This is a genomic window from Paraburkholderia sp. BR10872 (assembly GCF_040965835.1).
GTDB classification, from domain to species: Bacteria; Pseudomonadota; Gammaproteobacteria; order Burkholderiales; family Burkholderiaceae; genus Paraburkholderia; species Paraburkholderia nodosa_A.
Genome location: NZ_JBFRCN010000007.1, coordinates 110799 through 168469, shown reverse-complemented (window position 1 = coordinate 168469; position 57671 = coordinate 110799). Strand labels below are relative to the sequence as shown.

Here is a 57671-nt window from a genome sequence, read left to right as displayed (position 1 = left end):
AGCGGCTTGCCCTCTGCCGTGACCGTGGCCAGCGCGTCGCTAAAGCGCACGACATTGCGGCAATGGCTGGCCCAGTACGCTCCCGAGACCGGCTGATCCATCGCCGCCCATTGGCCGGTCACGGAGGACACGTACGGAATCTTCGGCCGCGCGAAAGAAAGGCTGTTGGCGACCTTGGCCAGATCGTCGACGACGCCCGACATCATGCGCGAGTGGAACGCGTGCGAAGTGTGCAGACGTCGATGCTCGATGTCGCGCGCCTTGAGCGTGGCCTCGAATGCCTCGATGGCCGCGAAGGGGCCTGCCACGACGCTGAGCGTCGGCGCATTGATCGCGGCGAGATCGACATCCGCGGGCAGCATCGCGCTGAGTTCGGCCTCCGACAGGCGCACGACCAGCATCGCGCCCGGTTCGGCCGACTGCATGAGCGCGCCGCGTTGCGCAATGAGGCACAGCGCATCCTCGAAGGCGATCGCCTCCGCTACGCACGCCGCGACCAGTTCGCCGACGCTGTGGCCGATCATGGCCGTCGGCTTGATGCCGCGCGAGATCCACAACTGCGCGAGCGCATATTCGACGAGGAAGAGCGCAGGCTGTGCGTAGATTGTCGAGCGGATAGGGTGCGGGGTGTCGTCGCCTTCCGGGGCTTCGCTCAACAGCAGCGTGCGGATGTCCAGGCCGAGATGGGGCGCGAGCGCCTCGGCGCCCTTGTCGATCCACTCGCGATAGACCGGCTCGGTGCGATAGAGCGCGGCGCCCATGCCCGGATACTGGGCGCCTTGGCCCGGGAACATAAAGACGACTGCGGGCGTGGCCTGCGGCGCCTGTGCTTCGATCGCGCCTTTCTCGAGCCTGGCCTGGGCCTGCTCCACGCTCTCGGCGACGACAACGGCGCGGTGCCCGAAATCGCGGCGGCCCGTTTGCAGCGTCGCGGCCACGTCGGCCAGTGCGATCTCCGGATGGCTAGCGAGGTGCGTGGCGAGATTCGCCTTCGCGCGTTCGAGTGAGGCGGCGCTGCGGGCCGATACCGGCAGGATCTGGAGTTGTTCGCTTTGCTCGCCCGGGGCGGTACGGCAAGGCGCCTCTTCGAGCACCACGTGCACGTTCGTCCCGCCGACGCCGAGGGAACTCACGCCGGCGCGGCGCGGCGTGGCGCCATCAGCCCAGGGACGCACGGCCGTATTGAAGAAAAACGGACTGTTGGTCAGGTCGATGCCGGGGTTGGGCGAACGGAAATGCGTGAGCGGCGGCAAGGTGCGGTTGCGCAGTGCGAGCGACGCAGCGATGAAGCCCGTCACGCCTGCGGCCGCGTCGAGGTGGCCGACATTCGCCTTCGCCGAACCGAGCGCGCAGAACTGGCCGCCCTCGGCGCCGCCCAGGCGAAACGCCTGCACGAGGCCTGCGAATTCAATCGGATCGCCGAGCGGCGTTGCGGTGCCATGGGCCTCGACATAGCCAATCGACGATGGATCGATGCCGGCCTCGGCGTGCGCGATGGCAATGGCGCGGGCCTGGGCGTCGACGCTCGGCGCGGTGAAGCCGACCTTGTCGGAGCCGTCGTTGTTGATGCCCACGCCGCGGATCACGGCATAGATCGGGTCTTCGTCGGCGATGGCGTCTTCGAGACGTTTGAGCAGGACGACGCCGGCACCGCTGCCGAATACCGTGCCCTTCGCATCGGCATCGAACGGACGGCACACGCCGTCGGGCGCGCCCATACCGCCTTCTTCGTAGAAGTAACCGCGCTTCTGCGGGAAGGTGATCGAGACGCCGCCGGCCAGCGCCATGTCGCAGCGTCCCGCACGAAGGTTCTCGACGGCGAGGCTGATGGCGGTGAGCGAGGTGGAGCATGCCGTCTGCACGGAGATGGCCGGCCCCGTCAGTCCGAGCTTGTAAGCGGTGCGGGTCGCGACGAAATCACCGGCCCCGACGAGCTTCTGATACTCGCCGATCTGGAACTGGCTCGTAAACTCGTCGATGACCGTGCGATCGGAGAGGATGTGCTTGAGGAAGTACGTGTTCATCGAGGTGCCGGCGAACACCCCGACGGCACCAGCGATCGTCGCCGGGTCGTAGCCAGCATCTTCGAACGCTTCCCAGGCGATCTGGAGGAAGAGGCGCTGTTGCGGGTCGGTGAGCGCGGACTCGCGCGCGAGCATGCCAAAAAAGCCGGCATCGAAGTGATCGACATCCGCCAGTATCGGCCGCGCCTTGACATAGCTCGCGTCGCGGCGCGACTTGTCGTCGAAACTGTCCTCCAGTTCCGCCAGGTCGAAATGCGTGATGCAGTCGCGCCCCGCGAGAATATTGGCCCAGAATTCGGAGACGTTGCGGGCGCCCGGAAACCGTCCGGACATGCCGACGACTGCGATGGCCCCGCCTTGCACGCCTCGGCGCTGGAGGATTGCGTCTTTGCCCGCTGCGGGGAGCGTCGTACGCAGTTGCGCAGCCAGCGCCTCGACATTGGGGTGACGGAACAGATCCACCAGCGCGACCTTGGCCGCGATGTCGCGCGCGATGATGGCGTGCGCGCGCATCAGATCGAGCGAGCGCAAGCCGAGGTCGAAGAAGTTCGCGCGGCGATCGACGGATTTGCCGAGAAGCCCTTCGAATACGGACGCCAGCTTGTCGGCAATGTCGTCGTCCATGGGCGTGGGCGCTGCCGATGCTTCGGATTGCGTATCGATTTCCGCAAGCAGCGCTTTGCGGTTGATCTTGCCGTTGGGCGTCAGCGGAAAATCCGGCAGCACACGCAGCTCCGACGGCATCATGTAGTCGGGCAGGGCGGACTTGAGATAGGCGCGGATTTCTTTCAGGAGAACATCCGCGTCCGCAGCATCGGCTTTCACGAAACCAGCGATGGCCTTGCCCATGCGGCCATCGAATGCTGCCACGGCCGCGTCAGCGACGCCGGGCGCCACGCGCAACGCATGTTCGATTTCGTCGAGTTCGATGCGTTTGCCTGCAATCTTGATCTGCCGATCGTTGCGGCCGAGGAATTCGATTGCGCCGTCCGCGCGGCGGCGCACGAGGTCGCCCGTTCGGTAGAGCTTCATGCCGGGAGCGAAAACGTCGTCGACGAACTTCTCGGCCGTCAGTTCGGGGCGATTGAGATAGCCAAGCGCGACGCCGTCGCCGCCGGTAACCAGTTCGCCGACCTCTCCATCGGCAACAGACATGAGCTTGTCGTCCACGATGTAGGCGCTCGTACCCGCGATGGCGTAGCCGATGGGAATGGCATCGCCATGCGCGAGCGCCTCGCCGTCACGCGGAATGCGGTAGCAGCAGGTGAAGGTCGTGTTCTCGGTCGGGCCGTAGCCATTGATGATCTGCAGACCCGGATGAGCCTCCATGACCTTTCGAACATGGACGGGGGACAGCACGTCCCCGCCCGTCAGCGCCTCCTTGAGCGGAAGAAAGGCTTCCAGCCGATAGTCGGCGAGCGCATTGAAGAGGCCAGCCGTGAACCAGGCGCTGGTAACGCCAAGTCGCGCTATCTCGGACGCGATCGTGTCGAGAGAGGGCTGGACCTCGTTGATGATGGCGGCACAGCCGCCGTTCAGGAGCGGTCCCCAGATCTCCAGCGTGCTCGCATCGAAGGCGAGCGGCGCGAGGTTGAGGAAGCGCGTGTGGGGTGAAAGGTCGGTGAACGTCTGGCCCTGCACGAGGCGCAGGATCGCGCGCTGCGGCACGATCACGCCCTTGGGTTTGCCGGTCGAGCCAGAGGTGTACATCACGTAGGCAGCGTCGTCACGAGCGCTAGCGTAGAGCGGTGCGGGCTCGGCCGCCTCGGCCGCGGCCACGACATGCTCGAGATCGACGCAGACGCCGTTCAGTTCGCCAACGCTGGCGAGCGCGGCCGCTTCAGCGATGATGAGCTTGGGTGAGCAGTCGGAAACGATGAAATCGAGTTGCGTCTTGGGATAGGCGCGGTCCAGCGGCACGTAGACGGCGCCCAGCCGCAGGATCGCCAGCATCAAGGCCAGCGTGTCGCGGCTGCGCGCAACCATGATCGCGCAGCGCTCGCCCGGCTCGAGTCCCATTTCGTGCAGGACGGTTGCGAGCCGCGCCGAACGTTCGCCGAGGGCGGCATAATCTTCTTCGCCGGTGGCGTCAATCACAGCAAGATGATTGCCGAACTCGGCACATACGGCATCGAAGCGCGCTGCCACGCCAGGTACGTGATCGGTCCCGCCCGGCAAAACGCCTGAAAGTCCATCTCTGTGTGACATTTGCTACTCCCCCATAATTTGGACGAAGGTCCGGGGTTGAGCCAGGCCTGGCGATGTACACGCGGCGTTTGCGCATAACGGCTGCCGGTGACGGGATACGCAAGCCGCCCGCAGTCCTGCGCGGCTGGCGTGTCTCCCACGCCCGAAGCCTGCTGTAAGAGGAAGTTAAACTTCCACGTGATGCCTATCCGTTCGCCTTCGCACACACGATGTGCTGCAGCAACACATCGCGCTGGGGCGGCGGGGGCGCACGGAGCGCAGGCCGCGGCCTGCATTCCGCCATGCGAGCGGGTTTGGCGGTATTCGCGGCGTGGGTCCAGGGTGCGTTGTTTCGAGGCGAAGACTGGCGATTCCTGTGTTGCGTTGTGCGTGGCAACAAGCGGATCGTGCGGCCGGAATGGACGATGCCGGCGTTCCCGAGGCCTTGGGAAGTCAGTTCATGTCGATGATCGACCAGCCACTGTGGCGGGCCGCCACTGCCCCCGCACAGGTCGGACTGGGTGACAGGGCGCGAACGCGCCAATGCGAGGCTTCCTGAGCCGCGCCCCCGACGAAGCGCGGTGTCGTGTCGCCATGAACGGCAAGATCGAACTCGAAATGCTCCGGCGGCAGGATGAAGCCGCTCCCGAGCGCCTTCAGGCAGGCTTCCTTGCGCGCCCAGGTTTCAAAGAAAACCATTTGCCGTTCCGATGCCGGGAGCGCGTCGAATTGTTCGCGCTCCCTGGCGGAGAAGACCTGGAGCGGCATGTTTTCCTCGATCGCACGAACCTGTTCAACGTCGATGCCCACCTCGAAGCCGTTCGAAATGGCGAGCGCCGCCGTATTTTCGCTGTGGCTCAGGTTGAAGCAGATCCGCCATCCAGCAGGTTGGCTCGTGCAAAACGGTTTGCCTTCCGGACCATACTCAAGTGCGACCGCCCGCGGGGATCGCGCGAGATAGCGGCCAAGAACTTGTCTGACTTCTCCCCGTCCAATTACGTACCGGCGGCGATGCAACTCGAAGCGAAAGTTGCCGGCGCGCTCGTGTTCCTGCGCGGATAGCATCGCCCAGTACCGATCAAAATCGCTCCCACAGGCATCGAGGTCCCATTGCCAGACATGGACCTCTTGCATGGTGGGCGGCGTGAGCGGCGACGAGGACATTGAGGGCCTGGTTCGACTTGCTGTTGGAAGTGTCGGGGCGGCAGGGCTTCGCGCCCATTCGGTTGAGTGCGCAACGAGCGGCCGACACACAAGATAATGTACAGATACAACTCTCGCGGATTTGTTGGGCAACCCACGGAACAGGTCTCGCGACACGGCCTACGATTCGTCAGAGCGTGAAGAAATTACGCTGTACTGCGTGCGCGCGTGTGTACGGGGATCGACGAGCCGACGCGACAATTGCCGAAACGAGGCGTCGACACAAATCCTGTGAGGCTCTCCGAAAGTAGCTGGGCTGCACGGTCCTTTGTGACTCGAGGCAGTGCCGGACGAATCGTCTATTGGTTTGGCATCCAGAACGCCTGTCGATTGTGTTCGTTATTGAACTGAGTCAGTTCCATGATCTCCTTGAAAAGACTGGTCCGAAACCCGTTTGGGGAAGGCATGTCGCTCGATTCTGTATGGAATTAGAAAGTATGTTTAATTGTTATGTAAGCAATATTGCCGGATTTCCAACCGCTAGATCGATTTCCGGTAATGAACGGTAAGAATGGGTGCGATTGACGCGCTACCAGATCAAGATCGATAGTTTTACTCTTTGCACGAGGAAGTTGTCGAAATTCAGATTCGAGGTGTGGGATGGGGCGTGTTTTTGACAATGTCTACAACGTGAGTGTGATCATTCCACACTACAACAGCCTTGATTTGCTTTGGGTTGCAATAGAATCGATTTCCAGTCAAACCGTTGTTCCGCGGGAAATTATCGTCGTCGATGATGCATCGGGGCTGCAGTTCGAATTGCCGAGCCGTTGCGGAGACAACATTGTCTTGCGCCTGATTCGCGAAAGCGAGAACCATGGCGCAGCGTGGTGTCGTAACCGGGGCATTGAAGAGGCCACCGGTGATCTGATCGCTTTCCTGGACGCTGACGATCGATGGCTCCCGAACAAGCTCGAATGCTGCATCGCCGCATTCGGCCCCAAGCCTGCCGGCAACGAAGCAAAGGTACTCTTCAGTAATGTCGTGCTAACGGACGCAGGCCGGCGCATCCTGGGCAACCGCTCTCCCTACGATGGCCAGTCGATGCTCGACTTCGTCCTGCTGGAGGGGGGCTATATTCAGACCTCGTCGATCATGATGTGGCGCCATCAGTACCCGCTGATCAGCTTCGATGGATCGTTGCGCCGTCATCAGGATTGGGACTTCGCCATTCGGGCTGAAATGGCTGGCTGCGTATTCGTTTATCTGCACGATGCACTGGTGGAGTATTCCCTGAGCGAAAGTCCCGCCAGAATATCGAAGGCGATCAGTTGCGAACCTAGTCTCGAGTTTTTCAAAAAATATAGCAAGCTGATGTCAAAAGGGCATGTCTCGTCGTTTATATTTAATGTCCTGATTTACAAGAAAATGAGTATTGCCTTGAGGCTTGCCATTGTTGAGCGAGTTTTGTTGAGGGAGATCGAGATGCCCAGCAAGGATTGGGCGTCGCTGTTCGCGAGGCTGGTCATCGGATGGGGCGGAGTGAATCTAATCAAACAGTTGAGACGGATAATCCACGCTGAGGATTATTCGACGTGAGATGCATCGGCCTTAAAAAATAAAAGTCATAGCCAGCGACCCGGTAAGCTTGCCCCCTCCAGTTGGATCGCCTCGAAGTTCGACGCTCTTGTCAAGGGCTGGTTCTTCCCCTTTATATTTTCCGCGCGGCCCCGTTATGTCGAGGACGTTTACAAACGTCGCGCGCGCTGCATCCGGCTGGGGTTGTGTATGTCGGCGCACAGAGGGTGCACCTGCGCTCTGCTCTAATCTCAAGGCCGCAAGCGGCAGCGTGTGGAGAACGTTTCGACTTCGAGGCCCCAAATGCGTCAATTTGTCCGCGATTTGTTTTACTCATCCGTCGCCGATAAACAGGTCAATTTACCGTTGCCGCCGACGTCGCTCGCGATCCATTCGCGCAAGCTCAATATATTGCTGCTCGGCACGTGTTCTGTGGAGATGCTCGTTAAGCGAAGCGCAAACTCGGGGCACAACATCCGCCACATACTGATGGGCTCGAGACGCCATGCTCCGATCCCGGAGGCCGCGCCAACCGATGACGTCGTCGTCGTGAATCTCACGCTCCGTCACATTCTGGGCGAAGTGACGCAAACGCCTGAACCTGTCGTGGACATGGTCTTCTCGCGCCTGCGTTCCGACGACGAAGCGCACGCTTTTCTGGAAAGAACAGGGGAGTATCTCGCCCAGAAGGTGGCACAAGTCGCCGCGCAGATCACGACGGCTCCTGTCGTCTTCATGTCGTTTTTCGAGCCGAGCTTCAACTACGACGGCGATCTCATCGATCCATTCGGTATGACATCGCCTGGATATCTGGCGCGGGAGATCAACCGACTTTTGTCGGACGCCGTGCGCAAGACGAATAATTGCTACTTTCTCGACGCCAATGAAATATTGAATTTTATTGGCCGCCGACACCTGCAGGATGATGTCCTGTTGAGCAGCTCGCATGCGTCGTTCATCAACGATTGGGACTTCAAGCTGGACGCAAATCGCCTGATTGCGCCCAAGGCAATCGGGAATATCATGACCTACGAGGTCGCGTCCCGCGAATTTACCCTCGCATTCCTTGCGCGGATTGAAACGATAGTCAAGGTCATCGAGCAGCAAGACCCGGTGAAGCTGATTATCGTCGATCTCGACGACACCATGTGGCGCGGCGTGGCGGCGGAAGGCGAGAGCGTGAGCCTGGAACAGCGCATCGAAGGCTGGCCTATTGGCCTCGCTGAAGCCTTGCTGTTCTTCAAGAAGCGTGGCGGATTGCTGGCGATCTGCAGCAAGAATGAAGAAGCGCCCACCATTGAACGGTTCAACGCCATCTGGCGCGGCGCCATCACCATGGACGACTTCGCGTGCGTGCGTATCAACTGGAAGCCCAAGTCGCAGAACATCCTTGAAATCCTCAAGGAGGTGAATCTGCTTCCAGGCAACTGTGTCTTTATCGACGACAACGACCGTGAGTTGTCGGAGGTGAAGGCGGCGATCCCGGCCATTCGTTGCCTCGGCGGAAATCACTACGACTGGCGGCGAATCATTTTTCGATCGGCCGAAACGCAGGTTCCCATTTTCACCGAAGAGTCAGCGCGCCGCACCGAACTCGTGCGCGCTATTTCGCAGCGCGAAGCCAGTGCCGACGCGAACAAGGGTGTTTCGCGGGAAGAGTGGCTAGCTTCGTTACAGCTTCGCCAGTCATTCTTCTTGATCAAGACGCCGCAATCCAGACACTTCGATCGCGCGTTCGAGCTTATCAACAAGACGAATCAATTCAATACGACGGGGAAAAGATGGGAGCGGTCAGAGTTCGAGGCGTTCATAACGCAGGGCGGGTACTGCGTGGTCTCTTCGCTGCGAGACAAATTGATCGACAACGGCATCATCTCTGTTTGCCTGATCAATGGCGAGAAGATTGTCCAGGTCGTCCTGTCGTGCCGCGTGTTTGGGCTTGGCGCTGAGTTGGTCGTCGGGGCGATTGCTACAAGGTTGGCGCTGAAGTCGGGCTCGGAAGTCCGCGCCGAGCTGGTCGATACCGGAAGAAATGCGACCTGCCACGACTATTTCAAACGGCTCGGTTTCTCCGAAACGGCCGCGGGTTTGTACTCGCGCGCCGCGAACGAAGTGCCGGCCTACATCGAGATCGAGAATCTGGGCGCGGCCGAGTTTCCTCCTGTGCGGATCTAGTGCAGCGCTCGATTGAGGCGTTTGCAAAGCAACACAAGCGCCCCGCTCGCCACCGACGGCGCCCGATGAAGGCAACCGGGGGGGAAGGTCCGGTGTGCTGACTAGGCGTTCGCGCAGCGCTGGTTCTACAGATCAGCCTTGATTGGAGGTATTCCGTCGTTTTCGGTAACGATGACGACCTATGCGCGGATACCGTTAGCGCTGCTTTCCCTGAGCTTTGCCGTGATCGCGGGCGGCGCCACCTTATTCGCCCTCTGGAGCACTGGTTCACGATCCTGTTGGCCACTCCGGTCCTGATTGTTGTCAGCTATACGACCTTCCGCTTGATCGAGAAGCCCGCCATGCAAAACACCGAAAGTGTTAGCAAGCGGGTGCGAGGCAATGTTTGCGAAACGCGGCGCTTATGCATTACTTCTCATGCCCAACGCTGGCCGGCGCTTTTATCCGCGAGTTGCGCAGGGGCCAATGGCAGGCCACTGCCGCAACCAGCAAGACATAGGTCGCGAGGAAGTAGTAGGTTAAAGAATGCACTCGAATATCAAACAATCCTTCGAGGCATAGAGGTAGGATAGTCAGGAAAGGGAAAATCTTCAAAAATAGGCCCACCCACCCATCGCCTCGTGACGAGAGGATCATGGACAGATAGAGGCAAACCGCAAAAACGCTGAAATCATACGACATCAACCTCGGGTTGAGCAGAATGAGGATGGCGAGGAAATAAAACAACTCGCTGGCGGAGCTGATCTGCATAGCGCGTTGCCCATGCCTGTATCGAAGAGCTGCCGATATCAGTACAACGAGAAGCATCAGGAGAAGATGGAGAACAAAGCCGACTTTCCCCATGCCGAACCTGGAAAACACGCCGAAAATTGTCAACCCGGCATCTCCATGCTGGATGATCTGATTGTAGATGGCGCCCTGGAATCCAGCCCACAGTTGCGGATAAAGAGCAGGCTGCGCAATGTAGATGCCGGAAACCGATAGCAGCACCGCGACGAATGCGAACAAACTGCGGCGGGGCAGAAAAAGATAGAGCAAGGCATAGGCAAGGAAGTAGGGCTTTATGGCAGAAAATAATATGATCGCGATCGCATGTGGCATCAACGTATAGACCGACCGTCTCGTGTATAGAAAGTACGATAGCGAAACGAGAAGCAGGTGTGCGAAGACGCTGATGTTTCCCGTCTGGATCGAAGCGAAGCCCGATCCGCTAATCAGGAATCCGAGAACCAGGCAAGGAGCCAGGCGGTGATAGGGGATTTGAGACTTGAGACTGAGGCTAACGCAGGCGATGCCTGCCGCGGAAGCTAGAACCAGGAAAGCAAATGCTGTCGGGAAGTCGACAGCGGAAAATACCTTGAGGAAAGCGGGCGGGTAGACAAATGGAAAGGCGCCCGATGCGCACGCATAGGGGTTTGGTCCCTGTGAATAGCAACTCAAACCCTTCTCATAGACATGGTAGTCCCAGAAAAATGAGCCGCTTGGTCCGCTGAATGCGAGAACTAGTAAGAAACAAGCGGCGGCAGATAAGCTCCAAAGAAGCCATGCTTTGTCTTCGGTAACGCTCGCCATATCTAGCTTCAAGTACGCCCCCATCTCTGTTAATGACCGTCAAACTCCATGGCGCGAAAATCGCTGAGCATGAATCTCGTCTGCGAATTCCTTAACCGGTCGCCGCGCAGATTTTGATCGTGAAGTCGATCGCGTATTCGGGTATTCGTTGGGGAAACTTGAGGAAGCCACTACGACTAGTCCATAGAGCGAAAACGCGAGCGCTGTCCACGCTCCCTAGGTTCTCGGACGGCCGCACACGCACGCTACCGGATGCAGTGCTCAACCGTAGAGCATGGTTGGAAGTGGGTCTGTGCGCCAGCGTACGTCGCCCGAGCAGGTAAATACGAAACGCCACGCGACTTGTGAGTGCTGCGCGCCGTAGCCGAGCACTCGTGCGCATGTGTCATCGATGTGTTCGTCAGTCCGAGGGCATTCGCCCTGGGCCTGCCGCCGGAACGGGAAGTGCACCGCGCCCGGCTTCTCGTCGTTGTCAGATAGCGAGCAGCATGCTCAGGCCGGACAGCGCAATCACGGCAAGGCTCGCACGATCCTTGAACGCAAACACGATAGGGTCGTCGTGCATCATGCCGCGAAACGCGCACATCCAGATCCGGCTCACCCAGAAGAGCGTGAGTGCGAATGTGGCCCACAATGCCTTCGGGTGGTGATACAACGCCTTCATTTCCGGCGTGTTCAGATAAAGTGCGAGCACGAGCACGGCTAGGTATGCGGAAGCCGTGCCGAACGAGCGCAAGATCGAGATGTCCTGCGTGATGTAGCCGCGGCCGGCGGCTTCGGTCTTGCCTTCGCGCACGATCATGTCGAGTTCGACATAACGCTTGACCATGGCAAGCGAGAGGAAAATCGGCACACAGAACAAGATTAGCCAGTACGACAGCGGGATGCCAGTTGCCGCGCCGCCGGCGATCACACGCACGGTGTACAGACACGCAAGCGTGAACACATCGACGAGTGTCATGCGCTTGAGCGCGAACGAGTAGGCAACGGTGGTCACGAAATAGCCGGCCATTACGACGCCGAACTCGCGCGGCAGGAGTGCTGCGAGGCCACCGCCGGCGGCGAGCAGTCCCGCGGTAAGCACGATGCCGAATTTCAACGACAGCTTGCCCGACGCGAATGGTCGGCTGCGCTTGCGCGCGTGCCGCCTGTCGGCGTCGAGGTCGAGCATGTCGTTAAGCAGGTACACCGACGAAGCAGCCAGGCTGAACGACAAAAAAGCAATACAGGCGGCAGCGAGTGCGGAACGCTCCGTGAATTGGTGTGCGGTGAGAAGCGGCACGAAGATCAGCACGTTCTTCACCCACTGATGCACGCGCATTTCCTTGAGCACGAGCGGAATCAGCCGGCGCTTTTCCTCGAAAAAAATGATCGCCGCATTTGTCTTGCGGGCCGCGGCGGCAATGTGCTTGTCGCCGACCACGATCGCCTGGCGGGCCTGGCGCCATACCGGCAAGTCTGCACGCGCATCGCCGCAGTAGTCGAAGCCGTGGTCGCCGAACTGCTCAACGAGCGCCCGCGCCTTGTTTTTGCCGAGCAGGTTGTTGCTGACCGTGCTCGCGAGCACACCGGTAAAGAGTCCAACGTGTGTGGCGATCTGGGAGGCGAGGCGCTGGTTAGTGGCCGTGCACAGATACAGATCGCGCCCGCTTGCTCGCTCGTCGCGCAGCCAGGCGAGCAATTCAGTGTTGTAGGGCAGGACGCCAACGTCGATGTTTACGCGTTGGGCGATCTGCTCCTTCAGATAGGCGCGCCCGCGCAACGCCCAGGCGAAGCACAGAAAGATCGACAGCGGACTTTGTTTGACGAGCACAAAGAAGGCTTCAAACAAGAGGTCGGTGCGCGTGAGCGTTCCGTCAAGGTCCACACACAGCGGGACAGGGTGTGCTGCGGGCGTGGCCATGTTCATTCTCCGTGCCGGGACAGGAACAGGTGGACAGGTTGTCGGGGCATTGGTCGGAGCGCAGCACAGCCCGCGCTCGCATAATCTGCGATCCGGAAAAGGATCGTAACGACGGCGGCGTAGGGCCTCTGTGCTGCAGCGCACACGTGCTCAAGAAAAAACGAAGCGTTTGTCGAGGTGGTATTTCGTGACATAGCCGATCACCAGACCGAGTGCGCCACCCGCCAAGCGCGCGATTTCCTCGTGAAAGAGCGCATCCGCGGCGAATTCCACCGTCCAGAAAACGACTGTGGTGCCGAGTCCCATGGCAACGTACAGCGTGAACGTGCGCACACCGTGTGCAACGCTGCGGTGCTCGTAGCGGAATATCCACGCCTTGTCGAGCAGGTATTTGACGACCAGCCCGACGCCTGTTCCGATGCAGACCGAAATTGCAACTGCATACAAGCCCTGGTACAGGTGGAACGCGAGGCTCTGGCTGCCTAAATTCGCGCCGATTGAAATGGCAGCGAACACCGCGTACCAGAACACGAGCCGCGAACGGCTGAGCGTCATGCTGGCAGCCGGACTGCTCATAGGGAAATCCTTTTGAATACGAAACCAGGCAACGAGCGGATCACGAGCATGATTTCTGCCCAGAACCACGGCGTATAGATCGAATCCTTTCCGCGTTCTACGGCGCGCACGATGTCCGTCGCTACGCGCTCGGGCGAGGCGACGAGCGGGCCCGGCAGCGCGAGTCCAGCTGTCATTGGCGTGTTCACGAAACCCGGCTTGATCGTGAGGACCCTCACGTTCGACTTGAACAGCCGCGCGCGCAGCCCTTCGCAGAAGGTCGTCACCGCCGCCTTGGCGGTGCCGTAGACGTAGTTCGAAGGGCGGCCGCGGTCGCCTGCCACCGACGAGATGACGGCGATCGAACCGCTCTTTTGTGCCTCGAACACGGTGGCCAGCAGGGTGAGCAGGGCGATCGTCGAGAGGGCGTTGACGGTGATCTCGCGCACCGCGGCCTGTGGATCGCGTTCGCACTCCGACTGATCGGAGAGCGTGCCGTGCGCGAGTAGAACGATGTCGATGCGGCCAAGCTCTGTCATGGCGGCGTCGAGCATGGCGCGGTGCTGTTCGAAATCGTTCACGTCGAGCACGAACGTGCCGACTCGGCCTGCACCGCGCACGCGCAGGTCCTGGGCAACCGCGTCGAGACGCGTCGCATGGCGCCCAGCCAGCATGAAGTTCGCCCCACGTTTGATCCATTCCCGGGCACAGGCCACGGCGATGGCGGAAGAGCCGCCCACGATCAGAATGTTCTTGTCCATTACCGGGTTGTCCGTTGCCAGAAGCGCGACATCAAGGCCGGGTCGCGCAGTTGTTCGAGTGTCTGCCACGCTGGATAGGCGGCACGAAAATCCTCACCACTCATGTGGGCGTCCTTGGCCGGATATTGGCGGCCGCCCGCTTCGCGCACGATCGCGTCGAGTCGCGCGAAAAGCTTCGCGTTGCGCGTGTCGTGCTGGGGAAAGTCGAGGGCGAGCGAAATTCCCTGCATTGGGAACGAAAGCAGCCCTGGAGAGACGAGCGGACCACAGCGCTTGAGCACCGCAAGGAAGGAGCCCGCGTGGGTCGAGGCGATCGCGTTGAGGAACGCGTACAGAGCGTCGCGGGCCGTTCTATCAGGCACGACGAATTGATACTGCTGAAAGCCGCGCCGCCCGTACAGACGGTTCCATTCCTCGATGCTGTCGAGCGGATAGAAGTAACTCGCGCAGTTAACCACGGCGGGCCCTGCCTTGCTTGTCGCGCGGCGGTAGTAGAATTCGTTGAAGAGCTTCAGCGTGTAGCGATTCACGGGAGACCACGGCGGGGCGAACGGCACGCGCCGCACGGGGCGGCGCGGCATGTCGAAGCAATGGTCGGTTGCGTGGTCGGCGCTGGCATAGATGCCGCGCCCAAGCGAGGCGCCGCGTCCTAAACAGTCGATCCACGCCACGCCATACTCGTGCTTTGCGTCGTACTCGTTCGACAGCGCAAGAAACTCATCGAGATTGCCGAAGGGACGTGTGTGGGTGGCCAGGCGGCTCGACTCGACAGGCATCAGTTGCAGTTCGACCCATTCGACGATCCCTGTCAGGCCAAGGCCGCCGATCGTTGCGCGATAGAACTCAGCGTTTTCCTCGGGCGCGCATTCAATTGGCTCGCAATCGGAGCGCAGTAGCGAAAAGCGACGCACATGTCGTCCGAAGGTGCCGCGCACGTGGTGGTTTTTACCGTGCACGTCGTTGGCAACCGCGCCGCCGAGCGTTACGAATTGCGTTCCGGGCGTGACAGGCAACATCCACCCGCGCGGGACCGCAAGCGCAAGCACATCGCCGAGCGTGACGCCCGCCTCAGCACGAATGACGCCGGTTTTCCAATCCGCGGCAATGAAGCGGTCAAGACCGCGAAGCATAAGGACGTGGTCGGTGGCGGCAAGACAGCTGTCGCCATAGCTGCGACCATTGCCGAAGGGTAATGTCGTGCCGAAACGCGTGGCGGCGTCGCGCAGTGCAGCCTGCGCGTTCTCTCGCCAACCGGGCTCGCGGCCGGTTTGCGGTGCATACGGGTAGTGGCCCCAGGAGCTGAGCTTCGAGACGCTCATGACGTGCGGTCGCCGGTTAATGGATTAACAGTAGGCGCATATTAGGGAGGCTGCGCGGGGATGACCGTTCGCCGGAACACAAAGACCGTCCTCCGCCCGCGAACTCTGCCCCGACGGCAGCGTTCCGGATCACAGGCTTTGCATGCGATCTCGATACGTTCCTCAGGAAAAGCGACACATGACGTCGCTTAAACCGGAGCGAGCGAACTGCCTGGCGATCTCGTGGTCCGAGCCGTGTATTTTTATCGCATCTGTGAGTGGCGCAGCTTTATATGGCGGAACAAGCCTGCCATTTGTCTGGGTACAAACGATTGCGATCGTGTATGGCCGGGACCAACATCCATCTGCGTATGCAGGTCATTTTCGGCGCTCGCGTTGATTGATTGCGGCAACGGCTCTCACTTACAAGATCGCACTTCTGACATGCACGGTCGTCCGCGTCGCTCATCTTCTGGGCGCTCGTGTTCATCGCGCGTTCCCCCCGATCTGTCGCACACTGCTGATGCAGTGTCAAATTACTTGCAAAGCAGAAGCAGGCGCTCCTGGTCCGAACACGGCCGTGCATTGACTTGTTCTGTGGCGACGGCGCGCGGCGCCGCGGCCGCCTGCATCGCGGCTCGATGCGCGAAGCACGCCTTCAGGCGTCGCTCAACGGGCGGATAGTATTGCCAGCCTTTGCCGAGGCCCGGCAGCTCGAGCTTCACCTGCTTCCACTTCGGATGGCCGTGTTCCTGCAGGTTGTCGAAGTTCGCGCAGAGCGAATCGGCAAAGCGCTTCAGGTTGCCGACCGTATCGCGCAGGTTGTAGTCATAGGTGACGAGAAAGGCCTTGACCGTCCACGTCGGCACGTCTTCCTTGAGCCAGTTCGGATAGCTCGACACGTGGATCGTCGCGGGATAGTAGGTCTGCTTTGCGCGCGCCGTTTCCGGCGCGTTCGCATCGACGCGCAGGAAGCGGATCTGCTGCAGCAGTTCGGGGTTCATGTCGGTAAAGAGCTTGGCGGGTTGCCCGGCGACGATGATCGCCACGTCGATCTTCTTGACGATGAGTGCGGCGAGTGCGTCCTCGTTGCTCAGGTGCTGCGCATTCTGCTCGGGAATCGGCTGGCCGAACATGAGGCGGTACAGCGTCGTCGCCGACTGCGCGGTGCCGCTGCCGATCAGCCCGACGCTCATCACCTTGTCCTTGATCTCGTTGATTGTCTTCATCGGCGAGTCGGTACGCACAACGAAGTAAATCTCTTCGTCGTAGAGCGGCATGATGAGCCGCAGCGGCCGTATCAGCGTGCCGGCCTCTTCGTTGCCGGAATTGGCCATGTCGACGTAGGCCTGATAGACGTCGGACTGCACGAGCGCGAGCTTCACGCCGGGCTCGAAACGCATGCGCTGCACGTTTTCGGCCGAGCCTTTCGATGGGATCACTTCGAGATCGATGCCCGCTGGCTGCGCGACCCATTTCGCCAGGTCCTGGCCGATCTGAATGTACGTCCCGCGCTCCTGGCCGGTCACGATCTTGTAGTTCGCGTCTGCGGCAGCGGCGAGCGCGAGTGTCGAAAAGAGCAGGGCAATCAGTGCCGCCAGTCCTGCGAGCATCGTTTTCAGCATGGTCTCTCTCCCGCCTTGGATACGTTCTACAGCAGACTTCGATTTAATCTGTAATCTTTTTCAATGCGTGCCTTCGGAGGATGGGGCGTCCTTCCACCCAAGTTGGCGAATCGCGCGCTCCTGGGTATCGACGCCGTCGTCGTTGCTGCCAGGGACGGTGGCGCCGGCGGCAGCGGATTGATTCGCAGCTGCCGACGTAACGCTCGTATCCGCACTTCCGACGTCCGTTGGATGTCCGTTAGCTGACGTGCTACTCGCGCTCGGCAGCGGGGGAGGTGTGGCCGGGGCGTTCGGCGCGGCCGGCGCAGCGGCGCCCCAATCCCGCGACGACGGCAGCGGAACGCTGCTTGCATCGCGCGGCCGCGGCACAGCCGCGTCCGATTGCGCGGGGCCGATCGGCGTACGAAGCGGCGACCAGCCCGTCGCCAGGATGGCGCGCTCCATCAGCGATCGCGCGTGCAGGCTCGCCGGATCTATCGCGAGCGCCAACGATGCCTGTTCTCGCACGCAATCCCAGGCACGTTGCGAGGCACATCGGTCCGCGCTTTGCAGCGCATCCTCGCGGCGTTGCTCCGCAGGTGCGCTGTCGCGCTGTATCTCGCGCGCTGCCTGATTGTTCGCGCCACGTGGAAGTGTGGCATTCGCGCTTGGCAAGCTTTTCTCCGCGAGGCTCGCGCGCGTGACGCGTACTTCTCTTTCCTGGCCGCGCCTTTCGCCGTATAGCAGAAACGCAGCGTATGCGATTGCGACAATGAACCAGGCGAGCAAAACGCCCTTCACGAAGCGCCCTTTACCGGTGCGCCAGAACGGCCGGTGTTCCTCGAGTTGATAGTGGTGCAAATAGTCTGCGTGCACCGCCGGGCGATGGGATGCGGCCGCGCCGGCGAGCGACGCCTTTGCAACGGCAGGCATAGGCGCTGCCGCGGAACCGATGACTCTTAAGGTGGCTTTCGGGCGCGCGTGCGCAGCCGCGTCGAGCGGGCGATCCGTGCCGCAATAAGGGCAGGAATCGACGTGCTGATAGAGCGTCCCGCCACAGAACTTGCATGGTGCGGGGAAACTCTGGTTGCGAGTCATCTGAACTGACATGCTGTCGTTCCACCGTCATGGCGACGCCATTTCGGCATGTTCAGGATCGTCGTTGAAGCGATCGGCGAAGCCTCGCGGAACTCACGATCTGCATGCGCAGGAGAGCGGCGGTGCCCGACCGGGCGCAGCCGCTCGAAAGATCATATGAGTGATTTTCCGTTCATCCGTTGATTGCCGGTGTTGCCTACCGCACATATGCGCTGCCTGCGAGCAGTAGGGCGCCAACAAACCGCTTGCGCATATAAATCGCGCCGAATCATGGCAAGATCGGGGATTTCCCCGAGAGACGTCCCCGAGGACCCGGCAGCCCGGGCCCGCTTGCTGGATGCCGTGGCTTCCAGAATCATACGGTTTCTTATGGGGTCTGATGTCGAGGCGACCTATCCTATTGTTTTTATTGAAGAATATTTTGATATGGCACTCAATCTTGACATCCAATAGTTCCAACCTGAACTAGCAAGAGTGCCTCTGCGGTTGAATCAATTCCAGCGGAAATTCGCCATTCCGCCCCTTCTTGAATTTGTCACTCCCCGTCCATATAATTAGCACTCACCGCATGAGAGTGCTAACAACTCCGGTGCGAACAACATCTCTGGCTGGCGGTAGTCGGCAGCCAGGTTTTCTTGAGTCGCTTCAAGTCCTAATCAAGAGAGGATCTATCCATGAACCTTCGTCCTTTGCATGATCGCGTGATCGTCAAGCGCCTGGATCAAGAAACCAAGACCGCTTCGGGCATCGTGATCCCGGACGCAGCGGCAGAAAAGCCGGATCAAGGCGAAGTCCTGGCCATCGGCCCGGGCAAGCGCGACGACAAGGGCGCCCTGATCGCGCTCGACGTGAAGGTCGGCGATCGCGTTCTGTTCGGCAAGTACGCTGGCCAGACCGTCAAGGTCGATGGCAACGAACTGCTCGTGATGCGTGAAGAAGACATCATGGCCGTGGTGAACAAGTAAGTTCATTCCACCGCTCACTATTCAAGAATTCAAGGAGTTAGAAGATGGCAGCTAAAGACGTCGTGTTCGGCGATTCCGCCCGTTCCAAGATGGTTGAAGGCGTGAACATTCTCGCCAACGCAGTGAAGGTCACGCTGGGTCCGAAGGGCCGCAACGTGGTGCTCGAGCGCTCGTTCGGCGGCCCGACGGTCACCAAGGACGGTGTCTCGGTCGCAAAGGAAATCGAGCTCAAGGACAAGCTCCAGAACATGGGCGCGCAAATGGTCAAGGAAGTTGCTTCCAAGACCAGCGACAACGCCGGTGACGGCACGACGACGGCTACGGTTCTGGCCCAGTCGATCGTTCGCGAAGGCATGAAGTACGTCGCATCGGGCATGAACCCGATGGACCTGAAGCGCGGCATCGACAAGGCCGTCGCAGCAGCAATCGAAGAGCTGCGCAAGGTCAGCAAGCCCTGCACGACCAACAAGGAAATCGCTCAAGTCGGCTCGATCTCGGCAAACAGCGACACGTCGATCGGCGACCGTATCGCTGAAGCGATGGACAAGGTTGGCAAGGAAGGCGTCATCACCGTCGAAGACGGCAAGTCGCTGCAAGACGAGCTGGAAGTCGTCGAAGGTATGCAGTTCGACCGCGGCTACCTCTCGCCGTACTTCATCAACAACCCGGACAAGCAAGTCGCCGTGCTGGAAAGCCCGTTCGTCCTGCTGTTCGACAAGAAGATCTCGAACATCCGTGATCTGCTGCCGGTTCTGGAACAAGTCGCGAAGGCTGGCCGTCCGCTGCTGATCATCGCTGAAGACGTCGAAGGCGAAGCGCTCGCAACGCTGGTCGTCAACAACATCCGCGGCATCCTGAAGACCGTCGCCGTCAAGGCTCCGGGCTTCGGCGACCGTCGCAAGGCCATGCTGGAAGACATCGCGATCCTGACCGGCGGTCAAGTCATCGCTGAAGAAACCGGCCTCACGCTCGAAAAGGCAACGCTGGCCGAACTCGGTCAAGCCAAGCGCATCGAAGTGGGCAAGGAAAACACTACGATCATCGACGGCGCAGGCGAAGCCGTGAACATCGAAGCGCGCGTGAAGCAAATCCGCACGCAGATCGAAGAAGCGACGTCGGACTACGACCGTGAAAAGCTGCAAGAGCGCGTTGCCAAGCTGGCAGGCGGCGTGGCAGTGATCAAGGTTGGCGCTGCGACCGAAGTCGAAATGAAGGAAAAGAAGGCACGCGTGGAAGACGCGCTGCACGCAACCCGCGCTGCCGTTGAAGAAGGCATCGTCCCGGGCGGCGGCGTTGCGCTGATCCGTGCACGCACGGCAATCGCCAGCGTGAAGGGCGCCAACGCAGACCAGGACGCCGGTATCAAGATCGTCCTGCGCGCCATGGAAGAGCCGCTGCGCCAGATCGTCACGAACGGCGGCGAAGAAGCTTCGGTCGTCGTGGCAGCAGTTGCTGCTGGTCAAGGCAACTACGGCTACAACGCAGCGACCGGCGAGTACGTCGACATGGTCGAAGCTGGCGTGGTCGACCCGACGAAGGTCACGCGCACCGCGCTGCAAAACGCAGCTTCGGTTGCCGGCCTGCTCCTGACGACGGACGCAGCCGTTGCTGAAGTGCCGAAGGAAGATGCTCCGATGCCTGGCGGCATGCCCGGCGGCATGGGCGGCATGGGCATGGACATGTAATTGCGATCCGGAGTTGGTGCTTCAGCGCCTACTCCGCTCCCATGCAGAGCCAGGCTTTTGCCGAGATTACGTTGAAGTGCAGAAGTGCAGAAGTCCAGAAGTGCAGAAGTGCAGGGGACGCGCCGTGAGGCGTGTGCCCCTAGCCCGAAAAGAAGAGCCCGCAGCGATGCGGGCTTTTTTTCGTCTGTGCGGTTTGCACGCCTGGCCTCCGCGCAGAAGGCCAAGCCGTGGTCTTATTGCTTCGCTTCGCCGGGCGAGGCTTCGTCGGCGTCCGTGTCGTTGCTGCGCGCCCAGAAGAACCGGTCGGGCAGCCACGCGCCCATCCCCGGCCTGAACGCGTTCTGCACGGCCTGATACACATATTCCTGCGCTTCGCGCACGGCCTCTGGCGGCTCTTGCCCATTGGCAAGCAGCGCGGCGATGGCGGCGCCGAGCGTGTCGGTCACGCCCATCATCGGCTGCGTGGAGCGGTCCCACAGATCCTGGCGCAACTGGCCGTCTTCGCAATACAGTGTGTTGACCACACGATGCGTGCCCGTTTCCATCGCCAGGATGTACTCGCAACCGGTGGCGAGCAGGTGCGCAATGGCCGCGTCGACGCTGGGCGCTTCCGCGTCGCCGTCTGGCTGTGCGAGCGCGATCAGCGTGGCGGAGTCGGCCACGAGCAGCGTGGTCTGCGGCACGAGCAGGTCGGCCATCGCTTCACGCAGTTCGTCGGCGGCGAGGACGTGCTCGTCGTCGAGCGTGAAGTCGGGGGCGAGGATGAGCGGCAAGTCGTCATAGTCGGCGACCACCTCGGCGATCGCGCTCACGACCTCGGCACGCGCGCCCGCGCCGACCTTGAACGCCGCGATGGGCATGTCTTCGAGCAGCATGCGCGCCTGGGTGGCGACGGTTTCGGGGTCGAGCCCAGTCACTTCGTCGCAGCCTGCGGAGTCGCGCACCGTGTAGCCGGTCAGCGCGGTGACGCCGTGGCAACCCATGCTGGCGAGCGTGAGCAGGTCGGCCTGAAGTCCGCCGCCGCCGGTCGGGTCGGAAAGGCCGAAGGTGAGGACGATGGGAGGGGTGTCGCTGGGCATGAACGTGGCGAGATGGATTGGACTTCGGGCGCGGCGTACCGTGCCGTCATAAGCGAATGCTTTAATTATGCGGCCTATCGACGAATCCGGGGGACGGATGACCCCGGCGCGCGCGAGGATTTCTCCGCGCTGCACGCGCCGCCCGCGTCAACGCATGCTGTTTGATCCCGTGCAGGCCAGATTTCCTCTTGCTAGGCATGGAAACGGCAACAAGGTACCATCATGGCTCTCGTTTCCCCGATTTTTTTTCCGACTGGTTTCGGACTTTTCGACGCGGCATAAGAATGGAATATAGAAGCTGGATGTGCCTGATCTGCGGCTGGATTTACGACGAAGAAGCCGGTTTGCCAGACGAAGGCATTGCCCCCGGCACGCGCTGGGAGGATGTCCCGATCAACTGGACCTGTCCTGAGTGCGGTGCGCGCAAGGAAGACTTCGAAATGGTCCAGATCTGAGCGCGTTGCTCGGATAGCTGGCGATAGCCGGCGCGCAGTCTGGCTGCAGATTCCAGAAGTGTGGCGGGTGTGGAGTGCGGTGTCGCAACAGCGGGCACCGTATTTGCGCTTGCCGTCGCGGTTGTCGACGTCAGCGTCGACGCCATTGTCGAGATTGCCCGCCTGGTCGGCCCGCTAACGTTTTCGGCGCTGCCCTATGAGTCATCCTTCAAGCTCTGATGTGCGGTTCGAAGCGTTGCCGAATCCGCGCGGCGGCACGGTGCCGTTCGCGCACGGCGCGCTCGCCCAGGCGCTGGACGCGCTCGAGGAGCAGCGTGATGTGGCCCGGCCGCTGCGCCAGGCTGCCCGCACGCTGCACGACGCCGGCTGGCTTGCCGCCGCGCGCTTTGCCGATACGCTGCTCCTCGCTTCCCCGCTCGCGCTCGCTGCGCCCGTGCCCGTAGAGCCGCCGCCGGGCTTGCCCGTGCGGCCGCTCCACACACCCGAGGAAGCGCAGGGCGCTGAATTCCGCGTCTTGTTCAGCGAGGCGCTCAAGGAACTCGTCGCCGCGCTCGAGCGACGCAATCTGCGCGAGCTGGCGTGCTCGCCCGCGCTTTTTGCGCGGCAGCATGCGCTCGTGGCCGCGCTCGCGGAGCACGTGCCGGGCATCGCGCTCGCCTATGAGGACGTGGCGCTGCAGGGCCGGCCGCTCGCGCCTGCTTCGCTGCATCCGCAGCCAGCCCAACGCTTTGGCCAGGTGCGCGCGCGCTTCGAGCAGGCGCTGCTGCATGCGCTGAAATCGCACGTCGGCAACGGCAGCCGTGCGGCCAACGCGCTCGCGCTCGCGGCATTCGACGAGATGGACGCCTGCATGGCCGAGCTATCGAGTCCCGATCCCTACGACTTCTGGCGGCTTGCCGTTGCGTGCGCACGCGCGCTGCGACGCGGCGTGGCGTCGTGGGGCGACGAGGGCGTGCGGCGGCTTTACGCGCGCTGCAATCTGCTGATCGGCGAGCACGCGCGCGGCCTGCGCTTCGCGCCGCAAACGCTCGTGCGCTCGACGCTGGCGTTGCTCTGGCGGGACTACGCGCTCTTCGGGGCCGCCGCGGAAGACACCGCGGACGTCGATCTGCTGCACGACTACGGCTTGACCGTGGAATGGCACATTGCCGGCACGCAAGCCTCGGAGGCGCTGTGGGAAGCCGGCAGCGCGCAGGCCGGCGCGCTCGCGGCACGCGTGGCGCCCACGCGCGAGCTGGGTGCGCTGGTCGTGAACGGCAACGCGTATGAAGATTTTCTGCAGACTGCCGATGCGGCGATGATCGCGCTCGGCACGCACTCACGCACGCTGACGTTGCGCGGGGCGGGCGCTGCCCCGGAGCCCGCCGACGCGCTGGTCGCGGCCGACGCGGCGTACCGCATCGGCGCGGCGGCCTGGGCGCTCGGGCTCGGTCATGTCGGCCAGCTCGCAGATGCGCTGGGCCTCGCCTGGCGGCGCACCGCGCATGCGGCAACGCTCGCGGCCCTCGAGGCGCGGGGCGCGCCGTCGGTACAGGCGCCCGGAGCCGAGGCAATCGAGCACGCCAGCGAGGCGCTGCGCGCCATGCTGCACAAGGTCGCTGCAGGCATCGCGCAGCCCGACGCCACGCCGGCGGTGCGTGCGCTTGGGGCGGCGATCGTCGGCGGCGCGGCGCAAACCGCGGCGCAGCCCGCATTGCAATCCATTGCGCACTGAATGCACGGGGCGGGCGGATCCACGGCGCGCGTCTGGCTGCCGAGGCACCGGGCACCGGCCTTGCGCCATCGGCCCAGTGCCCTGCAAGGGCACAGCGCGCGCGTGTTAGAGTGAGCCATTCCCTGCAATGCGCAACGCGTAGCGGCTGGCAAAGTGCGAGGCGGCCATCGGGCGCCCGACTTCCGGCCTGGCAGCGCGCCGCCATTGCGCATCGTCTTTGCTAGAATTCAAACCATGTCCAAGAGTACCGATCGCATCAATCTGACCAACCAGTTCCTGATCGCCATGCCGAACATGGCGGACCCCACGTTTTCAGGAACGGTGGTCTACCTTTGCGATCATTCGGAGCGCGGCGCGCTCGGTCTCGTCATCAATCGGCCCACCGACATCGATCTCGAGGCACTCTTTTCCCGCATCGACCTGAAGCTCGAAATCGAGCCGCTCCTGCACGTGCCCGTCTATTTCGGCGGCCCGGTGCAGACCGAGCGTGGCTTCGTGCTGCACGCGCCCGCCGAGGGCACGAGCTATACATCGTCGATGTCGGTACCGGGCGGGCTCGAGATGACCACGTCGAAGGACGTGCTCGAAGCCGTCGCCAACGGCAGCGGCCCCGAGCGCTTTCTGCTCACGCTCGGCCATGCCGGCTGGGGCGCGGGGCAGCTAGAAGACGAAATCTCGAAGAACGGCTGGCTCACGGTCGAGGCCGATCCGAAGATCGTATTCGACGTGCCTGCCGAAGAGCGCTTCGAAGCGGCGCTCGCGCTACTCGGCATTTCCTCGACGATGCTGTCGGGCGAGGCGGGTCACGCATGAGCGTGGCCGCTGGGCGAGGGGCCGGCGAGGCCACCTTGCTTGCGTTCGATTACGGCGAAAAGCGCATCGGCGTGGCGCTCGGCAATGCCCTCACACGCAGCGCCCGGGCGCTCACCGTCATTCCCAACAAGAGTCGCGACTACCGTTTCGAAGCGATAGGCGAGTTGCTGCGCGAATGGCAGCCTGATGTGCTCGTGGTCGGCTTGCCGTGCCATCCGGACGGCACGCCACACATCATGACGCAGCACGCGAAGCGCTTCGGCAACCAGCTCAACGGCCGCTTTGGTTTGCGGGTGGTGTGGGTGGACGAGCGCTATTCGTCTGTCGACGCCGAAGCGCGGCTGCGTGAGCGCGGCGAACGCATCGACCATGTCGATGCCGAAGCGGCCTCCGTGATTCTCCAGCAGTACCTCGACGAACTCCCGCTCTGACTGGCCCGCGAGTTGCCCGATGCGAGTTGCCTGATGATTACTCCCGACGCTGAAGCGCTGTACTTCGCCCTTCTCGACGAGATTCGCGCGGCGTATCACGCCGATGCGTTTGGCGCGCCCGGCGGCGTGGCGATCGTCGGCATTCATAGCGGCGGCGCGTGGATCGCCGAGCGGCTCGCGCAGGACGTCGGGGCGCTCGAGTGGGGCGTGCTCAGCGTTGCGCTGCACCGCGACGACTACGCGAAGAAGGGCTTGCACAGCAAGGCGAGCCCAACGGCGCTGCCGTTCGCGGTCGAAGGCCGCCACATCCTGCTCGTCGACGACGTGCTGTACACGGGCCGCACCGTGCGCGCCGCGCTCAACGAGCTTTACGATTACGGGCGCCCGGCCTCCGTCGAACTCGCGGTGCTCGCCGAGCGCGGCGGTCGCGAGTTGCCGGTGTCTGCGCGTTTTACCGGCGGCGCAGTGAGCGTCGGCGCACACGAAACGCTCGTACTTGCGCACAGTCCCGACGGCCGCTTCGCATTTGAAGTCGAGCAGGGTAGCGGCAGCTGACGCGCGCATCGAACCCATTCGGCGGCAGCGACGGCAGATGCGCAGGCATGCACGCTGGCCACACGCCGCCCATCAGATCCAGGACACGCGATGAACACACAGCCCACGCCCGCCGCGTCCCCAGCGGACGACATGCGTTTTCGCTACGGCTTCCTCAAGGGCAATCCGCAGCTCACGAAGAACGGCGAGCTTAAACACCTGCTGTCGATCGAGGGCCTGTCGCGCGCGATCCTCACACATGTGCTCGATACCGCCACGCAGTTCGTGAGCGTGACCGACCGCGACGTGAAGAAGGTGCCGCTGCTGCGCGGCAAGTCGGTGTTCAACCTGTTTTTCGAGAACTCCACGCGCACGCGAACCACGTTCGAGATCGCGGCCACGCGTCTTTCGGCCGATGTGCTCAACCTGAACATCAACGCTTCATCGACGAGCAAGGGCGAGTCGCTGCTCGACACCATCGGCAATCTTTCGGCGATGCACGCCGACATGTTCGTCGTGCGCCACGCGTCGAGCGGCGCGCCGTACCTGATCGCCGAGCACTGCGCGCCGCACGTGCACGTGATCAACGCCGGCGACGGCCGCCACGCGCACCCGACGCAGGGCCTGCTCGACATGTACACGATCCGCCACTACAAGCGCGACTTCACGAACCTGCGCGTGGCGATCGTGGGCGACATCCTGCACTCGCGTGTGGCGCGCTCGGACATCCACGCGCTAACCACGCTCGGTGTGCCCGAAGTGCGCGCCATCGGCCCACGCACGCTATTGCCGGGCGGCCTCGAGCAGATGGGCGTGCGGGTGTTTCATAACCTCGACGAAGGCCTCGAGGATGTCGACGTCATCATCATGCTGCGTCTGCAGAACGAGCGCATGAGCGGCGCGCTGCTGCCCTCAGCGCAGGAGTACTTCAAGAGCTGGGGCTTGACGCCCGAGCGCCTCGCGCTCGCCGTGCCCGACGCGATCGTCATGCATCCGGGGCCGATGAATCGCGGCGTGGAGATCGACTCGCAGGTCGCCGACGGTCCGCAGTCGGTGATCCTCGACCAGGTGAGCTTCGGCATTGCGGTGCGCATGGCGGTGATGGGCATCGTCGCCGGTAACAACGATTGAAGCCGCTAGAAGGCCAGGGCAACAGATGAAGATCCATATTCAAGGCGGTACGCTGATCGATCCGGCGGCCGGGACCGAACAGCAGCAGGACGTGTACATCGAAGCGGGCAAGATCGCGGCGCTTGGCGCGGCGCCCGCAGGCTTCCAGGCGGACCGCACGCTCGATGCGCGCGGCCTCGTGGTCGCGCCCGGTCTCGTCGACTTGAGCGCGCGCCTGCGCGAGCCGGGTTACGAGCACAAGGCCACGCTCGACTCGGAGATGAACGCGGCGCTCGCGGGCGGCGTGACGACCCTCGTGTGCCCGCCGGACACCGACCCTGTGCTCGACGAGGCCGGCCTTGTCGAAATGCTCAAGTATCGTGCGGGCAAACTTGCGCGTGCGCATGTGCATCCGCTGGGCGCGCTCACCGTTGGCCTGAAAGGGCAGGTGATCACCGAGATGGTGTCGCTGACCGAGGCGGGCTGCATCGGCTTCACGCAGGCCGACACGCCGGTCGCCGATACCCAGGTCCTGCTGCGCGCGCTGCAGTACGCGAGCACCTATGGCTACGCCGTGTGGCTGCGGCCGCAGGACGCGTATCTCTCGAAGGGCGGCGTGGCCGCGAGCGGCGCGCTGGCTTCGCGCCTCGGCCTCTCCGGCGTGCCGGTGAGCGCGGAGACGATCGCGCTGCATACGCTGTTCGAACTGATGCGCGTGACGGGTGCGCGCGTGCACGTGCAGCATGTTTCGTCGGCGGCGGGCGTGGCGCTCGTGCGCGCGGCGAAAGCCGAGGGCCTGCCCGTGACGTGCGACGTGACCGCCAACCATCTCCATCTGATCGACATGGACATCGGCTATTTCGACGCACAGTTCCGGCTCGACCCGCCGCTGCGCCAGCAGCGCGATCGCGAGGCGCTTCGCGCGGGCCTCGCCGACGGCACGATCGACGCGATCTGCTCGCAGCACACGCCCGTGGACGACGACGAGAAGCTGCTGCCCTTCGCCGAAGCGACGCCGGGCGCGACGGGCCTCGAACTGCTTCTCTCGCTAACGGTGAAATGGGCACAGGAAGCGCGCGTGCCGCTCGCGAAAGCGCTCGCCCATGTGACGTCGGCGCCCGCAGCCGTGATGCAACATGATCTGGCAAGCCCGGCGGGACGGCTCGCCGTGGGCGCGAGCGCGGACCTCTGCGTGTTCGATCCCCATGCGCATTGGCGCGTCGAGCCTCGCGCGCTCAAGAGTCAGGGACACAACACGCCGTTCCTCGGCTATGAACTGCCCGCCGTGGTGCGCGCAACGCTCGTGGCGGGGCGGGTGGGCTTTGAGCGCGGGTTGGATCGAGTTGCAAGCGCATGACAGATTTGTGTCATGCAGGTCTGCTAGGATTTCGCGATTCAGCCTATCGTCAAACATGAGCCTTTTCATCCGCAAGACCCGCCTGCTCGCGCATCTGCTGCGCGGCGCCCTGACCGTCGCGTTGCGTTTTCCGCGCGCGAGCGCCGATCAGCGCCACGCCATGAACCGCGCATGGTCCCTCAAGATGCTCGAGCTGTGCGGCCTGAAGCTCGTCGTGCACAACGACGCGGCTCGGCTCGATGCCGGCGCGCTCGTCGTGAGCAACCATATCTCGTGGATCGACATCTACGTGATCAACGCGTGGCGGCCCACGCCGTTCGTCTCGAAGGCCGAGATCCGCAACTGGCCCCTCATTGGCTGGTTCGCGCAGAATCTCGACACGGTGTTCGTCGAGCGCGAGAAGCGCAGCGATGCGAAACGCATCATGCATGAGCTGGCGGCGCGGCTCGAGCGCGGCGAGTTGATGTGCGTGTTTCCCGAAGGCACCACCTCGGATGGCCTCGCGCTCAAGCCGTTTCACTCGAACATGTTCCAGGCGGCGGTATCGGCTGGGAGGCCAGTGCAGCCGCTGTGCATTTTGTATGAGGATGCGCAGGGGCGGCAGTCGGTGGCGCCGGCGTATATCGACGACCTCTCGCTCAAGGATTCGCTCGACGCGATGCTTAAGTCCGGGCCGCTGACCGCTCACGTTTATGTGGGCGAGGCGATCGAAGCGGGGGATGACCGGCGCAAGCTGGCGGCGCGGGCGCAGGAGGCTGTGGGGCAGGCGTTGGAGACGATGCGGGGTGAGGCGGCCGCGCATCCCCATGGAGTGGCGCAGGCGACTTGACGCCAGAAGGCGTGTGCCTGCGCGCTCGTGGGTGCGTTAGTCGTTCGTAATAGCGCGACAACTCTCACAGGGCACCTGCGTGAGGATGCGTTTGCCCGGATCGCCGACGAGATGGATCGCCGAGAGCTCCTCGCCCCAGACGCAGCCCGAGTCGAGCCCGACCAGGTTCTTGCGCAGGGTGAGGCCAAGCGCCGCCCAATGGCCGAACACGACGGTGATGTCTTCGGTCTTGCGCCCCGGCACGTCGAACCACGGCATGAAGCCTGGCGGCGCGGAGTCGAGGCCGCCGCTGGTTGAGAAGTCCATCACGCCGTCACGGTCGCAAAAACGCACGCGTGTGAGCGCGCTGCAGGTCACGCGCAGGCGCTCGATACCCTTGAGGTCCTTGGACCAGCGGTTCGGCTGATTGCCGTAGAGGCCGGCAAGTGTTTCCCGCCAGTTGTCGCGGCGCAACGCTTTTTCGAGTTCGTGCGCAAGTTCCATCGTGAGATCGACGTCCCACTGAGGCAAAACGCCTGCATGCACCATCAGCATGCCGTTCTCGTAGTGCGCGATCGGGCGATGACGCACCCAGTGCAGCAGATCTTCGGCGTCGGGTGCACTCAGGATGTCGCCGATGGTGTCGTCTTTCTTCGCCTTGCGAATGCCCGCCGAAACGGACAGCAGATGCAGGTCGTGATTGCCCAGCACCGCCACGCCGCGATCGCCGAGTTCGATCACCTCGCGCAGCGTTTCGAGCGACGCGGGACCGCGATTGATCAGGTCGCCCGCGAACCAGAGCGGCGTGTCCGGGGAGGGCGCGGCTTTGGCGAGCAGTTCGCGAAATGGTGAGAGGCAACCCTGAAGGTCGCCGAAAGCGAGAGGGGCGGGATGCGGGGCTTGCTCTTTCATTCGGTTGATGGCTGGGGGTGTACGGCGTGGCGCGAGGCAATGACGGTATCACAAGATGAGTGCCGTCGCGTGACGCCGCGGAAACCGGCCAATGCATGGCGGATGAACGATTCGACCCCGGCATGGCACGAAAAATGCCAAACGAATTTGTCAAGCTGTTTCAAGATGTTAGGGGGGTGGCGTTCGTGCAGGGTATCCTTATAATTCTCTATCGATAAAATTAGAACCAGAATCTGCGGGGGTAGATAAGGCTGAATCAGCTGGATCGGGCGCTTCTCCCGCACGAAAGCTATTTCTACAGTTAGCTTTCAGGTCATCTGGTGTAAAGATTGACGCCAGAATTGCTTCCGCACTCGCGCAATACAAGGAGTTCCATGATTCTGGTTACGGGCGGCGCCGGCTTTATCGGCGCCAACTTTGTGCTTGACTGGCTGAGTCAATCGGACGAAGCCGTACTGAACGTCGACAAGCTCACGTACGCGGGCAATCTCGGGACGCTGAAGTCCTTGCGGGACGATGCGAAGCACATATTCGCGCGCGTGGATATTTGCGACCGCTCAGCGCTCGACACGCTCTTCGCCCAGCACAAGCCGCGCGCGGTGCTGCACTTCGCGGCCGAAAGCCACGTCGATCGATCGATTCATGGTCCGGCTGATTTTGTTCAGACCAATGTCGTCGGTACCTTCACGATGCTCGAAGCCGCTCGCCAGTACTGGAGCGACCTGCCCGCAGCCGAAAAGGCCGCGTTTCGTTTCCTGCACGTCTCCACGGACGAAGTGTTCGGCTCGCTCTCGGCAACCGACCCGCAATTCTCCGAAACGACACCCTACGCGCCCAATAGCCCGTACTCGGCGACCAAGGCGGGTTCGGACCATCTCGTCCGTGCCTACCATCACACGTACGGCTTGCCCACGCTGACGACGAATTGTTCGAACAACTACGGCCCGTACCAGTTTCCGGAAAAGTTGATTCCGCTGATGATTGCCAACGCGCTCGCCAGCAAGCCGCTCCCGGTGTACGGCGACGGCCAGAACGTGCGCGACTGGCTCTACGTGGGCGACCATTGCAGCGCGATCCGCGAGGTGCTCGCCCGCGGCACGGTTGGCGAGACCTATAACATCGGCGGCTGGAACGAGAAGAAGAATCTCGAAGTCGTGCACACGTTGTGCGACTTGCTCGACGAACTGCGCCCGAAGGCGGCGGGTTCGTACCGCGATCAGATTGCCTATGTGACGGATCGTCCGGGCCATGATCGCCGTTACGCGATCGATGCGCGCAAGCTCGAGCGCGAACTCGGCTGGAAGCCCGCCGAGACATTCGAAACCGGCCTTGCGAAGACAGTGCGCTGGTATCTCGACAATCAGGCATGGGTCGATGACGTCGTGTCGGGCGACTATCGCAAGTGGGTCGAGACGAATTATGCGAAGCGCGGGTGAGGAACAAGGCGATGGCACGTAAAGGCATCATTCTCGCGGGCGGCTCCGGAACGCGGCTGTATCCGATCACGCACGTCGTGTCGAAACAGCTGCTGCCGGTGTACGACAAACCGATGATCTACTACCCGCTCTCGACGATGATGATGGCGGGCATTCGTGACGTCTTGATCATCTCGACGCCGCAGGACACGCCGCGTTTCGAGGCGATGCTCGGTGACGGCAGCCAGTGGGGGATGAATATCCAGTACGCCGTGCAGCCGTCGCCCGACGGACTCGCGCAGGCGTTCATCATCGGCAAGGATTTCATCGGCAACGATCCGTCGGCGCTGATCCTTGGCGACAACATTTTTTACGGACACGATCTCGCAAAGCAGCTCGAGCATGCTAACGCGCAAGAGACAGGCGCGACGGTGTTCGCCTATCACGTGCACGATCCCGAGCGTTATGGCGTAGTCGAATTCGATCAGTCGTTCCGTGCGGTGTCGATTGAAGAGAAGCCCGCGAAGCCGCGTTCGAAGTATGCGGTCACGGGGCTGTATTTCTACGACAACCGCGTGTGCGATATCGCCTCCGACATCAAGCCTTCGGCGCGCGGCGAGCTCGAAATCACCGATGTGAATTCGCGCTATCTTGCTGACGGCGCGCTCAGTGTTGAGATCATGGGGCGTGGGTACGCCTGGCTCGATACCGGTACGCACGATTCGCTGATCGAAGCGGCGACCTTCATTGCGACGCTGCAGAAGCGCCAGGGTCTCGTGGTTGCGTGTCCCGAGGAGATCGCGTATCGCAAGCAGTGGATCGATGCGGAGCAGGTGTTGAAGCTTGCCAAGCCGCTGGCGAAGAACAGCTACGGGCAGTACCTCCAGAACATTCTCACTCATCAGGTTGCATGGCTATCCAGGTAACGGCGACGGCACTGCCCGAAGTCAAGATCATTGAGCCCAAGGTGTTCGGTGACGCTCGCGGGTTCTTCTACGAGAGCTTCAACGCGCGCGAGTTCGCCGAGCACGTGGAGCAGGGCGTCGAATTCGTGCAGGACAACCACTCGCGTTCGTCGCGAGGGGTGCTGCGCGGGCTGCACTATCAGATCGAGCACGCGCAGGGAAAGCTCGTTCGTGTGGTCGAAGGCGAAGTGTTCGACGTCGTGGTCGACGTCCGCAAAAGCTCGCCGCGGTTTGGCAAGTGGGTTGGCGTGAATCTGTCGGTCGACAATCATCGCCAGCTGTGGGTGCCGTCGGGTTTTGCGCATGGCTTTGTCGTGTTGTCGGAGTCCGCGCAGTTCCTGTACAAGACGACCGACTACTGGTACCCGGAGCACGAGCGCAGCATCATCTGGAACGATGCGGATATCGGCATCGAATGGCCGATCGAGGGCGAGCCGCTGCTGGCGGCGAAGGACGCGGCCGGTGTGCGTCTGGCCGAAGCCGAACTCTACGCTTGAGGCCGTTATGAGTCGGGAAATGACGATCCTCGTGACGGGCGTGAACGGCCAGGTTGGATTCGAGTTGCTACGGTCGCTGCAGGGGCTTGGCCGCGTAGTGCCGTGCGACAGGTCGACGCTCGATCTCTCCGATCTCGATCGCGTGCGGGCCTTCGTGCGCGAACTGAAGCCGTCGCTCGTTGTGAATCCGGCCGCGTATACGGCGGTGGACAAGGCCGAGACCGATATCGAGGCTGCGCGACGCTTGAACGTCGACGTGCCGCGCGTATTCGCGGAAGAGGCTGCGCGTGCCGGTGGCGCGCTCATCCACTATTCGACCGACTATGTGTATGACGGTGCGAAATCGAGCGCGTACGTGGAAACCGACGTAACGAATCCTCAGAACGTGTATGGGGAAACGAAGCTCGAAGGCGAACGCGCGATTGCGGCGGCGGGATGCGCGCACCTGATCCTGCGAACGAGTTGGGTGTACGGCCGGCGCGGTAAGAATTTCTTGCAGACGATGCTGAAGCTGGGCAGCGAGCGGAAAGAATTGCGAGTCGTTGCGGATCAGATCGGCGCGCCGACATGGGCGAAGACGATTGCGGCTGCGACGTCGCACATCGTCGCGCAAGGTGCAGCGGCAGATGATATCGACTGGTGGGTGCGTCGTTCCGGCGTCTACCATCTGACGTCGGCCGGAGCGACGTCGTGGCACGGCTTTGCCGAAGCGATATTCGCGGCTGCGATGGGCGTGGATGCGCCGACGGTCTTGCCGATTCCCGCAAGCGACTATCCGACGCCTGCGATGCGGCCGGCCAATTCGAGAATGTCGCTGGACAAGCTGACTGAGGTGTTCGGTTTGCGGATGCCGGATTGGCAAGATGCGCTGCAGTTGTGTTTGGCTGAGTAGATCCGACAGCAGTTTGAGAAGGTTGCGCTCTCAACCTTGAAGTTTCATCAAGATGATTAACTGAATGACCGATCCTGTTTATTACCTCCATATCCCGAAAACGGGGGGGACTTCGCTTATCTCTTTTCTGGATGATCAATATGGTCCGGAAGAGATCTGTCCGGCGCAATTGCTTCCGGACTTATTCGACCTCCCATTGGAATCGATGGAGCGGTACAGGTTGTTCCGTGGTCATCTCTGGCATGGTTTGGGCACCTACCTCGAGCGGAACCTGACCTACATCACGATGCTCCGGGACCCGCTGCAACGTACCGTTTCGTGGTACCTGCATGCGAAGCGCGATGAAAACGCATACCGGCATCAGCAAATGAAAAGTGGAGGGTGGTCGCTGCTGGACTTTGTTCGGGATCCTGAAACGAACTGGGATATCGTCAATACGCAGACGCTGTTTTTGGCAGCGGACCTTGACTATCAAAAGCTGTCGCGCGATCCGGTTGGATACGGACGCGCGGCCGTCAAGGAATTTGCCGCACGTGGAAACGATCGGAAATTGCTGGATCTCGCAAAAAGGCGGCTTGAATCATTCGCGTTTTTCGGTATCACCGAGCGAATGCGCGACTCCATGAGTCTTCTTGCCCACGAGCTCGAGTTTTTTCCCAACTTCGCGGTGCCCAGACTAAACACCTCGTCGAATCGGTCGGGAAATGGCGAGTTGGCGGCGGCGGAAATCGACGCGATTCGCGAACTGACCGCGCTCGATCAGGAATTGTACGTTTGGGCTTGCCAGCTCTTCGAAGATCGCATGGGCGAGATGATGCGTTCGCTATTGATGGAGCGCTATCGGCAGGCGGAAACATTGGTCAGGAAGTCCTGGCACGAGCCTGTTGCCGAGCAGGCCCGAACCCACTTCGGGGTGCGTGTGCTCTCTGCACCGCCGCACGTGGCTGCGGATGAGCGGTTCTTCGTTCAGGGCGGGTTGCGCAACCAGTCTCGCTACCAGATTGCCAGTCGCGCGCCGAATCCGGTGCATGTCGCGTATCACTGGCTTGACGCGAAGCGTTCACAGGCCGTGGTGTTCGACGGCGAGCGCACAACGCTGCACGCGTCGTTGATGCCGGGTGAGGAAAGGGAAATGCAGGTGCTCGTCGTCGCGCCATCCGTCGCCGGGACGTACGTTCTGCGATTGACCCTCGTTCAGGAGGGCATTGCCTGGTTCGACGATGGAGATTCGAACGCCTTTGCCGAGGTCGAAGTAACCGTCAGGTAAGGTTTTTGCTTTCAGGTGTGACAGGTCCCTGTCGATTGGGCTTCATTGGGGGGCGATCATTACCTTGTGTTACGGACGACAGTAGTTCGCCGGATATAATCCTTGCCCGGCCCGGTTTGGCTTGTTAAGCCGACACTACTTTGGCGGTTCATCAATACCAATATAAGTGGCGGAGGATTTCCTTCGCCAGCGGATACTGAATCTGGAGTGAATGTGATGTTAATCCCCGTCATCTTGTCCGGTGGTGCTGGTACGCGACTTTGGCCGGTTTCGCGTGAAGGGCACCCCAAGCCGTTCATGAAGCTCGCCGATGGCGAGAGCCTGCTCCTCAAGACATATTGTCGGGCGGCGGCGGTCGCCGGAATCGACGCGCCCTCGCAGCGCGGGGAGATCTTGACGGTCACGAACCGCGACTACTACTTCATGAGCAAGGACGAGTTTGCCTGCGCGAAGCTCGGCGAAACTCAGTCCGGCGCGTTCATGCTCGAGCCGATGGGCCGCAATACGGCGCCTGCCGTGGCCATGGCAGCGCGCTACGTGGCGGAAAAGTACGGGCGCGATGCGCTGATGCTGGTGCTCGCCGCCGATCACCTGGTTCAGGACCAGGCGGGTTTTGCCGCGGCCGTTGCGAGTGCGGTCGAACTGGCGAAGCGCGACAGGGTGGTGACGTTTGGTATCGTTCCGACGAGCCCGGACACCGGTTTCGGCTATATCGAAGCAGGAGAGAAAATCGGCGACGGCCGTATGGCGCTGCGTTTCGTCGAGAAGCCGGACGCTGTGAAGGCTGCCGAATACGTTGCAACGGGCAACTACCTTTGGAATTCGGGCATGTTCTGTTTCAAGGCCGGGGTGATCCTCGACGAGATGAAACGCCATGCCCCCGATGTCGCGGCAGCGACTGAGTCGTGCTGGACATCGTTGCATGCCGACAAGTCGTCGGGGCAAATGCTCGAGATTCCTGCCGAGACGTTCGAGAAGATGCCGGATATCTCGATCGACTACGCGGTGATGGAGCGCTCGTCGAATGTGGCTGTGGTGCCGTCCACCTTCGGTTGGAGCGACATCGGCTCGTGGGGCGCAATTCGCGATCTGGTCGCACCGGACCAGGACAGCAACCGTGCCGTCGGCGACGCGATTTTTGTCGATAGCCACAACACCTACGTGCAAAGCCCGGATCGCCTGGTGGCGGCGGTGGGTGTGGCTGACCTGATGATCATCGATACGCCGGATGCCTTGCTGGTCGCGCATCCCGATCGCGCGCAGGATGTGAAGCAAGTCGTCGCCCGCCTGAAGAAACAGAATCACGATGCTTACAAACTGCATCGGACCGTTAGCCGTCCTTGGGGCACCTACACGGTGCTGGAAGAAGGCCCCCGCTTCAAGATCAAGCGTATCGAAGTCAAGCCGGGCGCCAGCCTGAGTCTGCAGATGCATCATCACCGCAGCGAACACTGGATCGTCGTGTGCGGAATGGCCAAGGTCATCAACGGCGACAAGGAAATCTTCGTTCGGACCAACGAGTCCACGTACATCCCTGCCGGCCACAAGCATCGCCTCGAAAACCCGGGCGTGCTCGATCTCGTGATGATCGAGGTGCAGAGCGGCGAGTATCTGGGAGAAGACGACATCGTCCGCTTCCAGGACGTCTACGGGCGGGCTTGATGCAGGGAATGCTACGAGCCCTCTGGGCCTATCGCGGGTTCATTCTGGGAAGCGTCAAGCGGGAGTTTCAGTCCAAGTACCGAAACTCCCTGCTGGGTGCGGCGTGGACCGTGCTCAATCCGCTTGCGATGATCGTCGTTTATACGGTGATCTTTGCCCAGGTCATGCACGCCCGGTTGCCCGGCGTGGATAGCAGCTTTGCTTATAGCATCCACTTGTGCGCCGGCGTCCTGCCTTGGGGCATGTTCGTTGAAATTGTCAGCCGCGCGCTGAGCGCCTTCATCGACAACGCCAATCTCATCAAGAAATTGAGCTTTCCCCGCTTGTGCCTGCCGGTGATCGTGGTGGTCAATGCGCTGGTGAATTTTGCGATCGTGTTCGGCTTGTTTACGGTGTTCCTGTTGGTCTCGGGCAACTTCCCGGGTTTGGTGTACTTCGCCGCCATCCCCTTGCTGGTTCTTCTGACATTGTTTGCGATTGGCTTGGGAATCACACTAGGTGTGCTGAATGTATTCTTTCGCGATGTCGGCCAGTTCTTCACCATCGTGCTGAATTTCTGGTTCTGGCTGACACCGATCGTCTATTCCGTCGACATCCTTCCGAAGTGGGTTAAGTCCGGGATGCAGTTAAACCCGATGGCATCGCTGATAGAAGCTTTCCAGGTCGTGATGATGCAAGGCAGATGGCCCGACTGGTCGCAACTCTGGCTCGTAGCCGTATTGGGAGTTGGTTTGTGCCTCGTGGGTTTCAGCTTGTTCCGCAAACACGCGGGCGAAATGGTGGATGAACTCTGATGGGCACCATTACCGTTACCAATCTCGGCAAGGCCTACAAGCAGTACCCGACGCGCTGGTCGCGTCTCGTTGAGTGGCTGGATCCGCGCGGCAAGGCGCATCACACGCTGCACTGGGTGCTGCGGGACGTGAATTTCTCGGTTCGCGCAGGTGAGGCGCTAGGCATCATTGGTATCAATGGTGCTGGCAAGAGCACGCTGCTGAAAATGATCGTCGGTACCACGCAGCCGAGCGTCGGCAGCGTGACCATGACTGGTCGTGTCGCCGCACTGCTGGAGTTGGGCATGGGCTTTCATCCGGACTTCACGGGGCGCCAGAACGTCATGATGGCTGGGCAATTGCTTGGTTTCAGCGTCGAGGAACTCGTTGGGCTGATGCCGGAAATCGAGGAGTTTGCTGAAATCGGCGAATATATCGACCAGCCGGTACGTGTGTATTCCAGCGGTATGCAGGTTCGTCTTGCCTTCAGTGTCGCGACGGCACGCCGCCCCGACGTACTGATCGTCGACGAGGCGCTTTCGGTTGGCGATGCGTATTTTCAGCACAAGAGCTTTGATCGTATTCGACAGTTTCGCAAGCAAGGTACAACCTTGCTTATCGTGGCTCATGACAAGGCGGCAATCCAGGCTATTTGCGACAGTGCGATCCTGCTGAATGCGGGGCGGTTGGAGCTGGAAGGGCCGCCCGAAGCGGTTATGGACTACTACAACGCGATGATCGCGGACCGCAAGAATCAGGAAGTCAAGCAGGAGACGCTCGGCAACGGAACCGTACAGACTGTTTCGGGATCGGGCGAGGCAGTCATCGACGAGGTCGCGCTACTGGACGACTCTGGAAAGGTTATCGAGGTCGTTGGCGTCGGGCAGCCAGTCGCATTGCGTGTCAAAGTCAAATGCGTGCAGTCGATCCCGGAACTGGTGGTCGGGTACATGATCAAGGACCGGCTAGGACAGACGGTATTTGGAACGAATACGTTTCATCTGAAGCAGGTGTTGATCGATCTGGCCGCGGGCCAGTCGGTAGAGTTGCATTTCGAATTCATGGCCAATCTTGGCGTAGGCAGTTATTCGGTCGCGGTAGCGCTGCACACGGGCGATGCCCATGTCTCGAACAACTATCAGTGGCGTGACCGCGCGTTGGTGTTCGACGTTGTGAACATAAAAGTGGAAGACTTCGTCGGAGTGGCCTGGCTGCAGACGACAGTGAGGAGCTTGCCGTAGTGGATAGCTTTTATCGTGCGTTTGAAGATCGGCACCGGGGCTCGAGGGAGCTGATCAAAAGCCGCTTGCGGAAATACTCGCCGTTCGTACTCCCGCTGGCCGGGCTGTACCCGGGAGAGAAGTCGTTCGACGTGGGCTGCGGCCGCGGTGAATGGCTGGAGTTGATGACCGAGTTCGGTTTTGCTGCGAACGGCGCGGATCTCGATGCCGAGATGCTCGAGGCCTGTTGGCAGAGAAACCTGTCGGCGTTTCAGGGCGACGCTATCGGACATCTCGCGACGCTCGAATCGAACAGTCATGCGTTGATTTCGGCTTTTCACGTCGTCGAACACGTGAGCTTCGAGCAATTGTGCAAACTTGTGAGCGAAGCTCAGCGCGTGCTGAAGCCGGGTGGACTATTAGTTCTCGAGACGCCGAACCCAGAAAACCTCACTGTAGCCACGTATAACTTCTTCGTGGATCCGTCGCACCAGAAGCCTATTCCGGCGCTGTTGCTATCTTTCGTTGCTGAACATGCCGGGTTTGATCGTGTCAAGATGGTCCGCCTGCAGGAGTCACCGGAATACAACGACAGTACCAGGCCAATCCACTTTCTCGATGTCGTCCGTGGTGCGAGTCCCGACTATGCGATCGTGGCGCAGAAAGATGCGGATGCCACGAAGGGTGCGTTTGACGTCGCGTTCAACGCCGAATATGGTCTGACGATTGACGCATTGGCTCATCGCTATGAAGAGGGGCTTGCGGCGGGCATTTCGCAACATGATGCACGTATCGCGCAGATGAGCGCGCGGCTCCAATCCGTCGAGGGCCGATTGCAGCTCGCCGAAGGGCGAATGCAGCTCGCCGAGGACCGAAGTCAGTATTCCGAAGAGCAGCTACACGTCGCGGAGCATGCACTTCGTGTCATGGAGTCACGCTTGCTGGAAGCTGAAGATCTTGTTAGGCACGCGAATGCGCACGTCGTCGAAGGAGAGCTGCAGCGGGCCGAGGAGCGGCGCCGTCAAGTTGAGGGTCAGCTCGAGCTTGTGCAGAGTAAGCTGCGCGAAGCCGAGGAACGAGCCCGGCACGCAGAAGTGATGGCTCAGCACGCAAGCGCTCAGTTGCAGGCTGTATATCTAAGCACCTCATGGCGCGTCTCCGCGCCCGTCAGGTGGGTGCGCATCGGTTTGCGGGGCAAGGCACTGGTGCCAGCAAAACGGGCAGTCAAATCATCGCTGCAGAGCGGCGCGCGGTACGCAAGCAATCGCCCGTGGTTGCGGCGACTCGCCCGGATTGTGCTCAATCGAATGCCGCGCGCGAAAGCGCGCCTCGTGTCGATCGTGGCGGCGTCAATGGCAGGTCGACCTCTCGACACGACTTTTGGGTCTAGTCGTATTGAAGATCTTGATGAGCATGCGAATCGCATCCATGCCACTCTGATTGCTGATTTCGATAGATTGCAGCGGGAGAAGAATTGATGCGCATTGTCATCGACATGCAAGGCGCGCAGACCGAGAGTCGATTTCGGGGAATCGGTCGCTATGTACTCGGTTTTGCCAAAGGGGTTGCGCGTACCCGAGGCAAGCACGACGTCATTCTTGTTCTGAACGGTATGATGCACGAATCCATTGAAGCGATTCGTGCGGAGTTCGAGGGCCTGCTGCCGCAGGAAAATATTCGAGTTTGGCACGCGCTCGGCCCTGTCGAGGAAGTCGGCGACGAGAATATAACCCGTCGTGAGATAGCTGAACTCAGTTGGGAGGCTTTCCTCTCGAGCTTGAGGCCGGACGTGGTCCACGTCGGTAGCCCTTTTGAAGGGGTGACGGGAGACGGCGTATCCAGCGTTGGACAGTTCGATCAGGCAACGCCGGTAACCGCCACGTTATATGACCTAATTCCACTTATACACGCCAAGCGTTATCTCGACCCTCACCCGGTCACGGCGCGCCATTACTACCGACGAATTGGCTATCTGAAAAAGACAGCCCGATTGCTAGCGATTTCCGATTTTTCCAGAAAAGAAGGTGTCGAATATCTGGATTACCCGGCTGAGCAGATCGTCGCCGTCTCTACCGCGATTGAGGATTCTTTTAAGCCACGATCCGTCGATGCTCTGGAGGCGGGGCGCCTGCGTCAGAAGTTCGGCATCAGTGACGCTTTCCTGCTGTATACGGGGGGGGCGGACGAACGCAAGAACCTTCCCCGCTTGATAGAAGCGTATGCGTCTCTAGCGAAGGATATTCGCGACAAGGCGCAGCTGGTGCTCGTCGGTAAGATTCCGAAAGACGTGGTGGCCGGATTGCAAAAACACGCTGAGCAGGCTGGCGTGACGGAGACGGAGCTCAAGTTTGCGGGCTACGTGAGCGACGACGACCTGCACTCGCTGTACGCAATTTGTGACGCGTTTGTGTTTCCATCGTGGCATGAAGGCTTTGGTCTGCCCGCACTCGAGGCAATGGCCTGCGGAGTGCCGGTAATCTGTGCGAATGCTGGCAGCCTGCCGGAAGTCATGGGCTGGGACGATGCGATGTTCGACCCGATGGACGTGCCCGCCATGTCTCGAAAAATCGCGCAAGTACTGACCGATGGAGATTTTCGCGAGAAATTGCGTGAGCATGGTCTTACGCAGTCGAGGAAATTCTCGTGGGATGCCGTCGGTCGCAGGGCCATTGCGGAATGGGAGAAACTTGATCGACCTTCCAGCAAAGCTTGGGTCGAGCAGTCCTGTGAGCAGGAACGCTTGTTCGAGTTGGTCGCTTCCAAGGCTGCTCATGCGAATGCATCGGAAATGCTCGTGCCGCTCGCCGCTTGCTTTGCACAAAACCAGAAGGCCGGATACGTTCGCCAGATATTGGTCGATGTGTCGGAATTCTACCGCAGTGATGCCGGCACGGGAGTGCAGCGGGTTGTCAGGAATTATCTGCACTGTCTGCTGAAAGATCCGCCCAAAGATTATCGGATCGAACCCATCTACGCGACGCTCGACGGCGGGTATCGGTACGCACGCCGGTTTACCCAGAAATTCCTCGGGGCTCCAGTCGATGCCACCCTCAAGGATAGCAATATTCAGTGGCAGCGCGGCGACGTTTTTCTGGCGCTCGATATGCAGCATTCGGTCCATATCGCGTATGCGGCATTTTATCAACAGCTCAGAAGGCAAGGCGTTTCGGTCAAATTCTTGCTCTATGATTTGCTACCAATCGAATTTCCGGAATATTTCTTTGATCCAAACCTAAAGGCGCTGCACGAAAAACTGCTGGCGGTGATGGCGTCAACGGACGGGGTGATATGTATATCAAAGGCAACATCCAATGCCCTGCGGAACTGGATTCGGGAAAATGAAATACCGACGTCTCCGCGTTTCCAGAACTCGTGGGTGCATATTGGTGTTGATTTTCCGGCGGTAACGGAAGCCGCGTTGCCACAGGATGCCGCGGGAGTGATTGCCGCGATGCGGCGACGCCCGAGTTTTCTTTGCGTATCGACCATCGAGCCGCGAAAGAGGCAGGTTCAGATACTGGAGGCCGCTGATGTGCTGTGGTCGGCAGGGCAAGACGTGTGCGTCACTTTTGTGGGCCGCCTCGGATGGAAGATGGATGCGTTTGCTGAACGTATGCGAAGCCATCCTGAATTTGGCAAACGTCTGTTCTGGCTGGCTGGAATCGACGACAACTATCTGGTCAGTCTATATAAAGCAGCGAGTGGGCTGGTGGCCGCAAGCATCAATGAGGGATTTGGCCTGTCATTGATCGAGGCCGCTTACTATGGACTTCCCGTCATTGCGCGAGACATTCCGGTATTTCGCGAAATAACGAAAGACGGAGCATATTATTTCAGTGGAGACTCGGCTGAGCAGTTGAGCAGGGCTTTGGTGGAATGGCTTGAGTTGTACAGGGCAGGTCAGCATCCCAAACCGTCCAATATTTCGTGGTCGACCTGGGAAGAGAGCACGTTGGAGCTGAAGTCCCGGCTTCTTGATGGTGTGGCGACGACGCGGCAATTGCTCGTAGATATTTCCGAACTGGTTCAACGCGATGCCAGGAGCGGCATTCAGCGGGTTGTCCGCAGCATTCTTCGAGAATGGCTAAAGAAGCCTCCTGAAGGCTATTGTGTGGAACCCGTATATGCGACGGCAGGCCAGACTTATCGGTACGCTCGGAAATATGTGGCGCGCTTTGTCGGTGCAGATGACAGCCGACAAATTGACGACCTGATGGAATACGGCGTAGGCGATATTTTCCTCGGGCTTGATCTCGCGCCGGCAGTAGCACCCCACTACGCCGGTTTTTATCAGCATCTGCGTGAACAGGGCGTGCGAGTCAAATTTGTTGTGTATGATCTTTTGCCGCTGAGAGAGAGTCATTTCGAGCAACACGTCGTCGATCATTATCTGCGTTGGCTCGACGTCGTGTCTGAAAGTGATGGCGCAGTGTGCATTTCGAAAGCGGTCGCAGATGAACTCGACGTATGGATAGCAAACCGGAGCGTGGCGAGACGGCGTTCGTTTAGTTTGAGCTGGTTCCATCTTGGGGCGGATATCGAGAATTCCGTTCCGACCAAGGGGATGCCAAAAGATGCCGCAAGCGTGTTGACGAAACTCGCCGCGCATCCGACCTTCCTGATGGTAGGAACGTTGGAACCGCGCAAGGGGCATGCTCAGGTACTCAACGCATTCGAGCAATTGTGGGCAGGCGGAGTTGGCACCAATCTCGTCATTGTCGGCAAGCGAGGCTGGATGATGGACGCTTTGGCGAACCGCATTCAATCTCATCCAGAACGCGATCGCAGGTTGTTCTGGCTGGAGAGCATCAGCGACGAATATCTTGAGAGGGTGTACGAGGCGAGCGATTGTCTGATGGCTGCGTCTACCGGAGAAGGCTTCGGACTTCCATTGATTGAAGCGGCTCGGCACGGGCTGCCGATCATGGCGCGTGATATCCCGGTCTTCAGGGAAGTAGCGGGTGAGCACGCCTGCTATTTCGAGGCGGACGAGGCTTCGGAACTTGCCGATGCGGTTCGCAAATGGTTGGCAGGCAAGGAGGCGGGAACCACGGTGATGTCAACCGGGATGCCGTTCCTGTCTTGGCAACAGAGTGCAGCGATGTTGGCGCAGAAAGTGTAGTTCAAAGAATCGTGACGCGTCTGGCTTCTTCGGAAAACCGATGGGCCAGACGTATGTGTTTTATGCGTTGAACAGTTTTGTTGAAGCTATTTTGAGGGGATTATGAAGACTTCTATTATTACCGGCATCACCGGTCAGGACGGTGCCTACCTCGCCCAAATCCTGCTCGAAAAAGGCTATACGGTTTACGGCACCTACCGCCGCACGAGTTCGGTGAACTTCTGGCGCATCGAAGAGTTGGGCATTGCGAAGCACCCCAACCTCCATCTGGTCGAATACGACTTGACGGACCTGTCGTCGAGCATCCGCCTGCTGCAAACTACCGGCGCGACCGAGGTTTACAATCTCGCTGCGCAAAGCTTCGTCGGCGTGTCCTTCGACCAGCCGGCTACCACGGCGGAAATCACGGGCATCGGCCCGCTGAATCTGCTCGAGGCCATCCGCATCGTTAATCCGAAGATCCGCTTCTACCAGGCGAGCACGTCCGAAATGTTCGGCAAGGTGCAGGCCATTCCGCAGATCGAGTCGACGCCGTTCTACCCGCGCAGCCCGTACGGTGTGGCTAAGCTCTACGCGCACTGGATCACGGTGAACTATCGCGAAAGCTACAACATCTTCGGTTGCAGCGGCATCCTGTTCAATCACGAATCGCCGCTGCGTGGCCGCGAGTTCGTGACGCGTAAGATCACTGACTCCGTCGCGAAGATCAAGCTCGGCCAACTCGACGTGCTCGAACTGGGCAATATCGACGCGAAGCGCGATTGGGGTTTCGCGAAGGAATACGTCGAAGGTATGTGGCGCATGTTGCAGGCCGACGAGCCGGATACCTACGTGCTGGGCACGAATCGTACCGAGACCGTACGCGATTTCGTGCGCATGGCATTCAAGGCAACTGGGGTCGACCTCGAGTTCAAGGGGCGTGACGAGAACGAGACCGCGGTCGACGCTGCGACCGGCAAGACGCTCGTCAAGATCAACCCGAAGTTTTATCGTCCGGCCGAAGTGGATCTGCTGATCGGCAATCCGGAGAAGGCAAAGAAGCAACTGGGCTGGGAGCCGAAGACTACACTCGAGCAGCTGTGCGCGATGATGGTCGAAGCCGACCTGCGCCGCAACGAGCGCGGCTTCTCGTTCTGAGGCACCCCGCCGGGCGCCGGTGACGGGACTCGCCGGCTGCATGGCCCGTGTCTTTGCACGGTTGTTTGCTGCAGCGGGCGATCCCGTCGTCGTCGCTTAAAAAAATAATGCGGAAAGACACTCCGCGCTGGATGTACAACAAGGGGCATGGGTGAAAGTTGGTTTTGGTACGACGGCATTGGCCCGTAGCATTGCGCACGGCGGGGTGGACGGCATTGGCTCGTACACCCGGGAGCTGGGGCGAGCCCTGCTTGCCGACGGCGGGGTCGATCTCGTCCCCGTCGGCTATCGTGCGTTCGTCGGCGAGGACGTGTTGCCGGGTGCGCGCCCGCCCTTGGATCTCGGCAGCCACGCAGTCATGGCGACGCTGGGTGCCGTAAGCCCGTGGAAGTGTGTCGCCGAGAAGGAGCTCGTCGCCGAGCGCGTGGACGTGTTCCATGCAACCGATCACCTGATTCCAAAACTGTCTGCGATTCCTGTTATCGCGACCTTGATGGATGCCATTCCGCTGTCGAATCCCGAGTGGACAACCGTGAAGCTGGCCGCGTTGCGCCGTTGGCTGTTGCGGCGCTCGGGCGCGTGGGCGGATCATGTCGTCACGATTTCCGAGTACTCGAAGCGCGCGATCGTGGAGCACTTCGGCATCGCGCCAGAGCGCATTTCCGTCGTTCCGCTGGGTGTGCACCCGCGATTTTTTAAACAGATTGATCAGACGGACCGTGACGAGGTGCTGAAGCACCTGGACCTGCCTAAGCGGTTCTTCCTGTGCGTGGGCACCTTGCAGCCTCGCAAAAATATCGAGCGAGTCCTCGATGCGCATGCGAGTTTGCCGGCCGGGTTGCGTCGGGATGTGCCATTGGTCGTCGTGGGCCGGGCCGGGTGGGGGTGCGAAAGCGTTGTCGCCCGCCTGCGCGCGAGCGAAGCTGAAGGCAGTGCGCGCTGGTTGCAGTATTTGCCGGATTTCGACGTGCGCGCTCTGATGCAATCGGCCACCGCGCTGGTGTTTGCGTCGCTCTGCGAAGGATTCGGACTGCCGGTTGTGGAAGCGTTCGCTTCTGGCCTCCTGGTCATTGCGTCCAATACGACGTCCGTTCCCGAAGTGGCGGCAGAGGCCGCCATCATGGTGGATCCCAGCAACGCGGGTGACATTGCCGATGCCATGCGCCAGGTGACCGAACATACACGCGATGCCGACGCGCTCCGCGAGGCGGGGCTGGCGAGGGCGCGCGAGCTGACGTGGCAGGCCTGTGCCGAGAAGACCGTTGCGGTCTATCGATCTGTCCTGGATGGTTCATGTCGCTCCTGATTCAATCCGCGCGGGAGAATGCAGCGTGAAGTTAGGGGTAGATATCACCTGGATGGTTGGCAACTACCGCGGCATGGGGCGATTCGCGCGTCGGCTGATCGAACCGGTGAGTGCGTCGGTGCTGGGTCTCGCCCCGAGCGGCGTGACCACGACGGACTGGCCTTGCGTTAGCGGTGGCCGCGGTTTCTTTCCGTGGTGGGAGCAGGTCGAGTTGCCGCGACTGTGCGAGTCACAGAAGCTGGACTACCTGCTGTGCCCGTACAACACGGGACCATTGCGATCAACGGGGCGGACCCGGCTGATCTCGGTTATCCACGATCTGATTTATCTGCAACCCTGGCGTGTGCTGCCGCCAGCAAGATCCCCGTATCAGACGTTTGGGCGGGTGTACAGGCGGCAAGTGGTGCCGAGGCTCGCTCGCCGCGCCGATGTCGTGCTGACCGTATCCCGGTTCACCCAGCGGGAGCTGGTGGAGCAGTTCGGACTGTCAGAGCGGGACGTACACGTAATTCCGAACTCGATTGCGGACGACTGGTTCGTTCGCCCGCTGAGCCAGGTGGATCGCCAGCCGTACTTGTTCACCGTGGCGGGCGAGGTGCCCAGCAAGAACGTCGATCGTCTCCTGCAAGCCTTCGCGTTGGCGAGGCCGACGCTGTGCGAGGACGTGAGGTTGCGCATTGCTGGGATCAAGTCCGCGCATCACGAACATTATCTGCAACGCGCAGCCGCTCTGGGACTTTCGGGCCACGTCGAGTTGCTCGGGTATGTTTCCGAGCAGGAACTGAAGCTGCACTACAGGCAGGCACGCGCATTCATCTTCGCTTCGTTGTTCGAAGGATTCGGCATTCCGGTGCTGGAGGCGATGGCGTCGGGTACGCCAGTCGCGTGCAGCAACACGACGTCCATGCCTGAGATCGTCGGCGGGTGCGGCCTGAATTTCGACCCCTGGTCGGTTGACGATATCGCCGGGCAGATCCGGGGCATATGGACCGGCGGCGAAACGTTCGAAGCGAGAGTCCGCGACGGTGTGGAGCGCGCGCGTCTATTTTCGGAGACGAGCGTCGCGCCGTCGATTCAGCAATTCTGGGAATGTTTGTCGTGACCACAGACAAGAAAAAACTGCTGGTGCTGACACCCAGGCTTCCTTATCCGGTGATCGGCGGCGACAAGCTGCGGATCTATCATCTCTGTAAGGCGTTGTCGCGCCAGTATTCGCTGACGCTGCTAAGCCTATGCGAGACGAGCGAAGAGATGGACTGCGAGCTGCCTGACGACGGCGTGTTCGACCGGGTCGAGCGAGTCTTTCTGTCGAAGGCGCGTTCGTACATGAATACGCTGCTTGCGCTGCCCACGCGGACGCCGTTGCAGGTCGCCTACTACCGGAGTCGGGCATTTGCAGCGGCAGTTGAACGGTTGTTGCCCTCGCACGATGGTGTACTCGTCCATCTGCTGCGCTGTGCCGAGTACGTGCGCAAGTCGGACAAGCCGCGCGTGCTCGAAATGACCGACGCGATTTCGCTGAACTACAGCCGGGTCAAGCAGCTGAAGGATACGCGGGGGCTTAAGTCGCGCGTGCTCAGTCTCGAAGCGCAGCGCCTGGGCGACTACGAGCGGACGATCGTCGACGACTTCGATTTGTCCGTGCTGGTCTCGCAGACCGATAAGGATTACCTGTTTCCCGGTTCGAACGCCGAAAGTGTGATGGTGTGCTCGAACGGAGTCGACCTGTCCGGATTGCCGTATTCGGTGCGTGGTATGGCAAGCCGCGTGCTGATCTTCATCGGCGACATGCGGACGGTCCAGAACGAGGACATGTGCCACTACTTTGCGCAGGAGGTGTTGCCCTTGCTGCGCAAGCGCGCCGACTACCGGTTCAGGATTGTGGGTTCGATTTCCCCCGCGCTTGCGGAGCGATTCAGGGCCTATGACGGTGTCGAGGTGACAGGGCGGGTTGCGTCGGTGGCAGATGCCGCCCGGGACGGCGCCATTGGCGTCTGCCCGATGCGGATCGGGGCAGGCGTGCAGAACAAGATTCTAGAGTATATGGCGCTGGGGTTGCCTGTTGTGACGACTTCGCTGGGTTACGAGGGCTTGGGCGCGCGAAGCGAGCATGATCTTCTGATCGCGGATACGCCACAGGAATTTGCTGGCTGCATCGAATGGCTTACGGCAAATGAGGCTGCGGCAGTTGAAATGGCGATCGGAGCGAGAGCATTCGTCGAGCAGGAGCACGAATGGGGGCGGATGGCAGCGCCGCTCCTTGCAAAGCTAGACCAGTTGTTCGGTTGAGTTCTGGCGCGTCAAATCTTCTCGGAGAGGCCCATTCTTCCTTCTGCGCAGGTTTTGTCTAGTAGTTATGGATCTGCCCGGTGCCGCACCGTTGCAGGCAAGCGCATACGTTCAGGAAGGCCGGTTCCGCTACGTAGAAGAAGGTTACAATTTCTGCGCGTTACTCGCGGCATCCGGCTAGGGTGGCGAAGAGATGTTCGCGCTGGAAGACCCGCTGGGCCATACGAAGCGGATACTGTCGCAGTGCAAAAAGGAGAGAGAAAGAGGGTGGGGCCCCCACGCCTGAACATCGAAAGCCTTGTGAAGGTCTTCAATCGGCAGAAAATTTACGCGTCCGGCCCTGATTGCTGGGGCGTCGGGTATTTAGCGTAATGGGCTGTAACGATATACTGCTGGCTTACGTCAAAGCCGTGTGGTTGGGCTGTTGTCGGGAACAGTTCGCGATTGCAAGAGGAATAGCTGATGTGCTCGGATGCTATTCGCGGGTAATGTTGCGGCTGTTCTTAACGACATGGCGTTCGTGCGAGACTGGGCCTACTCGCAGGTCGTGACCCGCCGGCAGGCGCACTGCAATCAAACATACCGTATGTCAGGAGTCCTGGTGCCAGATATCTCCATCATCGTCCCGGTCTATAAAGAAGAAGCCAACATCCGACCTTTCCTGGCGCGCGCAGAGGCTGTGTGTGAACGGATCGGCAAGAGCTATGAGATTGTTTTTGCTCTCGACCCATCCCCGGACAGGACTGAAGAGGTCATTCTCGAAGAGATTAATCGCAACGCGGCAATCAAGTTGCTCGTTTTTTCGCGCCGATTCGGCCAGCCCGCAGCGACCATGGCCGGCATTCTGTCTTGCGCCGGCAACACTTGCGTGGTCATCGATGTTGACCTGCAGGATCAGCCCGAACTGATCGAACAGCTCTACGCGAAGCTCGCGGATGGCTACGAAGTGGTATATGCGAAGCGGACATCTCGCAAAGGTGAAACGCTGGTCAAGCGTCTGATCTCTCACGTAGGTTACTCCGTGATCAACAAGCTCAGCGATGTGAGCATCCCGAGGAACACGGGCGACTTCCGCATCATGACGCGGCGGGTTATCGAGGAACTGCGCCGGCTCAATGAGAGTCATGGATTTCTCCGCGGTCTCGTCGCATACGTTGGCTTTAAACAGACCTTCATCGAATATGAACGAGATGAGCGGCTCGCTGGAAAGGGGAATTACAACCGGCTGACAGGATCGCTGAAGATCGGCTTAAATGGATTGATCAGCTTCAGTTCGCGTCCGCTTTTCATGATGTCGATCGCAGGTTTTTTCCTCGCGGGGCTGTCGTTCCTCTTGGCTGCATGGTATGTGTTTCAAAAACTTATCGGCGTCAACCTTACGCCAGGTCTGTCCACGAACGTCTTGCTCATTTGCTTTTTCGCAGGTGTGCAACTGCTGGGTCTTGGGCTAATTGGCGAGTACGTTGGGCGCATCTACGATGAAGTCAAGCGCCGGCCGATGTATATCGTCGACCGAAAGATCAATTTCGGAGGGCAAGAGTGATGTTGCCGTTTTTGTTGCCGGCTCCTCAGGGCTCCTCGTCGGCACCAGAATGGGACGGGAAGAACTTTGTGGTGGGAGGTGTCCACACGCCCGTGCTCGAATACAGTGAGAACTTCGCGGGGTGGTCGGACGATCTGACAGCATTGCACGAGGAGGCGGCCGGGGAACACCATCCGATTGATGTTGCGTCCCGCAGGAACGCGATCGAGGAAGTCAGAAAATCCATCCGAACCAGCAACCCTGTCATCATGGAGATTGGGTGCTCCTCGGGTTTCCTGATCCAGGAACTCGTTGCGGAATTTCCCTCGGCGTGTGTCATCGGTGCAGATGTCGTAAAGGACCCGTTGTACCGGCTAGCGACACGTCTACCCGGGGTACCCTTGATACGTTTTGATCTTCTGCAGTGTCCGTTGCCAGATCAAAGTGTCGACGTGCTGATCATGCTCAACGTCCTTGAGCACATCGAGGATGACATCGGCGCTCTGCATCGCGCGTTTAACCTGCTGAAACCCGGTGGCGTGCTGATCGCAGAGGTACCGGCCGGCAAGAACCTATACGACTCGTATGACGCTGAATTGCAGCACTTCCGGCGATATGGGGCGTCCGAACTCGCCGACAAGTTAACGCGCGTTGGCTTTTCTCTGAACCGCCGTTCACATCTTGGGTTTCTGTTGTTCCCGGCGTTCGCCATTGTGAAGCTGAAGAACAAGCGGGCACCACAACGTGATCAGGCAGTTGTCGTCAGAGATCAGGCGTCGAGCACGGCGAGCAGTGGCGTGGTCAAGCTCGCGATGGAGTTAGAGACTCGATACTTGTCGCGTATCCGATTGCCTTTCGGAATTCGCGTGCTGGCAACCGCGCAGCGCCCACGATAGGTCATTGGGCATATGCAACGCATCGACTCGCTACTATCAGATCATTTCTTCGCGCTCGCGAAATTCGGAATCGTTGGAGCGATTACTGCCGCGATCTACTTTCTTGTGATGTGGATCGCGAATTCGCTAATTGGGCTGCACTACCTCATCTCGATTACGGCGGCATACATTGCCTCTACGACGTTCCACTTCTTTGCCAATCGTCACTTCACATTCGGCGCAGTCGATGAGTCGCACAGCAACCAGTTGCTCCGCTATCTGGTCATGTGGGGCGTGAACTATGTAATCACAATCATCATCGTCAGTCTTTGCGTCAAGGATTTCGGGCTATCGCCGTATATCGGTGTTTGCATTTCGGTCTTCGTGACCGTCATGACCGGCTATCTATTTTCAAGATTCTGGGTTTTCAGGGTAAGGGGCTAAGAGCATGAGTCGATATGTAGTAACTGGATGCGCTGGTTTCATCGGGAGCACTCTCGTCGATCGACTTTTGGCCGACGGCCATTTTGTCTTCGGCGTCGACAATTTCAGTACCGGCCAGCGTCGATTCCTCGAACTGGCACTCAAGAATCCCAATTTCAAATTGTTCGAAATCGATACTCTGGATCTCGACGCTTTGAAGCTGGCATTTGTGGGCGCGGATGCAGTGTTTCATCTGGCAGCCAACGCCGACGTTCGCTTCGGAACCGACCACCCGCGCAAAGACCTCGAACAGAACACGATCGCAACTTACAACGTGCTCGAGGCGATGCGTCACAATGGGATCAAGAAGATCGCGTTTTCTTCGACGGGGTCAGTGTACGGCGAAGCGCCAATCGTGCCGACACCCGAGGATGGACCGTTCCCGGTACAGACTTCGTTGTACGGCGCGTCCAAGGCCGCAGGTGAAGGGCTGATTTCCGCGTATTGCGAGGGCTTCGGGTTCCAAGCCTGCATTTTCCGATTCGTGTCGATACTCGGGGAGCGCTACACGCATGGTCACGTCTTTGATTTCTATCGCAAGCTCAAGGACGATCCGTCACGATTGCCCGTATTAGGCAACGGCAAGCAGCGCAAGTCGTATCTCTACGTGCAGGACTGTATCGATGCCATCTTGCTCGCGATGGACAAGGCGCCGGACAAGGTGAACATCTTCAATCTCGGCGTCGATGGATATTGCGAAGTGAATGACTCCATCGGGTGGATCTGCGGTGAACTCGACGTCAAGCCTCAGCTTGAGTACTCTGGCGGCGATCGCGGCTGGATCGGAGACAACCCTTTCATTTTTCTCGACACGAAGAGAATTCAGTCGTTGGGATGGAAGCCCAAATACGGGATTCGCGAGGGCGTGATCAAGACGGTCCAATTCCTTCGCGCCAATGAGTGGGTCTTCGATTTGAGAGACTGATCATGAAAATTTGCGTACAAGGGCTCTGGCACCTCGGGTCCGTAACCGCCGCATGCTGTGCATCTGCCGGCCATGACGTGATTGGACTCGACACCGACGAGAAAACGATCGACGGCCTTCGCGCGGGAAAGGCGCCGCTTTTTGAACCGGGATTGGATGCCCTGCTGAGCGACGGATTGAGTGCAGGCCGGCTGCGCTTCACGACGGACACCGAGAGCGCTGTCGCGGACGTGGATGTGCTTTGGGTCGCGTTTGATACGCCCGTGGACGACGACGATAAGGCGGATGTAGATTTCGTGCTTGGACAAATCAAGAGCGCGTTGCCAGCGTTGCGATCAAGGGCTGTCGTGCTGGTGTCGTCGCAGATGCCCGTGGGCTCGATGCGCGCCCTCGAGAAATTCGCGGCCGAAGCGTTGCCGGACAAGTATTTCACGTTTGCGTACTCACCTGAGAACCTACGCCTTGGCAAGGCGATCGATGTGTTCTTGAAGCCAGATCGCATCGTCGTCGGAACGAACTGTCCCGAGACTCGTGCGGCATTGGAAGGGCTCGTTGCGCCGATTACGGACAAGGTGGAGTGGATGTCCGTCGAGTCGGCCGAGATGACGAAGCACGCGATCAATGCATTCCTCGCGATATCCGTGACTTTTGCAAACGAGATTGCTTCGATCTGCGAAGCCGTGGGCGCCGATGCGAAAGAAGTCGCGCGTGGGCTGAAGACCGAAACACGTATCGGCCCCAAGGCCTACGTTTCTCCGGGCGGCCCGTTCGCGGGCGGAACACTGGCGCGTGACATTGAGTTCCTTGGCTTGGCAAGCAAGGCATCTGGTCTGATAACGCCTCTTCTGTCGTCAGTGCGTGCTAGCAATGATGAGCACAAGAATTGGGTGAGGAGAAAACTGCTCGAGCGGTTCGACCGCTTGCAAGGTAGGACCGTTGCCATTTGGGGCCTCACCTATAAGCCAGGCACAGACACCTTGCGCCGTTCGCTTGCGGTGGAACTTTGCGACTGGCTGCTTGAGCAAGGTGCCGTCGTGCATGTGCATGACCCGGTCGTTCGGGAACTGCCAGCGCGTTGGGAAGGTCGCGTCAGCAACTTCACAAGCGCTGAGGATGCCGTAGAAGATGCCGACGCTCTCGTGGTGGGCACTGAATGGCCAATATTTCGCGAGACAGGAGCGAAGCTTCAGACTTCTGCCAACGGCGAGTTGCTTGTCATCGATGCCAACCGGCATCTGGAGTCATCGCTGGCGGCATCCGCAGTCGAATATGTGGCGGTGGGGACGTCTTCACACAAACACTGATATGGAAAAAGTACTGTCGGGTAAGGCCGCGCTAATCACGGGCGCAAACCAGGGATTCGGGCTTGAAATCGCCCGGGCCTATTTGTCGGCTGGCGCTGATTTGATGCTGTGTGCCCGCAATGTGGAGCTACTGGAAAGTGCGCGTGCTGAGCTGATGCGTTCGGCTGCGGCTGGGCAGAGAGTGCTCGCTAAGGCGGTCGACGTTGCAGATGAACACCAGGTTCGTGATCTGGTGGACGCGACCATCAACGAACTCGGTGGCTTGCATATTCTCGTGAATAATGCCGGTGTCTACGGTCCCAAAGGTCAGATCGAAGACGTAGACTGGCGTTCATGGACCCAGGCGATCGAGATCAACGTGTACGGCTCGATCTTGATGTGCAAGATGGTGCTGCCGCATCTCAAGGCTCAAGCGTACGGAAAGATCATCCAGTTGTCCGGTGGTGGTGCAACAAGCCCGATGCCTCGCATCAGCGCCTATGCAGTATCGAAGGCTGCGATCGTGAGGTTTGCCGAGACGCTCGCCGAGGAAGTGCGAGGCACGGGCATCGATGTGAATTCGATAGCACCCGGCGCTTTGAATACGCGGATGCTTGACGAAGTGCTTGAGGCCGGACCCGAGAAAGTCGGGAGGGACTTTTATGAACGCGCCGTGAAGCAGAAGGAGACGGGAGGCGTACCATTGCGCCGTGGCGCTGATCTTGCGGTCTTTCTGGGATCTCGCGCGAGCGATGGCATCACGGGCAAGCTCATAAGCGCCGTGTGGGACAACTGGGAACATTGGCCCGAGCATCTGGAAAAACTTTCGAGTAGCGATGTCTATACGCTCCGACGCATTGCTGGTCGCGACCGCGGATTTGAGGTAGGTGACAAATGAGCGCCAACACCACCACGTTTGGTATCGGAATCATTGGGTGCGGGCTTATTGGGCAAAAGCGGGCGAAGGCGCTTGGTGCTGAAGGCAAGCTGGTTGCCTGTGCTGACATCGACCTTGCCAAGGCAACGAGCCTTGCGAAAAGTGCCGGTGCGAAGGCCTTTTCCGACTGGCACGAACTGCTCGCGTTGCCTGATGTCCAGATCGTCGTGATAGCGACTCTTCATGATTCCCTTGCGGAACTGACTCATGCGGCGATCGAGGCGGGCAAGCACGTGCTCGTCGAAAAGCCCGCTGCAAGATCGTCGAAAGAACTCGAACCGGTATTGCAGGCAGCGAAGGAGCGGGGCGTGCTAGTGCGCGTCGGCTTCAATCATCGCTACCATCGGGCCTTGCTCAAGGCCAAGGAGATCGTCGACTCTGGCGTACTGGGAGAGCTCATGTTCATCCGGGCGCGCTACGGTCACGGCGCGCGGATCGGTTACGACAGGGAATGGCGAGCAGACGCCCGACTTTCCGGCGGCGGCGAACTGATTGACCAAGGGCCTCACCTTATTGACCTCTCGCGCTGGTTCCTTGGGGAGTTCAGCGAGGTCCAGGGCTTTGCGCACACGTACTACTGGAACATGCCGGTGGACGACAACGGGTTCATGATTCTCAAGACGCCGGCGAAGCAGGTCGCGTTCCTGCACGCATCGTGTACGGAATGGAAGAACCTGTTTTCGATGGAGATATACGGGAAAGTGGGCAAGCTCGACATTTCCGGCCTCGGTGGAAGCTATGGGGTCGAGCGTTTGACTTACTACAAGATGCTTCCCGAAATGGGGCCACCCGAGACGACCTCCTGGGAATATCCGATGGGGGACAATTCCTGGCTCGTGGAGATGACGGAATTTTACGAGGACATCCGCCTTGGCCGCACGCCGGCGGCGGGGCTCGTCGACGCTTACGCAGCACTAAAAATCATCGAACAGATTTACAGGGAGTCGGGATATGATCATTGCGCGTAGTCCGTTGCGTATATCGCTGGGCGGTGGCGGCACCGACCTTCCGTCGTACTATCGCGACCACGAGGGATTCCTCGTTTCGGCAGCGATCGACAAGTACGTTTATGTGACTGTGATGCGCCCTTTCACTGAGGGTGTTTATCTGAAGTATTCGCAGCTCGAGCACGTCGAGAAGATTGCCGACGTCAAGCATCCCATCATTCGTGAAGCGCTTCAGATTGTGGGTTTCAAGACGCCCCAGGTTGAAATCACCACGCTTGCGGACATCCCGGCCGGTACGGGCTTGGGATCATCCGGCAGTTTCACGACGGCCTTGCTCAAGGCGCTGTACACCCATCGCAAGCGTCACCTGCATCAGGAAGAGTTGGCAGAGCTCGCGTGCCACATCGAAATCGATCGGCTCGCGCAGCCGATCGGCAAGCAGGATCAATACATTGCCGCGGTGGGGGGCATCACGTGCTTTACCTTCCACCAAGACGACAAAGTTACCGCGAAGCCTCTGAATCTCAGTCAGGATTCGATGTTTGATCTCGAAGATAACCTCCTGCTGTTTTTCACAGGATATTCGCGTAGCGCGAGTGGCATATTGAAGGACCAGCAGGTCCGCTCGCAAAACAACGACGCGGAAATGCTCAACAACTTGCACTACGTCAAGGATCTCGGCTATCGCAGCAAGGAGGCGCTGGAGACCGGAAACATGATCCGGTTCGGCGAGTTGATGCACGAGCATTGGGAGCACAAGAAGAAGCGTTCCGGCGGAATGAGCAACCCGAAAATCGACGAGTGGTACAACCTTGCGATGAGAAACGGCGCTGTTGGAGGGAAACTCGTCGGCGCCGGTGGTGGTGGATTCCTGATGTTTCTCGCGCACGATCGCAACAAGCTTCGTCATAAGATGGCGGCCGCCGGGTTAGAAGAAGTGCGCTTTCGCTTTGACTTCGAGGGCACGAAAGTCGTGCTTTCGTCATGACTCTACCCGTAGCCATTCTCGCGGGAGGTCTGGCGACACGACTCCGACCGATTACGGAGAAGATTCCCAAGGCCTTGGTCGATGTTGCCGGCGAACCATTCGTGTTTCGGCAACTACGATACTTGCGTGATCAGGGGGTTCGCCGTGTCGTGATGTGCGTCGGCTACCTTGGCGAAATGGTCCAGCACGCGGTAGGAGACGGTTCAGACTTTGGCATCGAGGTTGCCTATTCGTTCGATGGGGATGCCCTGCTGGGTACGGGGGGAGCGCTCAAACGCGCGCTTCCGCTGCTCGGACAACAGTTCTTCGTTCTTTACGGGGATTCGTTCCTTCCCGTGGATTTCGCGCCAGTTGAGAGTGCTTTCGTAGCCAGTGGGAAGGAAGGGCTCATGACCGTGCTGAAGAATGGAGACCGGTGGGATAAAAGCAATGTCCTGTTCCGTGATGGACAGATTGTTGAATACAACAAGCGCAATCCGAGGCCGGAGATGGAGTTCATTGATTACGGCCTGTGTGTGCTGGCTGGCGGAGCGCTCGATGCCTATCCGGACGGCGAACCCTTCGACCTCGCCGATGTTTATCACGCGCTGTCGCTCGAACAGCAGCTAGCCGGATACGAAGTACATCAGCGTTTTTATGAGATCGGTTCTCACTCGGGTCTCAAGGAAGCCGAATTGTTTTTTTCAAAAAGGGGTTAGTAATGAGCTATGCACAGCAACACCTGAACGAAGCAATCGAGATTATCCAGAAGATGGACACATCCGCGATCGAAAAGATGGCGGAGCTGCTCGCGACCGTCAAGAAAGAGGGCGGGCGTATCTTCTTCCTGGGTGTGGGCGGTAGCGCAGGGAATTGCTCGCACGCTGTGAACGACTTCCGGAAGATTGTCGGTATCGAATCGTATGCACCGACCGACAACGTTTCAGAGCTGACAGCACGCACGAATGACGAGGGCTGGTCAACGATCTTCGTCGAATGGCTCAAGACGAGTAAGTTGCTTGCTAAAGACGCGATCTTCATCTTTTCCGTCGGCGGCGGCAATCTCGAGAAGAACATCAGCCCGAATCTCGTTGAGGCATTGAAGTTCGCGAAGACAGTTGGCGCGAAGATCACGGGCGTCGTCGGTCGCGACGGTGGCTATACGGCGCAGGTCGCCGACGCATGCGTAATTGTTCCGACGGTCAACCCGGAGACGATCACGCCTCACTCCGAAGCGTTTCAGGCTGTCGTGTGGCACCTGCTTGTGTCGCACCCGGCTCTCAAGGCGAACCAGACCAAGTGGGAGTCGGCTACCGCGGCCGTCAAGTAAATGAGGCGCGCAGTCTTTCTCGATCGGGATGGCGTCATCAATCGCTCCGTCGTGCGTGACGGCAAGCCGTACCCGCCGTCTTCGGTTGCGGAGACG

47 protein-coding genes (2 of these 47 cut by a window edge) are annotated in these 57671 nt (G+C 60.3%); 37 read left to right on the top strand and 10 right to left on the bottom strand.

The window, feature by feature from the left end; genetic code table 11:
- Nucleotides 1–4232, bottom strand: the beginning of a protein-coding gene (locus AB4Y43_RS08530) for an amino acid adenylation domain-containing protein (RefSeq protein WP_368727492.1). The gene continues 5674 nt to the left of window position 1, outside the view; 4232 of the gene's 9906 nt are visible here — the first part of the coding sequence; it begins with the start codon at nt 4230–4232; the stop codon falls past the left edge of the window.
- A gap of 432 nt (nt 4233–4664) precedes the next feature.
- Nucleotides 4665–5375 carry a 4'-phosphopantetheinyl transferase superfamily protein gene (locus AB4Y43_RS08525; RefSeq protein ID WP_069267700.1) on the bottom strand — a complete coding sequence of 237 codons (711 nt, stop codon included), beginning with the start codon at nt 5373–5375 and terminating at the stop codon, nt 4665–4667.
- A gap of 639 nt (nt 5376–6014) precedes the next feature.
- On the opposite strand from AB4Y43_RS08525, the gene AB4Y43_RS08520 reads away from it, so the two are divergent.
- Nucleotides 6015–6953, top strand: coding sequence for a glycosyltransferase family 2 protein (locus tag AB4Y43_RS08520; RefSeq protein ID WP_368727491.1), 939 nt, complete (start codon nt 6015–6017; stop codon nt 6951–6953).
- 282 nt (nt 6954–7235) lie between these two features.
- The gene (locus AB4Y43_RS08515) at nt 7236–9107 is read left to right on the top strand and encodes an HAD-IIIC family phosphatase (protein ID WP_368727490.1); all 1872 of its coding nucleotides are present in this window, start codon (nt 7236–7238) and stop codon (nt 9105–9107) included.
- Between the two features lie 408 nt (nt 9108–9515).
- Here AB4Y43_RS08515 and AB4Y43_RS08510 read toward each other — a convergent pair whose 3' ends face one another.
- The 6 genes from AB4Y43_RS08510 to AB4Y43_RS08485 all read right to left on the bottom strand — a co-directional run bounded on the left by AB4Y43_RS08510 (nt 9516) and on the right by AB4Y43_RS08485 (nt 16821).
- Nucleotides 9516–10679, bottom strand: coding sequence for a hypothetical protein (locus tag AB4Y43_RS08510; RefSeq protein WP_368727489.1), 1164 nt, complete (start codon nt 10677–10679; stop codon nt 9516–9518).
- Between the two features lie 472 nt (nt 10680–11151).
- The gene (locus tag AB4Y43_RS08505) at nt 11152–12582 is read right to left on the bottom strand and encodes a UbiA family prenyltransferase (RefSeq protein WP_368727488.1); all 1431 of its coding nucleotides are present in this window, start codon (nt 12580–12582) and stop codon (nt 11152–11154) included.
- 150 nt (nt 12583–12732) lie between these two features.
- On the bottom strand, nt 12733–13158 hold the full coding sequence (locus AB4Y43_RS08500; RefSeq protein WP_368727487.1) for a GtrA family protein: 426 nt from the start codon (nt 13156–13158) through the stop codon (nt 12733–12735).
- On the bottom strand, nt 13155–13898 hold the full coding sequence (locus AB4Y43_RS08495) for an SDR family oxidoreductase (protein WP_069267695.1): 744 nt from the start codon (nt 13896–13898) through the stop codon (nt 13155–13157). Before AB4Y43_RS08495 ends, AB4Y43_RS08500 begins: the two co-directional genes overlap by 4 nt.
- The gene (locus AB4Y43_RS08490) at nt 13898–15217 is read right to left on the bottom strand and encodes an FAD-dependent oxidoreductase (protein WP_368727486.1); all 1320 of its coding nucleotides are present in this window, start codon (nt 15215–15217) and stop codon (nt 13898–13900) included. The genes AB4Y43_RS08495 and AB4Y43_RS08490 overlap by 1 nt, the downstream gene beginning before the upstream one ends.
- A gap of 515 nt (nt 15218–15732) precedes the next feature.
- Nucleotides 15733–16821 (bottom strand): TAXI family TRAP transporter solute-binding subunit, encoded by a 1089-nt coding sequence (locus AB4Y43_RS08485; RefSeq protein ID WP_368727485.1) that lies wholly within the window; start codon nt 16819–16821, stop codon nt 15733–15735.
- 1751 nt (nt 16822–18572) lie between these two features.
- On the opposite strand from AB4Y43_RS08485, the gene groES reads away from it, so the two are divergent.
- Together groES and groL are read left to right on the top strand one after the other, a co-directional pair.
- On the top strand, nt 18573–18863 hold the full coding sequence (gene groES / locus AB4Y43_RS08480; RefSeq protein ID WP_028202123.1) for a co-chaperone GroES: 291 nt from the start codon (nt 18573–18575) through the stop codon (nt 18861–18863).
- Between the two features lie 44 nt (nt 18864–18907).
- A complete protein-coding gene (groL, locus tag AB4Y43_RS08475; protein WP_042262253.1) occupies nt 18908–20548 on the top strand; it encodes a chaperonin GroEL in 1641 nt (546 codons plus the stop codon).
- Nucleotides 20549–20781: 233 nt separating this feature from the next.
- On the opposite strand, the gene AB4Y43_RS08470 is transcribed toward groL, so the two are convergent.
- Complete coding sequence (locus tag AB4Y43_RS08470) at nt 20782–21627, bottom strand: hydroxymethylpyrimidine/phosphomethylpyrimidine kinase (protein ID WP_069267691.1); 846 nt, start codon at nt 21625–21627, stop codon at nt 20782–20784.
- A 284-nt stretch (nt 21628–21911) separates the two neighbouring features.
- Here AB4Y43_RS08470 and AB4Y43_RS08465 point away from each other — a divergent pair, with 284 nt between their 5' ends.
- The 8 genes from AB4Y43_RS08465 (at nt 21912) to AB4Y43_RS08430 (ending at nt 28870) form a co-directional block, all read left to right on the top strand.
- A complete protein-coding gene (locus AB4Y43_RS08465; RefSeq protein WP_008342674.1) occupies nt 21912–22082 on the top strand; it encodes a rubredoxin in 171 nt (56 codons plus the stop codon).
- Between the two features lie 196 nt (nt 22083–22278).
- Entirely contained in the window at nt 22279–23796 is a 1518-nt protein-coding gene (locus AB4Y43_RS08460; protein WP_368727484.1) for a hypothetical protein, read from the top strand.
- A gap of 234 nt (nt 23797–24030) precedes the next feature.
- Nucleotides 24031–24609, top strand: coding sequence for a YqgE/AlgH family protein (locus AB4Y43_RS08455; protein ID WP_028202127.1), 579 nt, complete (start codon nt 24031–24033; stop codon nt 24607–24609).
- The gene (gene ruvX / locus AB4Y43_RS08450; protein WP_368727483.1) at nt 24606–25040 is read left to right on the top strand and encodes a Holliday junction resolvase RuvX; all 435 of its coding nucleotides are present in this window, start codon (nt 24606–24608) and stop codon (nt 25038–25040) included. The genes AB4Y43_RS08455 and ruvX overlap by 4 nt, the downstream gene beginning before the upstream one ends.
- 33 nt (nt 25041–25073) lie before the next feature.
- Nucleotides 25074–25595: a bifunctional pyr operon transcriptional regulator/uracil phosphoribosyltransferase PyrR gene (pyrR, locus tag AB4Y43_RS08445; RefSeq protein WP_368727482.1), complete on the top strand. Its 522-nt coding sequence runs from the start codon at nt 25074–25076 to the stop codon at nt 25593–25595.
- Between the two features lie 90 nt (nt 25596–25685).
- Entirely contained in the window at nt 25686–26705 is a 1020-nt protein-coding gene (locus AB4Y43_RS08440) for an aspartate carbamoyltransferase catalytic subunit (protein WP_368727481.1), read from the top strand.
- 25 nt (nt 26706–26730) lie between these two features.
- Complete coding sequence (locus AB4Y43_RS08435) at nt 26731–28041, top strand: dihydroorotase (RefSeq protein WP_368727480.1); 1311 nt, start codon at nt 26731–26733, stop codon at nt 28039–28041.
- 55 nt (nt 28042–28096) lie between these two features.
- On the top strand, nt 28097–28870 hold the full coding sequence (locus tag AB4Y43_RS08430; protein WP_368727479.1) for a lysophospholipid acyltransferase family protein: 774 nt from the start codon (nt 28097–28099) through the stop codon (nt 28868–28870).
- A 36-nt stretch (nt 28871–28906) separates the two neighbouring features.
- Here AB4Y43_RS08430 and AB4Y43_RS08425 read toward each other — a convergent pair whose 3' ends face one another.
- The gene (locus tag AB4Y43_RS08425) at nt 28907–29761 is read right to left on the bottom strand and encodes a symmetrical bis(5'-nucleosyl)-tetraphosphatase (RefSeq protein WP_368709014.1); all 855 of its coding nucleotides are present in this window, start codon (nt 29759–29761) and stop codon (nt 28907–28909) included.
- Between the two features lie 374 nt (nt 29762–30135).
- Between AB4Y43_RS08425 and rfbB the strand changes: the two genes are divergently transcribed.
- From rfbB to AB4Y43_RS08300, 25 genes are all read left to right on the top strand, one after another.
- On the top strand, nt 30136–31197 hold the full coding sequence (rfbB, locus tag AB4Y43_RS08420) for a dTDP-glucose 4,6-dehydratase (protein WP_368727478.1): 1062 nt from the start codon (nt 30136–30138) through the stop codon (nt 31195–31197).
- Nucleotides 31198–31208: 11 nt separating this feature from the next.
- Complete coding sequence (gene rfbA, locus AB4Y43_RS08415; protein WP_368727477.1) at nt 31209–32102, top strand: glucose-1-phosphate thymidylyltransferase RfbA; 894 nt, start codon at nt 31209–31211, stop codon at nt 32100–32102.
- Nucleotides 32087–32638: a dTDP-4-dehydrorhamnose 3,5-epimerase gene (gene rfbC, locus AB4Y43_RS08410; RefSeq protein WP_342921530.1), complete on the top strand. Its 552-nt coding sequence runs from the start codon at nt 32087–32089 to the stop codon at nt 32636–32638. Before rfbA ends, rfbC begins: the two co-directional genes overlap by 16 nt.
- Before the next feature lie 7 nt (nt 32639–32645).
- Entirely contained in the window at nt 32646–33530 is an 885-nt protein-coding gene (gene rfbD, locus AB4Y43_RS08405) for a dTDP-4-dehydrorhamnose reductase (RefSeq protein ID WP_368727476.1), read from the top strand.
- Between the two features lie 64 nt (nt 33531–33594).
- Entirely contained in the window at nt 33595–34797 is a 1203-nt protein-coding gene (locus AB4Y43_RS08400) for a sulfotransferase family 2 domain-containing protein (protein ID WP_368727475.1), read from the top strand.
- A 216-nt stretch (nt 34798–35013) separates the two neighbouring features.
- The gene (locus AB4Y43_RS08395) at nt 35014–36459 is read left to right on the top strand and encodes a mannose-1-phosphate guanylyltransferase/mannose-6-phosphate isomerase (RefSeq protein WP_368727474.1); all 1446 of its coding nucleotides are present in this window, start codon (nt 35014–35016) and stop codon (nt 36457–36459) included.
- Nucleotides 36459–37253 carry an ABC transporter permease gene (locus tag AB4Y43_RS08390; RefSeq protein ID WP_368727473.1) on the top strand — a complete coding sequence of 265 codons (795 nt, stop codon included), beginning with the start codon at nt 36459–36461 and terminating at the stop codon, nt 37251–37253. Before AB4Y43_RS08395 ends, AB4Y43_RS08390 begins: the two co-directional genes overlap by 1 nt.
- The gene (locus tag AB4Y43_RS08385; protein ID WP_368727472.1) at nt 37253–38473 is read left to right on the top strand and encodes an ABC transporter ATP-binding protein; all 1221 of its coding nucleotides are present in this window, start codon (nt 37253–37255) and stop codon (nt 38471–38473) included. Before AB4Y43_RS08390 ends, AB4Y43_RS08385 begins: the two co-directional genes overlap by 1 nt.
- Nucleotides 38473–39930: a methyltransferase domain-containing protein gene (locus AB4Y43_RS08380; RefSeq protein WP_368727471.1), complete on the top strand. Its 1458-nt coding sequence runs from the start codon at nt 38473–38475 to the stop codon at nt 39928–39930. Before AB4Y43_RS08385 ends, AB4Y43_RS08380 begins: the two co-directional genes overlap by 1 nt.
- Nucleotides 39930–43574, top strand: coding sequence for a glycosyltransferase family 4 protein (locus AB4Y43_RS08375; protein WP_368727470.1), 3645 nt, complete (start codon nt 39930–39932; stop codon nt 43572–43574). The genes AB4Y43_RS08380 and AB4Y43_RS08375 overlap by 1 nt, the downstream gene beginning before the upstream one ends.
- 102 nt (nt 43575–43676) lie before the next feature.
- Nucleotides 43677–44711 carry a GDP-mannose 4,6-dehydratase gene (gene gmd, locus AB4Y43_RS08370; RefSeq protein WP_368727469.1) on the top strand — a complete coding sequence of 345 codons (1035 nt, stop codon included), beginning with the start codon at nt 43677–43679 and terminating at the stop codon, nt 44709–44711.
- A 151-nt stretch (nt 44712–44862) separates the two neighbouring features.
- The gene (locus AB4Y43_RS08365) at nt 44863–46017 is read left to right on the top strand and encodes a glycosyltransferase family 4 protein (protein ID WP_368727468.1); all 1155 of its coding nucleotides are present in this window, start codon (nt 44863–44865) and stop codon (nt 46015–46017) included.
- Nucleotides 46018–46069: 52 nt separating this feature from the next.
- Nucleotides 46070–47119, top strand: a complete 1050-nt coding sequence (locus tag AB4Y43_RS08360) for a glycosyltransferase family 4 protein (RefSeq protein WP_368727467.1) — start codon at nt 46070–46072, stop codon at nt 47117–47119.
- Nucleotides 47107–48306: a glycosyltransferase gene (locus tag AB4Y43_RS08355; protein WP_368727466.1), complete on the top strand. Its 1200-nt coding sequence runs from the start codon at nt 47107–47109 to the stop codon at nt 48304–48306. Before AB4Y43_RS08360 ends, AB4Y43_RS08355 begins: the two co-directional genes overlap by 13 nt.
- A 601-nt stretch (nt 48307–48907) precedes the next feature.
- Nucleotides 48908–49849, top strand: coding sequence for a glycosyltransferase family 2 protein (locus tag AB4Y43_RS08350; protein ID WP_368727465.1), 942 nt, complete (start codon nt 48908–48910; stop codon nt 49847–49849).
- A complete protein-coding gene (locus AB4Y43_RS08345) occupies nt 49849–50724 on the top strand; it encodes a methyltransferase domain-containing protein (RefSeq protein ID WP_368727464.1) in 876 nt (291 codons plus the stop codon). The genes AB4Y43_RS08350 and AB4Y43_RS08345 overlap by 1 nt, the downstream gene beginning before the upstream one ends.
- Nucleotides 50725–50736: 12 nt before the next feature.
- Nucleotides 50737–51147, top strand: coding sequence for a GtrA family protein (locus AB4Y43_RS08340; protein ID WP_368727463.1), 411 nt, complete (start codon nt 50737–50739; stop codon nt 51145–51147).
- 4 nt (nt 51148–51151) lie between these two features.
- Nucleotides 51152–52111: an NAD-dependent epimerase/dehydratase family protein gene (locus AB4Y43_RS08335; RefSeq protein WP_368727462.1), complete on the top strand. Its 960-nt coding sequence runs from the start codon at nt 51152–51154 to the stop codon at nt 52109–52111.
- A gap of 2 nt (nt 52112–52113) precedes the next feature.
- Entirely contained in the window at nt 52114–53415 is a 1302-nt protein-coding gene (locus tag AB4Y43_RS08330) for a UDP-glucose/GDP-mannose dehydrogenase family protein (protein WP_368727461.1), read from the top strand.
- Between the two features lies 1 nt (nt 53416).
- Nucleotides 53417–54292 (top strand): SDR family NAD(P)-dependent oxidoreductase, encoded by an 876-nt coding sequence (locus AB4Y43_RS08325; protein ID WP_368727460.1) that lies wholly within the window; start codon nt 53417–53419, stop codon nt 54290–54292.
- Nucleotides 54289–55299, top strand: coding sequence for a Gfo/Idh/MocA family protein (locus AB4Y43_RS08320; RefSeq protein WP_368727459.1), 1011 nt, complete (start codon nt 54289–54291; stop codon nt 55297–55299). Before AB4Y43_RS08325 ends, AB4Y43_RS08320 begins: the two co-directional genes overlap by 4 nt.
- Entirely contained in the window at nt 55283–56266 is a 984-nt protein-coding gene (locus tag AB4Y43_RS08315; protein ID WP_368727458.1) for a GHMP kinase, read from the top strand. Before AB4Y43_RS08320 ends, AB4Y43_RS08315 begins: the two co-directional genes overlap by 17 nt.
- The gene (locus AB4Y43_RS08310) at nt 56263–56964 is read left to right on the top strand and encodes a nucleotidyltransferase family protein (RefSeq protein ID WP_368727457.1); all 702 of its coding nucleotides are present in this window, start codon (nt 56263–56265) and stop codon (nt 56962–56964) included. Before AB4Y43_RS08315 ends, AB4Y43_RS08310 begins: the two co-directional genes overlap by 4 nt.
- A gap of 2 nt (nt 56965–56966) precedes the next feature.
- Nucleotides 56967–57575 carry an SIS domain-containing protein gene (locus AB4Y43_RS08305; RefSeq protein ID WP_368727456.1) on the top strand — a complete coding sequence of 203 codons (609 nt, stop codon included), beginning with the start codon at nt 56967–56969 and terminating at the stop codon, nt 57573–57575.
- Nucleotides 57576–57671, top strand: the 5' portion of a protein-coding gene (locus tag AB4Y43_RS08300; RefSeq protein ID WP_368727455.1) for a D-glycero-alpha-D-manno-heptose-1,7-bisphosphate 7-phosphatase. 435 nt of this gene lie beyond the right edge of the window; the window shows 96 of its 531 coding nt (coding positions 1–96); the start codon lies at nt 57576–57578; the stop codon falls past the right edge of the window. It begins immediately after the preceding gene.

Coding starts and splice junctions, on each gene's coding strand:
- AB4Y43_RS08305 (WP_368727456.1), top strand. CDS start 56,967: ATGAGCTATGCACAGCAACACCTGAACGAAGCAATCGAGATTATCCAG.
- AB4Y43_RS08500 (WP_368727487.1), bottom strand. CDS start 13,158: ATGAGCAGTCCGGCTGCCAGCATGACGCTCAGCCGTTCGCGGCTCGTG.
- AB4Y43_RS08330 (WP_368727461.1), top strand. CDS start 52,114: ATGAAAATTTGCGTACAAGGGCTCTGGCACCTCGGGTCCGTAACCGCC.
- AB4Y43_RS08325 (WP_368727460.1), top strand. CDS start 53,417: ATGGAAAAAGTACTGTCGGGTAAGGCCGCGCTAATCACGGGCGCAAAC.
- AB4Y43_RS08520 (WP_368727491.1), top strand. CDS start 6,015: ATGGGGCGTGTTTTTGACAATGTCTACAACGTGAGTGTGATCATTCCA.
- gmd (WP_368727469.1), top strand. CDS start 43,677: ATGAAGACTTCTATTATTACCGGCATCACCGGTCAGGACGGTGCCTAC.
- AB4Y43_RS08525 (WP_069267700.1), bottom strand. CDS start 5,375: ATGTCCTCGTCGCCGCTCACGCCGCCCACCATGCAAGAGGTCCATGTC.
- AB4Y43_RS08310 (WP_368727457.1), top strand. CDS start 56,263: ATGACTCTACCCGTAGCCATTCTCGCGGGAGGTCTGGCGACACGACTC.
- groES (WP_028202123.1), top strand. CDS start 18,573: ATGAACCTTCGTCCTTTGCATGATCGCGTGATCGTCAAGCGCCTGGAT.
- AB4Y43_RS08440 (WP_368727481.1), top strand. CDS start 25,686: ATGAACACACAGCCCACGCCCGCCGCGTCCCCAGCGGACGACATGCGT.
- AB4Y43_RS08400 (WP_368727475.1), top strand. CDS start 33,595: ATGACCGATCCTGTTTATTACCTCCATATCCCGAAAACGGGGGGGACT.
- AB4Y43_RS08510 (WP_368727489.1), bottom strand. CDS start 10,679: ATGGCGAGCGTTACCGAAGACAAAGCATGGCTTCTTTGGAGCTTATCT.
- AB4Y43_RS08390 (WP_368727473.1), top strand. CDS start 36,459: ATGCAGGGAATGCTACGAGCCCTCTGGGCCTATCGCGGGTTCATTCTG.
- AB4Y43_RS08320 (WP_368727459.1), top strand. CDS start 54,289: ATGAGCGCCAACACCACCACGTTTGGTATCGGAATCATTGGGTGCGGG.
- AB4Y43_RS08485 (WP_368727485.1), bottom strand. CDS start 16,821: ATGCTGAAAACGATGCTCGCAGGACTGGCGGCACTGATTGCCCTGCTC.
- AB4Y43_RS08490 (WP_368727486.1), bottom strand. CDS start 15,217: ATGAGCGTCTCGAAGCTCAGCTCCTGGGGCCACTACCCGTATGCACCG.
- AB4Y43_RS08430 (WP_368727479.1), top strand. CDS start 28,097: ATGAGCCTTTTCATCCGCAAGACCCGCCTGCTCGCGCATCTGCTGCGC.
- AB4Y43_RS08375 (WP_368727470.1), top strand. CDS start 39,930: ATGCGCATTGTCATCGACATGCAAGGCGCGCAGACCGAGAGTCGATTT.
- AB4Y43_RS08455 (WP_028202127.1), top strand. CDS start 24,031: ATGTCCAAGAGTACCGATCGCATCAATCTGACCAACCAGTTCCTGATC.
- AB4Y43_RS08395 (WP_368727474.1), top strand. CDS start 35,014: ATGTTAATCCCCGTCATCTTGTCCGGTGGTGCTGGTACGCGACTTTGG.
- AB4Y43_RS08360 (WP_368727467.1), top strand. CDS start 46,070: ATGGTTGGCAACTACCGCGGCATGGGGCGATTCGCGCGTCGGCTGATC.
- pyrR (WP_368727482.1), top strand. CDS start 25,074: ATGATTACTCCCGACGCTGAAGCGCTGTACTTCGCCCTTCTCGACGAG.
- ruvX (WP_368727483.1), top strand. CDS start 24,606: ATGAGCGTGGCCGCTGGGCGAGGGGCCGGCGAGGCCACCTTGCTTGCG.
- rfbD (WP_368727476.1), top strand. CDS start 32,646: ATGAGTCGGGAAATGACGATCCTCGTGACGGGCGTGAACGGCCAGGTT.
- AB4Y43_RS08335 (WP_368727462.1), top strand. CDS start 51,152: ATGAGTCGATATGTAGTAACTGGATGCGCTGGTTTCATCGGGAGCACT.
- AB4Y43_RS08465 (WP_008342674.1), top strand. CDS start 21,912: ATGGAATATAGAAGCTGGATGTGCCTGATCTGCGGCTGGATTTACGAC.
- rfbA (WP_368727477.1), top strand. CDS start 31,209: ATGGCACGTAAAGGCATCATTCTCGCGGGCGGCTCCGGAACGCGGCTG.
- AB4Y43_RS08385 (WP_368727472.1), top strand. CDS start 37,253: ATGGGCACCATTACCGTTACCAATCTCGGCAAGGCCTACAAGCAGTAC.
- AB4Y43_RS08355 (WP_368727466.1), top strand. CDS start 47,107: ATGTTTGTCGTGACCACAGACAAGAAAAAACTGCTGGTGCTGACACCC.
- AB4Y43_RS08425 (WP_368709014.1), bottom strand. CDS start 29,761: ATGAAAGAGCAAGCCCCGCATCCCGCCCCTCTCGCTTTCGGCGACCTT.
- AB4Y43_RS08470 (WP_069267691.1), bottom strand. CDS start 21,627: ATGCCCAGCGACACCCCTCCCATCGTCCTCACCTTCGGCCTTTCCGAC.
- AB4Y43_RS08495 (WP_069267695.1), bottom strand. CDS start 13,898: ATGGACAAGAACATTCTGATCGTGGGCGGCTCTTCCGCCATCGCCGTG.
- AB4Y43_RS08315 (WP_368727458.1), top strand. CDS start 55,283: ATGATCATTGCGCGTAGTCCGTTGCGTATATCGCTGGGCGGTGGCGGC.
- AB4Y43_RS08435 (WP_368727480.1), top strand. CDS start 26,731: ATGAAGATCCATATTCAAGGCGGTACGCTGATCGATCCGGCGGCCGGG.
- AB4Y43_RS08340 (WP_368727463.1), top strand. CDS start 50,737: ATGCAACGCATCGACTCGCTACTATCAGATCATTTCTTCGCGCTCGCG.
- AB4Y43_RS08460 (WP_368727484.1), top strand. CDS start 22,279: ATGAGTCATCCTTCAAGCTCTGATGTGCGGTTCGAAGCGTTGCCGAAT.
- AB4Y43_RS08505 (WP_368727488.1), bottom strand. CDS start 12,582: ATGGCCACGCCCGCAGCACACCCTGTCCCGCTGTGTGTGGACCTTGAC.
- AB4Y43_RS08345 (WP_368727464.1), top strand. CDS start 49,849: ATGTTGCCGTTTTTGTTGCCGGCTCCTCAGGGCTCCTCGTCGGCACCA.
- rfbB (WP_368727478.1), top strand. CDS start 30,136: ATGATTCTGGTTACGGGCGGCGCCGGCTTTATCGGCGCCAACTTTGTG.
- rfbC (WP_342921530.1), top strand. CDS start 32,087: ATGGCTATCCAGGTAACGGCGACGGCACTGCCCGAAGTCAAGATCATT.
- AB4Y43_RS08515 (WP_368727490.1), top strand. CDS start 7,236: ATGCGTCAATTTGTCCGCGATTTGTTTTACTCATCCGTCGCCGATAAA.
- groL (WP_042262253.1), top strand. CDS start 18,908: ATGGCAGCTAAAGACGTCGTGTTCGGCGATTCCGCCCGTTCCAAGATG.